The following is a 57,671-nucleotide window of genomic DNA, read 5'->3' on the forward strand; positions in this document are numbered from 1 at the left end:
TTCGCTCACGCTCGGCGTCGGCCAGTTCTGCACCAATCCGGGCGTGTTGATCGCGCTCGAAAGCGCCGAGCTCGACCGCTTCGTCGACGCGACGGCACGCGGCCTCGCGCAGAAAAGCGCGCAGACGATGTTGACCGCGGGCATCGCAGCCGCTTACCGGGACGGGATCGATGTTCGGGCGCAGGCGGCCGACGTGACGCGCGTGGCCGACGGCGCGCCAAGCGATGCCCACTGCGCTGCACGGGCTGCGCTGTTTCGGACGACTGCTGCGCAATTCCTCGCGAACGAGCATTTGCAGGACGAGATTTTCGGGCCCGCGTCGCTGATCGTCGCGTGCCGCGACGCGGACGAGTTGTTGCGCGTCGCCGAGCACCTGGAAGGGCAGCTGACCGCCACGCTGCAGATCGATCGCGAGGACTACGCGCTCGCGCAGCGCCTCTTGCCGACGCTCGAACGCAAGGCGGGACGCATCCTCGCGAACGGTTTTCCGACCGGCGTCGAGGTGTCGTACGCGATGGTCCATGGCGGACCGTTCCCCGCGACGTCCGACGCGCGCACGACGTCGGTCGGGGCGATGGCGATCGAGCGCTTTCTGCGGCCCGTCTGCTATCAGGACTTGCCGGCGGAACTGTTGCCCGAAGCGCTGCGCGACGACAACCCGCTCGGCCTCTGGCGTCTGCGCGACGGGGCGCTCGAGCGCCGCTAAAGGCGTGAAGCGGTTGCCGGCAGGTTCGGCAATCGCGAACAAAAGCAGTAGTCTGGGTAGTTTGTAAAGTTGCTTGACATCATTGCGCGCGACTCGGTATGTTCGCTCATCCTTGAGCCGTGCGGGGTGGATCCTGCCAGGAAACCCATCCGGCGGATCGTTCCAATAAAGAGATGGTGCGGAGACACGATGTTTGATTCGGCTGTGTTGTCAGTCAAATTTTCTCATTCTCCTCACATCCCCTTGCTGTCGTCCCCGACCAGTTGCGGCGAGCGTCTCGCCGGCTGCGTTTTCTGGAGCCATTCGAAGTGAGCACGAAGAGAAAGACACCCGAGGAACTGCGCAGCCATCGCTGGTATGGCGTCAACGACCTGCGTTCGTTCGGCCATCGTTCGCGCACCGCGCAGATGGGCTACAGCCGCGAGGAGTTTGCGGGCAAGCCGGTGATCGCGATCCTCAATACGTGGAGCGAGATCAATCCGTGCCACACGCACTTCAAGCAGCGCGTGGAAGAGGTCAAGCGCGGCATCTGGCAGGCGGGCGGCTTCCCGATCGAGCTGCCGGTTCAGACGCTCTCCGAGCCGTTCCAGAAGCCGACCACGATGCTCTATCGCAACTTCCTCGCGATGGAAGTCGAGGAGACGCTGCGCTCGTATCCGGCCGATGGCGTCGTGCTGATGGGCGGCTGCGACAAGACCACCCCGGCGCTTCTGATGGGCGCGATCTCGATGGATCTGCCGGCGATCTTCCTGCCGGCCGGCCCGATGCTCAACGGCAATTGGAACGGCCGCACGCTCGGCTCCGGTTCCGACACCTGGAAGTACTGGGCCGATCTGCGCGCGGGCAACATCACCGAGGACGACTGGAAGGGCGTCGAAGGCGGCATCGCGCGCTCGCCGGGCCACTGCATGACGATGGGCACCGCCTCGACGATGACGAGTGCCGCCGAAGCGCTCGGCTTCACCTTGCCCGGTTTCGCCTCGATTCCGGCCGCCGATTCGCGTCATGCGCAGATGTCCGCGAAAACGGGCATGCGCATCGTCGAGATGGTGTGGGAAGACCTCAAGCCTTCGGACCTGATCACCGCGGGCTCCGTCGATAACGCCGTGACGACGTGCCTGGCCCTGTCGGGCTCGACCAACGCGATCGTGCACATGATCGCGCTCGCACGCCGCGCGGGCATCGACCTCACGCTCGGCCGCTACGACAACATCTCGCGCCGCACGCCGGTGCTCGCGAATATCCGTCCGACCGGCCAATACCTGATGGAAGACTTCTATTACGCGGGCGGCTTGCGCGCGATGTTGAAGGAGCTGGGCGATCTGATCGACGGCACGCAACGCACGGTGAACGGCAAGACGCTCGGCGAAAACATCGCGGATGCGGAAATCTTCAACGACGAAGTGATCTTCCGCCGCAGCGCGCCGCTGATGCCGGATACGGGGCTCGCCGTGCTGCGCGGCAATCTCGCGCCCGATGGCGCGGTGATCAAGCCGGGCGCAGCCGAGGCGCGGCTGCACGTGCACACCGGCCGCGCGGTGGTGTTCAAGGACTACAACGACATGTCGGCGCGCATCGACGACGAAGCGCTCGACATCGACGAAAACAGCGTGATCGTCCTGCAGCACGCGGGGCCGATCGGCGCGCCCGGCATGCCCGAGTGGGGGCAGTTGCCGATTCCGAAGAAGCTGCTGCAAAAGGGTGTGCGCGACATGCTGCGCATTTCCGACGCGCGCATGAGCGGCACGAGCTACGGCGCGTGCGTGCTGCACGTGGCGCCCGAATCGTTCATCGGCGGGCCGCTCGCGCTCGTCAAAGACGGCGATCTGATCGAGCTCGACGTGCCGGCCCGCAAGCTGAACGTGCTGATCTCCGACGAGGAGCTCGCGCGCCGCAAGGCCGCGTGGGTGGCCCCGGCGCCGCGTTTCACGCGCGGTTACGGCGCGATGCACCAGATCCACGTGATGCAGGCCGACAAGGGCTGCGACTTCGATTTCCTGCAGCGCGAAGGCGCGGGGCAATGCGGCGCCGGCGGCCAAGCCGCGGAGCCGGAAATTCACTGAGGCAGACGTGCGGCCGCCTGGGGGAGGTTCCTAAGGCAGCCGCGATAGCGCAGTAACCGGCTGGAGCAACGAGCGGCACCGAGATCATCAGGTCGCACACGGGGACCAGATGGTGCGGCGTTAATTTAGTACACCATATCGAATCGACAGAGCATCGATGGATAGGCGATAACGCGAGTGATTACTGGGCATCACTCGGCAGCCAGACATTTTCAAGCGGCAAGCAAAGCCGCCATAACGCGAACGAGGAAAGGAGATCTGATGAGAAAGGTTCAAGAGGCCAAGCTGGCTTTTGCCGGCATGGCGGCCATGCTCGCCACGGGGGGCGCGTTTGCGCAAAGCAGCGTGACGCTGTACGGCATCGTGGATACCGGCGTCGGCTATTTGAGCAGCCAGGCGCCGTCGACGGGCGCGACCACGGGCGGCAAATCGGTGGTCAAGATGCTGGAAGGCGTGTGGGGCGGCGAGCGCTTCGGCCTGAAAGGCAGCGAGGACCTGGGCGGCGGCACGAAGGCGATCTTCCAGCTCGAAGAAGGCTTCAACATCGACACCGGCGCACAGGCCAAGGCCGGCCTCGCGTTCAATCGTGCGTCGTGGGTCGGCCTGGCCAACAACACTTACGGTTCGTTCACGATGGGACGCCAGTACACGCCGTACTACGTGATGCTCTCGCCGTACAGCCCGACCACCTGGCTGACGGGCGCATTCGGCACTCACCCGGGCGATCTCGACGCGCTCGATACCGACTACCGCATCAACAACGCGCTCGTCTACACGTCGCCGTCGTTCGGCGGCCTGAAGTTCAGCGGCATGTACGCGCTGGGCGGCGTGGCCGGCAGCTTCAATGCGGGCTCGACGTGGAGCATCGGCGCGCAATACCTGGCCGGCCAGGCCGGGATCGGCGTCGGCTTTGCGCGCTTCAACAACGCGACCCATGGCGGCGGCGCTTGGAGCGCGAGCTCGACGGCCTACTCGGGCACGGGCGAGCAGGGCGTCTCGAGCATCACGAACGGCTATCAGAACGCAGCGGCGCAGCAGCGCTTCGCCGTGACGGGCGGTTACCGGTTCAACTCGCAGTGGGATGTCTCGGCGTCGTACTCGAACGTGCAGTACATCCCCGGCATCAGCTCGGGCTTCTCGACGACCGCGATCTTCAACACCGGCGGCATGGTGCTGCACTACCGGCCGGCGACGCCTTGGGATCTGGCCGCCGGCTACAGCTACACGCGCGCGACGCAGGCGAACGGCATTCAGGACGCGGCGAGCTACCAGCAAATCAACCTGACGCAGCTGTACAGCTTGTCGAAGCGCACGCGCATCTACCTGCTCGAAGCCTATCAGCGGGCGAACGGCCAGACGCTTGGCACGAACGGCAAACCTGTCAAGGCGACGGCGAGCATCGGCGAGCAATCGGCCGCCTCGAGCCGCAGCCAGTTCGCGGCGACGCTCGGTATCAACCACCAGTTTTAACGACGTAGAAGCCGTATTGGAGGAGACAAATGATGAAGCAGAAATACACCCTGTCCGCCATCGCATCGATGGTCGCGGCCTCGTTCCTCGCGCTCGGCGCGGGAACGGCACAGGCGCATGTGTTCCGCGTCGCCGACGTGCATAGCGATACGTTCCCGACCACGATGGCGCTGAAATACATGGGCGACGAAATCGCCAAGCAGACCAACGGCCAGGACACCGTGAAGGTCTTCGGCAACAGCGCGCTCGGTTCGGAAAACGACACGATCGATCAAGTGCGCATCGGTGCGATCGACATGGTCCGCGCCAACGCCGCCGCGTTCAACGGCATCGTGCCCGACTCGATGATTCCGTCGCTGCCGTTCCTGTTCCGCGACATCGACCACTTCCGCAAGGCCATGTACGGCCCCGCCGGCCAGAAGATCCTCGACGCCTTCCAGGCCAAGGGCATGATCGCGCTGACCTTCTACGAGAGCGGCGCGCGTTCGATCTACGCGAAGAAAGCGATTCATTCGCCGGCCGACATGAAGGGCCTCAAAGTGCGCGTGCAGCCGTCCGATCTGATGGTCGACGAAATCAAGGCGATGGGCGGCACGCCGACGCCGATGCCGTTCGCCGAGGTCTACACGGGGCTCAAGACCGGCTTGATCGATTCGGCGGAAAACAACGTGCCGTCGTATGTCGAGACCAAGCACTACGAAGTGGCGCCGGTGTACTCGGAAACCGAGCATTCGATGACGCCGGAAGTGGTGGTGTTCTCGAAGAAGATCTGGGACACCCTCACGCCGCAAGAGCAGGCGGCCATCCGCAAGGCCGCGGCCGACTCGGTGCCGTACTACGAGAAGCTGTGGACCGCGAAGGAGAACGAGGGCGTGCAGACCGTGACCAAGGCCGGCGTGAAGATCATCCCGGCGTCGCAGGTCGATCGCGCGGCGTTCGTGAAGGCGATGCAGCCGGTCTGGGCGAAGTACGAGAAGACGCCCGAGATGAAGCAGATCGTCGATCAGATCCAGGCGGTCCAGTAAGCGCGCCGGTCAACGTGTAAGGAGTCGAGTGATGAACTTCGTGAAGCAGCAGAACCAGATCGTGGCGCGCGTCGTGGCCGTGCTGGCGTCGATATGTCTTGCCGTGCTGTGCGTGCTCGTGATGGTCGGCGTGGTGATGCGCTACGTCTTCGACAACGCGCCCGATTACGTCGAGCCGGTCGGCTTGCTTCTCGTGCTCGTCGTCGCTTTCATGGGTGCGGCGCTCAAGGTTCGCGACGGCGGGCATATCGGCCTCGACTCGCTCGTGTCGAAGCTGCCGCCGAAAGGACAGGTCGTGCTGAAGGCGTTTCAGCAGCTCAGCATGATCGCGTTCGCGATCGCCATGTGCTACGGCTCGAAGCAGATGGCCATGACCACCTTCGACGATCAGATTCCGATCCTCGGCTTGCCCGAGGCCATCCGTTACCTGATTCCGTTCGTGGCCGGCATCTGCACCATTCTTTTCTGCATTGAACACCTGTTGGCGCTCATCGCGCGCAAGCGGACCTGATCCCTATGGAACTTGCGATTCTCACCCTCAGTTTTCTTGTCCTTCTCGTCCTCGGGGTTCCGGTTTCGTTCGCGCTCGGGTTGTCGTGCGTGCTGACCTACCTGCACGAAGGGCTGCCGCTCGCGACCGCCATGCAGTCGATGGTGTCGGGCATCAACGCATTTTCGTTTCTGGCGGTACCATTCTTCATCTTTTCGGGCGAGCTGATGCTGCACGGCGGGATCGCCGACCGCATCCTGCGTTTCGCGCAGGCGACCGTCGGTCATTTCCGCGGCGGGCTTGGCATGGCGAACGTCGTCGCTTGCACGCTGTTCGGCGGCGTCTCCGGCTCGCCGACCGCCGATACGTCGGCGATGGGCGGCGTGGTCATTCCGCTCATGAAACGCGAAGGGTATAGCGCGGCCTATGCGGTCAACGTCACGACGCACGCGTCGCTGGCGGGCGCGCTGATGCCGACCTCCACCAACATGATCATCTACGCGCTCGCCGCGCAGGGCATCACGGGGATCGTGGCGGGGCAGTCGGTGAGCGGCGTGTCGATCGGCGACCTGCTGTTCTCCGGGCTCGTTCCGGTGCTGTGGGTGATGGGCTTCGTGCTGCTCGCGGCCTACTGGCAAGCGGTGCGATACCGCTTCCCGCGCCGTCCCGACGGTTCGTCCGAGCTGCCGAACTTTCCGGGCTGGTTCACGGTGGGCAAGACGTTCGTGGGCGCGCTGCCGGGGCTGATGGTCATCCTCATCATCTTGACTTGCGTCGCGAAGGGGATCGCGACCGCGACTGAGGCGGCGGCCATCGCGGTGGCGTATTCGCTCGTGTTGACGTTCGTCGTGTATCGCACGATGACGGCGAAGAAGCTCGGCGTTGCGCTGGCCCGCGCCACGCGCACGACCGGCGTGGTGCTGCTCTTGATCGGCGTGTCGAACATGCTGCGTTTCCAGATGGCCTACCTGGAAATTCCCGATGCGATCGAACATCTGCTCGAACACGCGACCACCGTCCCTTGGCTGATGCTGCTCTACATCAACGTCATCCAGGTGTTCCTTGGCACGTTCGTCGACATGGCGGCGCACATCCTGATCACGACGCCGCTGTTCCTGCCGATGGCGATGCACAACGGCGTGGGCCCGGTGCAATTCGGCATCATGATCCTGCTGAACTGCTCGCTGGGGCTGGTCCATCCGCCGATCGGATCGGTGCAGTTCATCGGCTGCGCGATCGGCGAGGTGTCGATCGGGGAGACCACGAAAATCGCCTGGCCGTATTACCTCGCTATTTTTAGCGCGATCAATATCGTCACTTACTTCCCGTCGTTTTCGACGTGGCTGCCGAGCCTGATCAACGGCCATCCGGTCTTTTAATCGGGTGTCGGCGTGGGCGTCGATCCCGGCTCTTCAACGGGGAGCGCGCCGGAAGCCTGAGCGGCAGCGCTGGCCGTCTCGGACGGAGACGGAAGAATCGGCGGCAGCGCGGCGGGCTCAGGCGAAGCCGCGACGACTGAAGCCGCGACACCCGAAGCCGCAACACCCGAAGCCGGAACCGAGGCAGGCGCGGCGGTTTCGGCTACGACGGGCGCCGGATTCGTCCGCGGAGGCGAGCGCCGGACGGGCGGCGCTACCGGCTTCGGCTTCGAGCCGAACAAGGTGTCGATCCAGGCACGCAGCTTGTCGCGGAACTGCTCGAATGCGCTCGGCTGTGGCTCGGTCATGAACTTCGCGCGCGGGTCGACGATCCGTGCGCGCAGCGCCCGCTGGAAGAAATCGCCGACGATCGGCAACGCGCTGTGCGCGCCTTGCCCCCAGTAGTCGCTGCCGAGCGTCACGCGGCCGTCGTCGAAGCCGACCCAGGCGCCGGCGACCAGTTGCGGGTCCATCAGGATGAACCACCCGTCCGCATTGTCTTGCGTCGTGCCGGTCTTGCCCGCGACGTCCGCTCGGATGCCGAACCGCGTGCGGATGGCCGAGCCGGTGCCGCGATCGACGACGCCTCGCATGACGTCGATGAGCGTTTGCGTCGCGGCAACCGGCAGCGCCCGTTCCGGCGATGGAGGCTCGAACTCGGCCAGCACGTTGCCGTTGTGATCCTCGATACGGGTGACCATGCGCGGCTCGAGATAGGCGCCGTCGTTCGCGATGGTGGCGTACCCCGAGACCATTTCCTTGAGCGTGACCGGGCTCGTGCCCAGCGCAAGCGACGGCACCGGGTTGAGCTCGCTGTCGCGCACCCCCATGGCGCGCGCGACGCGGACGACCTTGGACGGCCCGACGCTTTCCATCAATTGCGCCGTGATGCGGTTGCGCGAGAACGCGAGCGCATCGCGCAGCGTCATCGGGCGGCCGCTTGGCGGCACGTCGTCGTTCGGACGCCAGATTTCGCCTCCCGTCAGCGTGATCGCCACCGGTTGATCGATGAAGGTGTCGTCCGGTTTGGCGCCGGCCGCGAAGGCGGCGCCGTAGACGAACGGCTTGAAGGTCGACCCGGGTTGCCGGCGCGCCTGCTGCACGTGATCGTAGGGCTCGTCGCCGAAGTCGCGGCTGCCGACCCACGCCTTGATTTGTCCGTTGCGCGGATCGATCGCGATGAAGCCTGCTTGCACGTCGTTCTTGTCCTTGCACAGCTTGCGCATGAAGCCGCTGTCGGCGCTCAAGTGCTTCAGGGCGTCTTCGTCGCTTTGTCCCGCGTCTTTGGCCGCGCGATATTCGGGCGATTCGCGCATGAACGTCTTGAACAGATCGTTGCCCGGCGCACAGCCGGTACGGGCATTCCACGCGCCGTTGGCGATCGATTGCAGCTGGTTGCCTTGCCAGCTGACGGCCTGCGTCGCCATCGCCTGCAGGCGCGAGTCGATCGTGGTGCGGACCACGAGACCGTCGGAGTAGATGTTGTAGTCGTTGCGGTCGGCCCACGCGATCAGCCACTTGCGCAGTTGCTGCGCGAAGTGCGGCGCAGGGCCCGGCGGCTCGATCTGCCGTTCGAAATCGAGGCGCAGCGGCTTCTTCTGCAGCGAGGCATACGCGGCGGGCGTGAGCTTGCCGTACTTGACCATTTGCGCGAGCACGGTATTGCGCCGCTGCAACGCGCGCTCGGGGTTCAGCACCGGGTTGTAATAGCTGTTGCCCTTGAGCATGCCGGTGAGGGTTGCGCTCTCGAGGATGTCGAGCTGGTCGGCCGATTTGCCGAAATAGGTGCGCGCGGCCATCTCGACGCCATACGCGTTGTAGAGAAACGGCACCGTGTTCAGGTACGTTTCGAGAATCTGCTGCTTGCTGTACACCGCTTCGATCTTGAACGCGGTGATCGCTTCCTTGAGCTTGCGGGTCAGGGTAGGGGCGCGGCCGATCTCGTCGGGATAGAGATTGCGGGCCAGTTGCTGCGTGATGGTCGAGCCGCCCTGGCGGTCGCCCGAGAACGTGTGCAGCGCCGCCGACGCCGTGCGGCGAAAGTCGATGCCGTGGTGCTCGTAGAAGCGGTGATCCTCGGTCGAGATCAGCGCATCCACCATATGCGGCGAGATGTCCGCGAGCGTCACCCAGTCGCGGTTGCTCGGCTTGAATTCGCCGAGTAGCTTGCCGTCGGCCGACATGATTTGCGCGGGCTCATCGACGCGCGCCTTGCGGATGTCCCCGATGCTCGGCGTGAACGGAATCAAGAGCAGCACGTAAAGGACGAAGGCTGCGGGCACGGCGGCGATGGCGAGCATCACGCCGCGTCGCGTGGGGTGGCGCAGGTGGAACAGCGCGGCGGCCAGCGCACGCAACAGCCACGCGCAGCCGGAGGCGGCGAGCGGCTTCAGCCGTGCCGATCCGCTCGCGATAGCGGTTGCGATAATGGGCTTGATGCGGGCGAGCCACGTCGACAAATGGCTACGGACAAGTGAAACGAATCGGCGGCTCACGCGGGCACGGGGTCGGCTGGGAAAGCGTGCATCGTACCAAAACGCGGGGCGTGAGCCGCCGGTGATTCAGATCGATTTCACTTCCCCGCCTTTTCGACTTCGGCGGCGGTCTCTTCGAGGTTCTCGCGGTTGCGCGCGACGAGCACGATCGAATCGAAATCGCGCGCGAGCCGGATGGCGGTCGAGCGGCCGATGCCTTGGCTCGCGCCCGTCACGATGGCGACTTTGGTGGACACGTTGCGTCTCCTAGTTGCGTCACTAATTACTTCACTAAGTACGGCGTCAATGCACCACGACCATCTTGCCGACAGCCTCGTTCGCCTCCATCACACGATGGGCTTCGTGGATTTCATCGAAGCCGAACACGCGGGACGGCTTGGCGTCGAGCCGGCCGGCAGCGACGTCGTCGGCGATCTTCTGCAGCGGCATATCCGAGAGCGGAAAACCGGGCGTGCCGAACACGAAGCTGGCGAAGAACGTCAGTTGCACCCCGCTCGGCATTTGCGCCAGCGGGTTGAAATCGGCAATCGGCGCGAGGCCGCCGAGCCAGCCCGCGAGACACGCGCGGCCGCCGCGCCGCAACATGTCGAGCGAATCGAGGATCGTGCTGTTGCCGACGAGGTCGAGCACCGCATCGATCTGCTTCGCCTCGGCGATGCGCTTCGACAGGTCCGGCCCTTCGAGCTCGACGCGCGACGCGCCCATCGCCTTGAGCTTCGCAAAGCGCGCTGAATTGCGCGTCGTTGCGATCACCTTGGCGCCGGCATTCACGGCGAGCTTCACGGCGGCCTGTCCCAACGACGATGTCGCGCCGCGAATGACCACGGTTTGCCCCGCTTCGATCTCGAGATTGCGGAACAAGCACGTCCATGCCGTCGCATAGGTTTCCGGAATCGCCGCAAGCTCCGCCCACGGCAAATCGGACTCGATCAGCGCCACGTTTTCGACGCGCGCCCGCGTGTATTGCGCGTAGCTGCCGTTGATGGTCCGCCCGAGCCCGCCCATCAACGTCGCCACTTTCGCGCCGACCGGAAACTCGCCGCCGGGGCACGATTTCACGATGCCGACGCATTCGATGCCGCTCACGCGGGCCGCTTCGGCCCACTCGCCGCGCCGCATGTGCATCTCGGCATGGTTCAGGCCGAACGCCTTGATTTCGATGACCACATGGCCTTCCAGAGGCTCGGGTTCCGGCAGCTCCGTATAGACGAGGCTATCGATACCGCCGAACTTGTCGAGCACGATTGCACGCATGACCACTCTCCTGCTAGTTGATGACACTGCTGATGATGCGGACCGCCGACACCCGGGTCAGCGGACGAGGAACTCCGAAATGGCCGCGGCGATTTCGGCCGCGTGTGTTTCCAGCGCGAAATGGCCGGTATCGAAGAAGCGCACGACGGCGTCCGGCATGTCGCGCTTGAATGCCTCCGCCCCCGGGGGCAGAAAGAACGGATCGTTCTTGCCCCAGACGGCCAGGAACGGCGGCCGGTGCGTGCGGAAATAGTCCTGAAACGCGGGGTACAGCGCGACGTTGCTTCGATAGTCGCGGAACAGGTCGAGCTGAACTTCGTCCGCGCCTGGGCGGTTCAGATAGAACGCGTCGAGCGAATAGCCGTCCGGCGACACGGACGCCGCATCGGGTACGCCATGCGTGTATTGCCAGACGGTCGCCTCGTGCGTGAGCAGCGTGCGAAGCGCTTCACGATTGGCCGGGGTGGCGTCCTTCCAATACGCGCGGATCGGATTCCAGCCGTCGCTCAGTCCCTCTTCGTAGGCATTGCCGTTCTGCGAAATGATCGCGGCGATCCGTTCGGGATGCTTGAGCGCAAGGCGGAAACCGGTCGGTGCGCCGTAGTCGAACACGTACACCGCGAAGCGATCGAATCCGATCACTTCCGTGAAGCGGTCGATCACGTTGGCGAGGTTGTCGAACGTGTACGTAAACGTGTCCCGGCTCGGCATGTCGGACTGACCGAAGCCGGGCAGATCGGGCGCGACGATATGAAAACGATCGGCGAGCTTCGGGATCAGGTCGCGGAACATGTGGCTCGAGCTCGGAAAACCGTGCAGGAGCAGCAGCTTGGGCGAGCCGGAGCGGCCCGCTTCGCGATAGAACACTTTGAAACCGTCGACGTCGGCGTGGCGATAGGTAGTGGCAGTCATGGCTTCCCTCCAGAGAGAAAACGGGTCAGGCAGGAGATCAATGCGGCACGCGATGTTCGGCATCGCGGCCCGCGTGTCGGTCGCAGCGAGGCGCGGCCCAAAAAATCAGCGAGAAGAAATCGACCGGTCCGCTTCGACGATGATTTCGGTGACGGCGTCGGGAGCCGTGACCATCGGCGTGTGATCGGCTTGGTATGAGCGCACCTGCGCATGCATCCGCTGCGCCGTGAAGTGCTGGGTGGCGGGGGCGATCAGGCGGTCGCGCTCGGCGATCAGGAACCAGCTGGGGCGATCCCTCCACAGCGGACGCCCAACCGCTTCGCCGATGCACGCCGCCGCAATGGGGCGCTGGACAGCGGCCAGCACCGCCCACTCTTCTGGTGTCGCATCTTGAGCAAACGCGCTCGCGAACGCGTCGTGCGGCAGCCATATCCGTCCGTGGCGATCCGGCGCGAGCTGCGGCGCTTGTGCGTGCGCTTCGCCGCGATGGAACACGTCGGCCACCGTTTCTCCCTCGTCAGGCGCGAGCGCGGCGACATAGACCAGCGCCTCGACATTGGCTGCGCGTGTCGCTCCGATCACGGCGCCCGCATACGCGTGGCCGGCGACCACCACGGGGCCGTCAATCCGTTCGAGCGTTCGATCGAGCGCGGCGACGTCGTCGCTCAACGACGTGAGCGGCAGCGGAGCCGCGACCGCACGGATGCCCTGTTCGTTCAGACGATTGATCACCTTGCTCCAGCTCGATCCGTCCGCCCATGCGCCGTGCACCAGCACCACGCTCACGTTGCCCAAAGCCATGTCGCGCTCCTTTACAGAAAGTGGATGTTGCGTGTGACGCGCCGTTGTTATCCCGGCGTCTAGTAACCTGTTTGATGATTTTATAAAGGTTACTTGTGCGTAGAGTAACTTGTCAAGTGCATTTTTAGTGGTTACGATTCTGTCATCGATATTTCACATTTGGCTGCACGAATGGACTACCGTCAGATCCCCGCGATATTTGTGGCCGACGCCCTGGGCCTCGATTTCCTGAATTCAGTCGCGACGCCGGTCGATGAAGAAGTCGACTGGATCAGCGATGGAGAAGGCTTGCTCGCCTGGCTGGAGCAAGCCGGGATGGTGCCGGGCGAAGCGCTCGCGGCGATGCGCGCGCAATCCGAGCCGGCCGAGCTCGACGCTGTCGCCGAACAGGCGCGCGCGCTACGGGAATGGTTCAGAGGATTCGTGCGGGAGAGAAAAGGCCGGCCGCTGGCGGCGGGCGACGTCCGCGAGCTGGCGCCATTGAATCGGCTGCTCGAGCGGGACGAGCGATACGGAGAAATCGTCGCAGCCGACACGAACGCGGAATCGACTTTCGAATTCCGCTCGAATCGGCGCTGGAAGTCGCCGGAGTCATTGTTGACGCCGATCGCAGAAGCGCTCGCGAGACTGGTGTGCGACGAGGACTTCACACACGTGAAGGCATGCGAAGGTCCGCGATGCACGTTGATGTTTGCCGATCACACCCGCGGCCACGCGCGCCGGTGGTGCAGCATGGCGATTTGCGGCAATCGCGCGAAGGCTGCCGCTCACCGCAAGCGTCTCAAGGAACGCGAGGCCAGCTGACTTGACGCGGGCCCGCGATCGCTTCAATCAATCAAGGCCGATATGTACGTCCGCAATCGGGCGGGCGAAGGCTTTGTCAGTCCTACGCTGTTTTCTGACTTATATCAAAATGTGACATAGAATCCCCAGCCAGAATGGGTGCCATCTCAGAACCAAACCCATAGAGGCGTAACGCGTATGAGCCACTTTCTGGACAGGTTACGTTACTTCACGACAGCCCGCCCCCAGTTCTCCGACGGTCACGGCGCTGTCACAGATGAAGACAGAAAGTGGGAAGACGCCTACCGGCAGCGATGGCAGCACGACAAGATCGTTCGCTCGACGCACGGCGTGAATTGCACCGGTTCGTGCTCGTGGAAGATCTACGTGAAAGGCGGCATCGTCACGTGGGAAACGCAGCAGACGGACTATCCGCGCACGCGCCCCGACATGCCCAATCACGAGCCGCGCGGATGCGCGCGGGGCGCTTCGTACTCGTGGTACCTCTATAGCGCCAACCGCCTTAAATATCCGCTCGTGCGCAGCGCGCTGGTCAAGCTCTGGCGCGAACGCCGCCGCACGCTCGAACCCGTGCAAGCGTGGCAGTCGATCGTCGAGGACGATGCGGCGCGGCGCAGCTATCAAAGCCGCCGTGGCCTCGGCGGCTTCATTCGCTCGACCTGGGACGAGGTCAATGAAATCGTCGCCGCAGCGAACGTCTATACGGTCAAGCGCCATGGGCCCGACCGCGTAATCGGCTTCTCGCCGATCCCGGCGATGTCGATGGTCTCGTATGCGGCGGGCTCGCGCTACCTGTCGTTGATCGGGGGCGTGTGCCTCAGCTTCTACGATTGGTATTGCGATCTTCCCCCCGCGTCGCCGCAAACGTGGGGCGAGCAGACCGACGTCCCCGAATCCGCGGATTGGTACAACTCCACGTTCATCATGATGTGGGGGTCGAACGTCCCGCAGACGCGCACGCCGGACGCACACTTCATGACCGAGGTGCGCTACAAGGGCACCAAGATCGTGTCGATCTTTCCCGACTACGCGGAGGGCGCGAAGTTCGGCGATATCTGGCTGCATCCGAAGCAGGGCACCGATGCGGCGCTGGCCCTCGCGATGGGCCACGTGATCCTCAAGGAATTCCATCTGGCCGGCAAGAGCGATTACTTCGCCGACTACTGCCGCCGCTTCACCGACATGCCTTGTCTCGTGCGTCTCGTGCCGCATGGCGACGGCTATGTGCCTGAGCGGCTCGTGCGCGCGTCGGATTTCGACGATGCGCTCGGTCAGGCGAACAACCCCGAGTGGAAGACGGTGATGGTCGATGCGGCGACCAACGCGGTTGTCGTGCCGGTCGGCTCGGTCGGTTTCCGCTGGGGGCAGAAGGATGGCGAAGACAAAGGCAAGTGGAATCTGAAGGAGGAGTCGGCATCGGGCGAGCCGATCACGCCGCGCCTAACGCTCGCCGACGCGCACGACGACGTGGTCGACGTGCTGTTTCCGTATTTCGGCAACGTCAAGCACGCGCATTTCAATCACACGTCGCATGCCTCCGAGCTCTCGCGCAGGATCGGCGTGCGCCGGATCGCGACACGCAACGGCGACATGCTGGTGGCCACCGTCTATGACTTGTTCGTCGCGAACTACGGCCTCGATCAAGGGCTGGGCGGAAAGGACATCGCCGCGAGCTATGACGACGATCTCCCGTACACGCCCGCCTGGCAGGAAGCGATCACGGGCGTGAAGCGCGCCGATGTGATTTCCGTGGCGCGCCAGTTCGCGGAGAACGCGCACAAGACGCAGGGCAAGTCGATGGTCATCATCGGAGCCGGGATCAATCACTGGTTCCATATGGACATGTCGTACCGCGCGATCATCAACATGCTGATCATGTGCGGCTGTATCGGCAAGTCCGGCGGCGGCTGGTCGCACTACGTCGGTCAGGAAAAGCTGCGTCCGCAGACCGGCTGGACCGCGCTCGCCTTTGCGCTCGACTGGCACCGGCCGCCGCGCCAGATGAACGCGACGTCGTTCTTCTACGCGCATACCGATCAATGGCGCTACGACCCGATGGACCCGACCGCGTTGCTCTCGCCGCTCGCGGACAAGACGCGCTTTCATGGCGCGCCGATCGACTACAACGTGCGGGCCGAACGCATGGGGTGGCTGCCGTCCGCGCCGCAGCTCGCCGAGAATCCGCTCGACGTGGGGCGTGGCCTGGCCGACCCGGCGCACGCCGGCGCGACGGTGGCAGGTGGCCTGAAATCCGGCAGTCTGCGCATGGCGTGCGAAGACCCCGACCATCCCGCGAATTTCCCGCGCAATCTGTTCGTCTGGCGCTCGAACCTGCTCGGCTCGTCGGGCAAGGGCCATGAGTATTTTCTGAAGCATCTGCTCGGCACGACGAATGGCGTGCAGGGCGAAGAGGTCGTCAAAGACGGGCACGCACGCCCCGAAGACATCGCGTGGCACGACGAGGCGCCGCGCGGCAAGCTCGATCTGCTCGTCACGCTCGATTTCCGCATGTCGACGACCTGCATGTATTCCGACGTCGTGCTGCCGACGGCGACGTGGTACGAAAAGGACGACATGAACACGTCCGACATGCATCCGTTCATTCACCCGCTGTCGGCCGCGGTCGATCCCGCGTGGCAGTCGAAGAGCGACTGGGAGATCTTCAAGGGCATCGCGAAGCGATTCTCCGAGTTGAGCGTTGGCCACTTGGGCGTCGAGCGCGACGTGGTCCTGGCGCCGATCGCGCACGACACGCCCGCGGAACTCGCGCAGCCGTTCGAGGTGAAGGACTGGAAGCTCGGCGAATGCGAGCCGGTGCCGGGCAAGACCATGCCTTCGGTGATGGTGGTCGAGCGAAACTATCCGGCCACGTATCAGCAGTTCACGTCGCTCGGTCCGTTGATGGACACGCTCGGCAACGGCGGCAAGGGCGTGAGCTGGGACACCAAGGACGAGGTCGCGCTGCTCGGCGAGCTCAACTATCGCGTCGCGGAAGAGGGCTGTGCCAACGGCCGTCCGCGCATCGACACGGCGCTCGACGCGGCCGAGGTGATCCTGTCCCTTGCGCCCGAGACCAACGGCGCCGTGGCGGTCAAGGCTTGGGAAGCGGTCTCGAAGATGACCGGCATCGAACACGCGCATCTTGCCGATGCGCGCGCCGACGAAAAAATCCGCTTCCGCGATATCCAGGCTCAGCCACGCAAGATCATCTCGTCGCCGACCTGGAGCGGCATCGAATCCGAACACGTGTCGTACAACGCGGGCTATACGAACGTTCACGAGCAGATCCCGTGGCGCACGGTGAGCGGGCGCCAGCAGCTCTATCAGGATCACGTGTGGATGCGCGCGTTCGGCGAATCGCTGTGCGTCTACAAGCCGCCGATCGAAAACGGCAGCTACGAGCGCATGGTCGGCACGCACTCGAACGGCAACCCCGAGATCGTGCTGAACTTCATCACGCCGCACCAGAAGTGGGGGATTCACAGCACCTATACCGACAACCTGCTGATGCTGACGCTCTCGCGCGGCGGGCCGATCGTGTGGATGTCGGAGCGCGACGCGAAGCAGATCGGCGTCGTCGACAACGATTGGATCGAGTGCTTCAACGTGAACGGTGCCCTGTGTGCGCGCGCCGTGGTCAGTCAGCGCGTGCCGCACGGCATGGTGATGATGTATCACGCGCAAGAGAAGATCGTGAATACGCCGGGCTCCGAGATCACCGGGACGCGCGGCGGCATTCACAACTCGGTCACCCGCGTGGCGCTCAAGCCGACCCACATGATCGGCGGCTATGCGCAGCTGTCCTATGGCTTCAACTACTACGGCACCGTGGGCTCGAATCGCGACGAATTTTTGGTGGTGCGCAAGATGAAGCACGTCGACTGGCTCGACGAAGCGCCGTCCGCGCCGGCGAACCCGCTCCCTGCCAACCCGGTCCGCGAAGGAGAAGCCTCATGAAAGTGCGTGCGCAGATCGCGATGGTGCTCAACCTCGACAAGTGCATCGGCTGCCACACGTGCTCGGTCACCTGCAAGAACGTCTGGACGAGCCGCGAGGGCATGGAGTACGCGTGGTTCAACAACGTGGAGACCAAGCCCGGCGTCGGCTACCCGAAGGACTGGGAGAACCAGGACCGCTGGCGCGGCGGCTGGGCCCGCAAGAGCGACGGCAAGATCGAGCCGCGCCAGGGCGGCAAGTGGCGCCTGCTCGCCAAGATCTTCGCGAATCCCCATCTGCCCGAAATCGACGACTACTACGAACCGTTCACCTTCGACTACGCGCATTTGCAGCAATCGGGCGATACGAAGGCCATGCCGGTCGCGCGGCCGCGCTCGCTGATCAGCGGCGAGCGGCTCGAGAAAATCGAGTGGGGGCCCAACTGGGAAGAGATTCTCGGCGGCGAGTTCGAAAAGCGCTCGAAGGACTACAACTTCGAGAACGTGCAGAAAGACATCTACGGACAGTTCGAAAACACGTTCATGATGTATCTGCCGCGGCTGTGCGAGCACTGCCTGAACCCGGCCTGCGTCGCGTCGTGCCCGTCGGGATCGATCTACAAGCGCGAAGAAGACGGCATCGTGCTGATCGATCAGGACAAGTGCCGCGGGTGGCGCATGTGCGTGTCCGGCTGCCCGTACAAGAAGATCTACTACAACTGGCAGAGCGGCAAAGCGGAGAAGTGCATCTTCTGCTATCCGCGCATCGAAGTGGGCCAGCCGACTGTCTGCTCGGAAACGTGCGTCGGCCGCATTCGCTATCTCGGCGTCCTGCTCTATGACGCCGATCGCATCAGCACGGCGGCGGGCGTCGAGAGCGAGCAGGATCTGTATGAGGCGCAGTTGTCGGTCTTTCTCGATCCGAACGACCCTGAGGTGATCGCACAGGCCGAGCGCGACGGCGTGCCCGCTGCGTGGATCGAAGGCGCCAAACGCTCGCCCGTCTACAAGATGGCGATCGACTGGAAAATCGCCTTTCCGCTGCATCCCGAGTACCGCACGTTGCCGATGGTCTGGTATGTGCCGCCGCTCTCGCCGATCAACGCGGCGGCCAATAGCGGCGAACTCGGCATGAACGGCTATCTGCCCGATGTCGAATCGCTGCGCATTCCGCTGCGTTATCTCGCGAATCTGCTGACGGCCGGCAAGGAAGCGCCCGTCAAGCTCGCGCTCGAACGGCTGCTCGCGATGCGCGCCTTCATGCGCGCGCGGCACGTCGATCAGATCGAAGCGCCCGGCGTGCTGAAGCAGGCCGGGCTGAGCGTCGCGCAAGTCGAGGACATGTACCGCTATCTCGCGATCGCCAATTACGAAGACCGCTTCGTGATTCCGACGACACATCGCGAGTACGCGGAAGATGCGTTCGACCTGCGCTCGTCGTGCGGATTTTCGTTCGGCAACGGATGCTCGGACGGCAAGTCGGAGGCGAGCCTCTTTAGCCCGAAGAAGGGCAGCCGCACGATCCCGATCCGGCAGGAGTCCTGATATGAAATCGAATGCGATGATGCCGGCGGGCCTCGTGTATGCCGTGCTTGGCGCGCTGCTGGACTATCCGGATGAGGCACTGCTTGCCGCTTTGCCCGAGGCTCGCGAGCGGTTGCGCGGCGAGCGCGCTTTCACGCGCGAAGCGCACGCGGCGCTCGACCAGTTCATCGACTACTGCGAAACGCGCGATCTCATGACGTTGCAGGAGAACTACGTCGCATTGTTCGACCGCGGGCGAGCGACCTCGCTCTATCTGTTCGAGCACGTGCACGGCGAATCGAGGGATCGCGGCCAGGCGATGGTGGATCTGCTGCAGATGTACGAGCAGCACGGACTGCAGCTTGCTCCCGGCGAACTGCCCGATTACCTGCCGGTGTTCCTCGAATATGTGTCGCGCTTGCCCGCAGAGGAAGGGCGCGCACTGCTCGCGGAAATCGGCGCGATCCTGCAGTCGATCGCCACGCAACTGACGAAGCGGGGCAGTGCCTACAGCTTCGTGATCGGCGCCATGCTCCCGCTGGCGGGCGTCGGCGGCGCGGACACGCTGCAAACCGTCGGCGATGACGATGCCAAGACGCCGCCGAGCGCAGCCGACTATCGCGCGCTCGACGCGGCCTGGGCCGATGAGCCGGTCCGTTTCGTCGGCGCGGCGACCCCGGCGCAGGAACCGATTCAATTCTACGAACGGCGCCCGAGCGGCGGCGCCGCGTCGCCGTCGAAGCCCAATCGCAACCAGGAGAACCGGCATGGGTGACTATTTCCATCAGTTCCTGTTCGGTATCTATCCGTACCTCTGCCTCGCGGTGCTGCTGCTCGGCAGCCTCGTGCGCTTCGACCGCGAGCAGTACACGTGGAAGAGCGATTCGTCGCAACTGCTGCGGCACGGGCAACTGCGTCTGGGCAGCAACCTGTTTCACTGGGGCGTGCTCGTGGTCGTCATGGGCCATTTCGCCGGGTTTCTCGCGCCGCATTGGCTGGTCTCGCCGTTTCTGACGGCTTCGGGTCACCAATTGATTGCGATGGTGGCCGGCGGCGTGTCGGGCGTCGTGGCCATCGTCGGCCTGACCATCCTGATTCATCGGCGGCTGACGGACAGCCGCATTCGACGCAACAGCCGCCTGTGGGACATCCTCATCGTGCTGATGCTGTGGGTGCAGCTTGCGCTTGGCCTCGGCACGGTCGTGCTGTCGATGCGCCATATGGATGGCGTGCTGTTCGAGCAACTGAGCGACTACGTCAAGGGTGTCGTCACGTTCAGGCCGGGCGTGGCGGGGCTGCTCGTCGGCGTGCCGCTGACCTATCAAGTGCATATCGCGCTCGGCTTCACGATCTTCCTCGTCGCGCCGTTCACGCGGATGGTGCATATCTGGAGCGGTCTGGCGTCGATCGCTTATCTGATCCGTCCGTACCAATTGGTACGCAAGCGCTGAGGTCGCGAACATGAGCACGCTTTTGCCATCCGAGCTTCCGCCATCCGCGGAAAGGGCCGCGCAGGACGCTGCGTTTGCGAGCGTGAACGGCGTGGCGATCGACGCGGCGTCGATTTCCGACGAAGCCCGGCATCACGCCGACGCAGCCGATCCGCTCGACGCCGGCCGGCGCGCACTCGTGATCCGCGAGCTGCTGCGGCAGCGCGCCGTCGCGCTCGAACTGATCGCGGATGCCGATCCGCTGGACGATGCCGCTGTCGATCGATTGCTGGAGCGCGAACTGACTGTGCCCGCAGCCACACGCGCAGACTGCGAGCGCTATTACCAAAGTCACGCCTCGCGCTTTCGACGCAACGACATCGTCTACGCCAGCCACATTCTGTTCGCGGTCACCGATCGCGCACCGCTGGCGCTGCTGCGCGGCAAAGCGGAAGCGACGCTGCACGAAGTGCTTGCCGCGCCCGATCGTTTCGAAGCCGTTGCACGCGAGGTGTCGAACTGTCCGTCGGCAGGCGTGGGCGGCAGCCTCGGCCAACTGCTGCGAGGCGACAGCGTGCCCGAGTTCGAGCGCGCGATATTCGATTCCGAGGAGACCGGCATCTTGAGCCGCCTCGTCAACACGCGCTTCGGCTTTCACATCGTGCGCATCGAGCGGCGCGCGCCGGGCGAGCCCGAAGCCTTCGAGACCGTCGAGCCGGAAATCGCGCGGTTCCTCGACGAGCGCGTGCGGTTCAAGGCGACGCAGCAGTACGTGGAGATCCTGGCGTCGCGCGCCAAGATCGAAGGGGTCGCGTTCGGCGAGGCCAACGGTCCGCTGGTGCAATAAACGACGGAGTGAGCATGAGTACACAAAGCGGTACAGGAAAAGCAGCGGCGGCGCCCGCCGTATCGGCGCAAGCGTGGTCTGTCCTATTGGCGAGCACGCTGGCGTTTCTCGTCTGCTTCGTCGTGTGGATGATGTTCGGCGTGCTCGGTGTGCCGCTGCGCGAGGAACTGAAGCTGAACAGCACCGAGTTCGGCATGCTGACCTCGACGCCGGTCTTGACGGGGGCGCTGATGCGGCTGCCGCTCGGCACCTGGACCGATCGCTTCGGCGGACGCATCGTGATGACCGTGCTGCTGGTGGTGTGCGCGGTGCCCGTTTATATCGTCAGCTATGCGACCGAGTACTGGCAGTTCCTGTTGATCGGGCTCTTTCTCGGCTGTGTGGGCGCGTCGTTCGCCGTCGGCACGCCGTATGTCGCGCGGTTCTTTCCCCCTAAGCGCCGCGGTTTCGCGATGGGCTTCTTCGGCGCGGGCACGGTGGGCGCCGCAGTCAACCTGTTCGTCACGCCGCAGCTTCAGGCGGCTTACGGATGGCGCTTTGTGCCGCGTGTCTATGCGGTTGCGCTGCTCGTGACCGCAGTGATCTTCTGGTTTGCTTCAGCGCGCGATCCCGGTGCCGGCAAGGCGAAAGGGTCGTGGCTCGAATCGTTCAAGGTGCTGCGCGACCCGCGCGTGTGGCGGCTTTGCCAGTATTACTCGATTACGTTTGGCGGCTTTACCTCGTTGTCGCTGTGGATACCGCAATACCTCAAAGCCGACTACGGGATGTCGCTGGTGATGGCATCCGCGTTTGCCGCCGGCTTTTCGTTGCCTGGGTCGGTGCTGCGAGCCGTAGGCGGCGGACTCGCGGACCGCTTCGGCGCGCATAGCGTGACGTGGTGGGGGCTGTGGCTCGCGTGGATTTGCCTGTTCCTGCTGTCCTATCCGCCGACCGATTTCGTGATCCACACGATTGACGGCACGGCCAGCATTCACCTGCACGTGTCCGCGGTGGCCTTTGTCGCGCTGACCTTCGTGCTCGGAGCGGTGTTCGCGTTCGGCATGGCGTCGACATTCAAATACGTGGCCGATGATTTTGCCGAGAACATGGGCGTAGTCACGGGGATCGTCGGCTTGGCCGGGGGCCTCGGCGGATTCCTTTTGCCGATTATTTTCGGCATGTTGCTCGACTATTTCCGCGTGCGATCGACGTGCTTCATGTTCCTCTATGGGGTCGTTTGGGTGTCGCTGATCCTGATTTACTTTTCGGAAGTGCGAAGGACGCCGGTCGCTGGGCCCGTTGGGGTGTAGGGGAAATCGCGAGTGCTGCGATCGGTGTTCGCGAACACCGAAGCGGCAGCAGGGCCGAAGACCGTATCCGACCCATTCCCGCCAGTCAGGCCATTGCACCAGTTGTGGCTGTTCTCGAATTACCAACGGTCACTCGCCCGTCGTGCGCCCTGCGCATCTTCAGGCGCCGAAAACAGAACACCGAGCTTGACTATCGGAGGAGGCCGCAAACGAAAGTGTCCGACCGGAGCGGGCCGGGAGCGGTGGTCCTATCGGCTTGCAACGGTCTCAGAATCCGTGGGGTTCCACCCCCCGCCGAGGGCCTTGAATGCGGCGACCGCTGCGTGTGCTGATTCCGCTTGCGCCTGCACCCGCTCATCCGAGGCGCGTAGCAGGTTATCGTCGGCCTGCAGGACTTCGATCAGGCTAACGACGCCTTGTTGATACGCCGCGAACGAGGCCGCTCGCGCCCGGCTCAGCGAAGTCACACCCTGCGCGAGAACGGCAGCCTGCTCCTCGCGCTTGACGAGTGCCGAGAAAGAATTCTCGACGTCCTCCGTTGCGTGCAGTGCTGCAAGCCGGTACGCGGCAAGCATCTCGGCTTCCTGGCCTTTGGCCTCATTAATCTGCGCATTGATGCGGCCGAAATCGAACAGACGCCAGCGCAGCCCAAGCACGCCGGCAGCCTGACTGGCGCCGCTACTGAACAGGTTGCCGCTGGCAACCGAGGTGGCGCTCCCAATCAGTCCACTGAGCGACAGCTTGGGGTAATACTCGGCTATTGCCACGCCGATACGCGCGTTCGATGCAGCAAGGCGACGCTCGGCCACGATCAGATCAGGCCGACGCCTGAGCAACTCGCCAGGCGATCCGGCGCCCGCGATTCGCGGGGCGGCCGGGATATCGCCGCCCTCGAGCAGTCCCGCCCGATGCGTGCCGGGCTGTGAACCCAGCATCACATCCAGCGCGTTCATCGCCGCATCCAGGCCCGCCTCGAGGACCGGGATGGATGCCTGAACCTGCGCCAGCGCGCCTTCAGCCTGGCTCACCTGAAGGTCGGCCGCCAGGCCTTTCCCGTACAGAAGCTTGATGGTCGAAAGCAGGTCCTGCTGCGTTTGCAACTGCTTGCGGGCCACCTGCAGACGAGCCTGCAATCCACGAATGGTGATGTAGATGTCGGCAGTCTGAGCCGCCACAGCCAGGCGCGTGGCGACCTCGCCGGCCTCTGAAGCCTGATAGTCGTCGAGTGCCGCTTCCCGCCCGCGACGCAGGCCACCAAACACATCCAGTTCCCAGCTCGCGCTGAAATTGGCCTCGTAGTCGTTGCCATAGCGATCGAAACCGGGCGTCGAGTTCAGGACCCGTCCCAAGGGAGTTTCAACCGACTGGTAGACCCGGGCCGCCTGGCCGCTGAGATTGCCGGACGGCAGCAACGCGGCATTCGCCGCCCCGACTCCTGCGCGCGCCTGTGAGACGCGTGCGTTGGCTTGTGCGAGGTCCAGGTTTTGTTCCAGGGCGAATGTGACGAATCGTGTCAGTTGCGGATCACCAAAACCTGTCCACCACGTTACGAGATCAGCACTGGCCACCGCGTTCCGGTGACCCACCGCGGTCTGGCCCTGGAACTGCACGGGCATGGCGACATTGGGCCGGACATAATCTGGACCGACAGCGCAGCCTGTCGAGAGGCTGGCGACGATGACCGTGGCAAGGAGATGTTTGGGTAGCATGAGCGTCTTTACGAGGTTTCTGTTGTGACTATAATACCAAATGGTCACAGGTTGTCCATTCCTGTATGCTATGCCCATGAAACACACCACCACTCCCTCCGTTCCCGCGCGCGGCCCAGCCGATCACGAGGTACGGGACCAGATCGTTGCCGCTGCCACCGAGCACTTCAGCCGGTATGGGTACGAGAAAACGACGGTCTCTGACCTCGCCAAGGCGATCGGGTTTTCCAAGGCCTACATCTACAAGTTCTTCGAATCCAAGCAGGCCATTGGCGAGATGATCTGCGTCAACTGCCTGCACGAAATCGAAAGCGAGGTTCGGACAGCCGTCGCAGAGACCGATCTGCCGCCGGAGAAGCTGCGACGGATGTTCAAAGTCTTCGCCGAAGCGAGCCTCAAGCTGTTTTTCCGGGACCGCAAGCTTTATGACATCGCCGCATCGGCCGCCACGGAAAACTGGCAGGTCGTGCAAGCCTATGAGGCACGTGTCCAGGAGCTGCTGCAGGAAGTTCTGCAGGAAGGCCGGCAAAGCGGCGACTTCGAGCGCAAGACGCCGCTCGACGAAACCGCGATGGCGATCTATCTGGTGCTGCGCCCCTACCTCAATCCGCTGTTGCTTCAGTACAACCGGGATACCACCGAGGTCGCGCCTGCGCAGCTGTCCAGCCTGGTACTCCGTAGCCTGTCGCCCTGATCGGGGTCACGTTTTGTGACTGTTGACTGATTTAGTCACTAGTACCATAATGAAAGCCATCATCACTTCATCGATGGGACTTTCATGTTCTCGCGTCGCCTCGCCACCTCCGCACTCGCCTGTGCGCTGCCGCTTGCGCTAGCGGCCTGCGGTGAAAAAACACCGTCCGATCCGCGCACCGAGGTACCTCTGGTGCGCACGGCCATCGTTCAGGGCGCCATCCCCGCGTCCCGTTCGTTCACAGGGACCGTCGCGGCACGCGTGCAGAGCGACCTGGGTTTCCGTGTTTCCGGCAAGGTGCTGGAACGGCTTGTGGATGCCGGCCAATCCGTCAAACGCGGCCAGCCGCTGATGCGCCTCGACCCCATCGATCTCAAGCTTGCCGCGCAAGCCCGGCAGGAGGCGGTCACCGCCGCGCGGGCGCGAGCGCGGCAGACCGCACAGGATGAGGAGCGCTATCGCGACCTGCGCGGCACGGGCGCGATCTCGGCTTCGGCCTACGATCAGGCCAAGGCTGCCGCCGATGCCGCCAAGGCGCAGCTCAGCGCGGCTGAGGCCGACGCTGACGTCGCGCGCAATGCGACTGGCTATGCCGAACTGGTGGCTGACGGCGATGGCGTCGTGATGGAAACGCTCGCGGAACCGGGTCAGGTCATCAGCGCAGGCCAGCCCGTGGTACGTCTGGCCCACGCCGGAAGCCGCGAGGCCGTGATCCAGTTGCCAGAGACGCTGCGCCCGCCAATCGGCTCGGTTGCACAAGCGACGCTGTTCGGCGGCAACGGCGCGAGCGAACCGGCCACGCTGCGCCAGCTCTCCGACTCGGCCGATCCCCGGACCCGCACCTTCGAAGCACGGTACGTGCTGCAACGCGTTCTTGCCAGCGCGCCGCTAGGCGCCACGGTGACGGTGCAGATTCCGGACGCGCGTTCTGCGGTGCAAGGCGGCTTGCAGGTGCCGATCGGTGCGCTGCTTGACGCGGGCAAGGGCCCGGGCGTGTGGGTGATCAACGGCGAGCCGGCGAAGGTTTCGTGGCGGCCCGTTACCGTCGAACATCTGGACGACGACAGCGCCTGCATTTCTGCTGGACTGAGGCAAGGCGACCGGGTCGTCGCGCTCGGCGCCCAGTTGCTGCGCGAAGGCGAACCGGTCCGTGTGTCAGGCCAGGTCGTCGCGATGGCGAGCGAAGGAGCACGTCCGTGAGCGAAGGTCGATTCAATCTGTCGGCGCTCGCCGTGCGCGAGCGCGCGGTCACGCTGTTCCTTATCTGCCTGATCTCGCTGGCCGGGCTAGTGTCCTTCTTCAAGCTGGGTCGCGCAGAAGATCCCGCCTTCACGGTCAAGGTGATGACCATCATCACCGCGTGGCCGGGCGCCACCGCACAGGAAATGCATGACCAGGTCGCCGAGAAGATCGAAAAGCGCATGCAGGAGCTGCGCTGGTACGACCGGACCGAGACCTATACGCGCCCCGGGTTGGCCTTCACGACGTTGACGCTGCTCGACAGCACGCCTCCGTCGGAAGTACAGGAGCAGTTCTACCAGGCGAGGAAAAAGATCGGCGACGAGGCCGCCAACCTGCCGCCCGGCGTGATCGGGCCGATAGTCAATGACGAATATGCTGACGTCACCTTTGCCATCTTCGCGCTGAAGGCCAGGGGCGAACCGCAGCGCCTGCTCGTGCGCGATGCCGAGACCCTGCGCCAACGGCTGCTGCATGTGCCTGGCGTGAAGAAGGTCAATATCATCGGCGAACAGGCCGAGCGCATCTACGTCCAGTTTTCGCATGACCGGCTGGCGACGCTCGGCGTCAGCCCGCAGGACGTGTTCGCCGCGCTCAATGGCCAGAATGCGCTGACGCCGGCCGGCTCCATGGAGACCAAAGGTCCGGAGGTGTTCATCCGGCTGGACGGCGCCTTTGACAACCTGCAGAAGATCCGTGACACGCCCGTCGTTGTGCAGGGCCGCACGCTGAAGTTGTCGGACATCGCCAGCGTTGAGCGCGGTTATGAAGATCCGGCAACGTTCATGATCCGCAACAACGGCGAACCCGCGCTGCTGCTGGGTATCGTCATGCGCGATGGCTGGAATGGGCTCGACCTCGGCAAGGCGCTGGACAGCGAGGTCGGTGCAATCAACGCCGGGCTGCCGCTAGGCATGAGCCTGACCAAGGTCACCGATCAGGCCGTCAACATTCATTCGGCGGTCGACGAATTCATGCTCAAGTTTTTCGCCGCGCTGCTGGTCGTCATGCTCGTGAGTTTCGTGAGCATGGGCTGGCGCGCGGGCCTGGTGGTTGCCGCCGCCGTGCCGTTGACGCTGGCCATCGTGTTCGTGGTGATGGCCGCCACAGGCAAGAACTTCGACCGCATCACCCTGGGATCCCTGATCCTGGCGCTGGGCCTGCTGGTGGACGACGCGATCATCGCCATCGAAATGATGGTCGTGAAGATGGAGGAAGGCTACAGCCGCGTGGCCGCATCCGCCTACGCGTGGAGCCATACCGCCGCGCCCATGCTATCGGGCACGCTGGTGACAGCCGTCGGCTTCATGCCCAACGGCTTCGCCCGATCCACCGCCGGTGAATACACCAGCAACATGTTCTGGATCGTCGGCATCGCGCTGATCGCATCGTGGGTCGTCGCCGTGGTCTTCACGCCGTACCTCGGAGTGAAGATGTTGCCCGACTTCAAGAAGGTGGAAGGGGGGCACGATGCGATCTACGACACGCCCCGCTACAACCGTTTCCGCCAGTTGCTGACGCGCGTGATCGCGCGCAAATGGCTCGTCGCCGGTTCGGTCGTGGGCCTGTTCGTGCTCGCCATTCTCGGCATGGCGATCGTCAAGAAACAGTTCTTCCCCATCTCCGACCGTCCCGAAGTGCTGGTCGAGGTGCAGATGCCCTATGGCACGTCGATTTCTCAAACCAGCGCAGCCACGGCGAAAGTCGAAGCGTGGCTCGCGAAGCAAAATGACGCGAGAATCGTCACCGTGTACGTCGGGCAGGGTGCGCCGCGTTTCTATCTGGCGATGGGACCGGAATTACCCGATCCATCATTCGCCAAGATCGTGGTTCGCACGGACAGCCAGGACGAGCGCGACGCATTGAAGCAGCGGCTGCGTCAGGCCATCGCAGGCGGTCTCGTCCCGGAAGCGCGCGTGCGGGTCACGCAACTCGTGTTCGGTCCATATTCGCCGTTCCCGGTGGCCTACCGGATCACGGGCCCCGATCCCGACAAGTTGCGCGATATCGCGGCCGAGGTCCAGCGCGTGATGGTAAACAGCCCGATGATGCGCACGGTCAATGCCGACTGGGGCACGCGCTCGCCGTCGCTGCACTTCACGTTACAGCAGGACCGTCTGCAGGCGGTGGGACTGACGTCCAGCGTCGTCGCACAACAACTGCAGTTTTTGCTCACCGGTGTGCCCGTCACCGCCGTGCGCGAGGATATTCGAACCGTGCAGGTCATCGCGCGTTCGGCGGGCGATGTGCGGCTCGACCCCGCGCGGCTCGGCGACTTCACGCTGGCCGGCGCGAATGGACAGCGCATTCCGCTGTCCCAGATCGGCAAGGTCGACGTGCGGATGGAGGAGCCGATCATGCGCTGGCGCGATCGCATGCCGACGATCACGGTGCGCGGCGATATCGCCGATGGCCTGCAGCCGCCGGATGTCTCGACCGCCATCACGAGGCAGATTCAGCCCATCATGGCCAGACTACCGGGCGGCTATCGGATCGAGGAAGCCGGCTCCATCGAGGAATCGGGCAAGGCGACGACCGCGATGCTACCGCTGTTCCCGATCATGCTGGCGATCACGCTGATCATCATCATCTTTCAGGTGCGTTCGATCTCCGCGATGGTGATGGTGTTCATGACGAGCCCGCTCGGCCTGACCGGCGTCGTGCCGACGTTGATCCTGTTCCAGCAGCCGTTCGGCATCAACGCGCTGGTCGGCCTCATTGCGCTGTCGGGCATCCTGATGCGCAACACGCTGATCCTGATCGGGCAGATCCACCAGAACGAGCAGGCGGGACTTGACCCGTTCCACGCGGTCGTCGAAGCCACCGTGCAGCGTGCGCGCCCGGTGATCCTGACTGCGATGGCCGCGGTCCTCGCGTTCATTCCGCTGACCCATTCGGTGTTCTGGGGCACGCTCGCCTACACGCTGATCGGCGGCACCTTCGCCGGGACCCTGCTGACGCTGGTGTTCCTGCCGGCCATGTATTCGATCTGGTTCAGGATTCGGCCAGGCAACCCCGCGGGTTCGCACAAGGGCCGCCACGAGCATGCCTCACCTCCCGAACCGACGCTGCAGGACGCGCTCGACGCGCGCAGTTAAAGCGCGATCAATTTACTGTATCGAAGGAAACTGCCATGCCCAATTCCAAAGTGGTCGTTGTGACCGGCGTGTCGTCTGGTATCGGACGCGCGACCGCAGAGAAGTTCGCGAAGCGCGGGTGCCGCGTATTTGGCACCGTGCGCAGCATTGCAAAAACGGCGCAATTGGCCCGCGTCGAGCTGATAGAGATGGATGTGCGCGACGATGCTTCCGTTCGAACCGCGATTCACACGATCATCGATCGCGCTGGGCGCATCGACGTGCTCGTCAACAATGCCGGCGCCACGCTGATCGGAGCTGTGGAGGAAACGTCGGTTACCGAAGCGGCCGCGCTGTTCGACACCAACGTATTCAGCATTCTGCGTACGACCCAGGCCGTGCTTCCGCACATGCGGGCACAACGGGGAGGAAGGGTCGTCAATGTCAGTTCGGTGCTTGGGTTTCTTCCAGCACCGTATATGGGTCTCTATTCGGCGTCCAAGCACGCCGTCGAGGGGCTGACTGAAACCCTAGACCATGAGGTGCGCCAGTTCGGCATCCGGCTAACGCTGGTTGAGCCGTCCTTTACCAGAACCAATCTCGATGTCAATGCACCACAGGTGAGTTCGAAAATCGCCGACTATGACCGCGAGCGTGCGCTTGCATCGAGCGCAGTCGTCAACAGTGTCAAAGGTGCCCCCGCACCCGATGGCGTGGCAAACACAATTGTAGAAGCCGCGCTTGGCAAATGGCGCATGCGTCTCACGCCGGCAGGGCAGGCATCTCTCTTGAGGAAATTGCGGCGCTTCATGCCGGCTGCTCCCGTCGATGCAAGTTTGAGGAAAACATTCGGGCTCCCGTGAGCCCTGACCTCCCGCGGTAATGCGGGCCGACCCGTCGCGCCAACGGCTCCAGGAGACGCCCGGAGACCGCTAACACGTGGTTCGCTTCAGACGCCCATGGTCATGACCACTTCGGCGCCTCGCAACCGCTCCTCTGCAGCAGCGGGAATGCTGCCAGGTAAGCGGATAGAGCCCGGATACGCAGATATGCAAAATCGAAATCCTGAATCGTCGATGCTCGACCTTGGAGAAATATCCGCGGTCGCACTGAACCACTTTTTTGCCCAGCGCGCAATGCGCGCTTTCTGGACTCACTTCGACGAAGCGCTGCGGCATACGGACGTCAACGCCTCCCAGTTTTGCATGCTCGTCTTGCTGCATCTCCGCGAACCAATAGTTTTCGGCGACATGGCAGCAGAACTGGAAATGGACCGATCGAATCTGTCGGCCAATCTGGCACCATTGTTCCGCCGCAGGCTCATTTCAACGATCTCCCACGAAGCAGATCGACGGAAACGTCAGCTCGTCATGACGTCCGAAGGCCGAAAAGCTGTAGCTTCCGCAGTGAGCCCCTGGATGCGAGCCTATCAGGATACCTTTGCGTTTGTGAGACTGATTGATCTCGATTCAATGCGTGATCTTTTCCACGTGATTCGGGATATGAAAGAGCTCGACGCCTGAACGACGCCAGCGGCGCTCCTGCTCGCCCGGAATCTCGACTGCCGCTACGCAATGACTAGCCCGGGGAGCCACAAGACGGCCCTGCCGCCCGGAGGATTATCGTGACCTGACATACGTCGGTCGCGTCGATCCAGTTCGGAGCACGGGGAGCCGACGCAAAGTGGCAATCGCGTGGCCACGAGGTTAAAGGGACCTACCGGGCTTCCGGAGAACCAAGGCCTTTAACAATATTCTCGCGTACTCGCTCGCGAATCTTGGTCGGCGCAAGGGTGTGCCCGATCGTCTCGCAGTGGCGGTCGTGGGCGATATCAGCGACGCGAAGGGAATCGTCATGGCGCTTGTCAACGAGATCGGTTTCGATTCCGTCGACGGCGGTCCGCTCGAAGAATCCTGGCGGCAACAGCGGTCCACGCCAGCATACTGCTGCGATTACGACGCGGAGGTGACGCGCAAGGCACTCGCTGCGGCGGTTAAGGGCGATGCTTCACGGAAACGCGACCAAGTGCCCACGTTTTTTGCGAGGCTCGGCTCTCATCCCAGTCATGATGATGTTGTGAATGCAATATCTGCGCAGTACAACCGTGTATTCGTCGACCGGCGATGGCCGTAGTGGGTAGGTCGCCATGGTTAACGACAAATCCGCCACTTGCCGATCTCGGCAGGCTCACAGCAGGGATATTGGCGCTTCCCCTTCAGACATCGATTGCCAATATGTTCCTGCCAATGCACCTTTGCCAGATTGTCTTGGAGGAACAAAGGACGGTTGAACGCGCGGATGCCATGGTGCGAGGGGACCGATCGCCTTCGTCGATGACGAGGATGTATTTACCTTGCCGCCATTCGCTCCGTCACGGCCTCGTATCTCATAGATCGCCCCTACCGAATGCGTAGCTACGACCCCTGCTGCCGGCGCGCCGTTGGAGTTGCAAAGGCCGGTGTCAGAGGCGAAGCAGTCGTCTCAATGACACTGTCTCAGCGAAAGCGAACGGCGCTTGTTGGCCGCGAGCCGCCCGACGCAGGCGAACGCGGCGTGCCTAGTGGAGCGAAGGTCCAGTCGACCAGGCCGCTGACAAAATTATTTGTGCGCGGTTGAAACCCTCGCGCTGCAAGGCGCCGCCGTCCGAAGTGAGTTCCGTGGGCGCGCTACCAAGGTTCGGTCACTTGCTGGTCGTCTGAGCTAATATCGGAGCAGCGCCCGATTTGCCCACCGACGTTGTAAATCCCCACTCTAGGTTAAAAGGCGCGTTCGCAAAGTTTCGCTGCGTCAGCCGACCGGTTGCACGCACGATATAGTGGACGCCTGGTCGAAGCGGCTCAAAAGGTGTGCAGATCGCAGTGTTGCGAGCCGTGTCGGCTGACGTAAGCGCTGCGATGTGGCAGCGTACCCTGTGGCCACGTCCGTCGCGCACATCGACCGTCGTAAGTTCGATGTGTGCGCTGGGTCCGCCCGATAGCGTGATCGGGAAGCCTAGCGTTTGCCCCTGATATCCGGAATTGGGTCCCATCGGGTCCGGTTGCTCGTTGTCGGTCCAGGCGATTGGAGCGTCGCGCTGTCCATCGTACGGATATGCGACCAACTGCGTATCAGACAGCGCCGGTGCGATATCCGCGAAATCCACGACGGTAATAGCACTCGCGCCTACAACGCGGGCCTCGCCCGCCCTGGCCCAATCGAAGAAAATCGCGCCACGATGATAGGGCGACGCGAAGATCTCCTCGATCGGCGAGTCGACGCCGCGCGGGCCGCCATACACTGCCAATACCTCACTGGCGCCGTAGGCTGGTGTATGCAACCGGACACGGGATATCACGTCCACGCCCGTGAACCCGGGGTTACCTGCCAGTTCGTCGTGCGTCCCTGAATGATTCAGGTCGAGGTATCGCGCGTGATCGGCGGCCGCGGCTGCCACGTGTGAATCCCTCGCGATAGCCGGCAAGCCGACTTCGGCGCGACGCGCATTGATGAAGTCGATCGCGGATCGATGGGCAGTGGACGCAATAGCTGGACGCGTGTGAGCGCCGTGCACTTCCCGCAAGGTGATCGGTGGTCCCGTGTATGCTGCGGCCGTCGGCTCGCCAGCGGTAGGCTGGTAAGTCGCGCACCCTGCAAGGGCTGCGATAGCGGCGATGCACGCCGTCGTGTTCTTTGTGAGCATTGAAATCCTGTTCTTTTTCAAGCGGCGAGGCGAAACGGACGATCACGATATAACGGCCGGCTGCGCATGAGGTTGACGCGTCTCCGAGCGTTGCGTGAGCGTTCCCCCGCGCTTGCGTCGCCACGCCGCACGATGATGCGGCGAAGCTTCGTCACGCAAGTGCTGCTACAAGATCGCTCGACAAAGGTATTGGCACAGCGTGAGCAGTGTGAACTGACGGACCGCAAATCGGCAGCCCGGCTGCTGGTGTCAGCACAATCAGGCGCTACCTCAAAAACCTACGCCTGCGCTAGCGCGGGTACCGCGTGAGACGCACAACTCGACCGTCTCTGCTCGACCCATCTCGGACGCTCGCTCGTACCAGCCGTTAACGGCAGCTTGCGGAGGTACAACGGTCGTATTCTTCGTGAACTGGCGCGCGGCGCCTCAGGTTTCATACTTACGGTGAAACGCCGAACAACTGAGCGACCACGCCGCGCAACCAGCGATTCCCAGCCTCCTGGTGATACCGCGCATGCCAGTGTTGCCTCACGGCAAACCCATCCACGGGAAGCGGGCAGGAATGAACGGCCAGATCGTTGGCATGCGCGAGCGTTTCCCCGATGTGACGTGGAAGCGTGGCGACTAGGTCAGTGGTCTGGACGATCGTTCCGAGCCCCAGAAAACCCGGCAGTTGCAGCGCGACGTCACGCTCGATGCGCTCGCGCGCCAGCGCCTGTTCGAGTAGTTGCGCACCTGTGCCCGATTCGATGGCGACGTGCCCCTCGGAACGGTACTGCTTCAAACCGAGTCGCCCGCGAACGCGCGGGTGATGCCGGTTCGTCAGGCACACCCAGTCCTGTAGATAAAGCTGCTGCTGGTAGATGCCACCGCTAAGCCACGGCACATAGCCAATCGCGAGGTCGGCTTCGCCCGATTCCAGTGCCCGTTCCGTGTTGCCGTCGATTCCCGCCGCTTCGAGCCGGATGCCGGGCGCCTGTGCGCGCACGTGCGCGAGCAGGCGTGGCAGCAGCGTGATATGGCTCGCATCCGTCATGCAGATGCGAAAACGCCGCTGCGCGGTGGCGGGATCGAACGCGATCTCCCACGCGACAAAGCGCCTGAGCGATTCGAGAATTTCGCGGCAAGGCCCGATCAGCGCGTCGGCCTGCGGTGTGGGCGCCATGCCGCCGGGGGTGCGAATGAAAAGCGGGTCCTGCAAATGCTCGCGCAGCCGCCCGAGCCAGATGCTGATGGTGGGCTGGCTCTGCCCCAGTTGCTCCGCGACGCGCGTGACGCTGCGCGTGTCGTAGAGCAGGTCGAAGAGTTGCAGCAGCTTCAGGTCGGGTAAATCGGGCGGCATCATGGTGACGGCCATTATTGTCTGTTGCAATGATGTCATTGTAGTCATTGCATTGCCGATATGGGCGGCAACTCCTATCGTGTGCCTACACGTCAAGGAGAAGCTCAGTGAAGATTGCGATTCTCGGCGCCGGCGCACTAGGCTGCGCGATCGGCGCCACCCTCACAGAAGGCGGCCACGAAACCTGGCTGCTGGACCGTTCGCCCGCCCATGTCGACACGATGCGTCGAGACGGTCTGCAGGTCGACGACGATAGCGGCACGCGGCGCATAGCAGTGCGCGCCGCGACCCAGGCGGGCGAAGTCGGCGTGGCCGACGTGGTGATCGTGCTGGTCAAGTCCTTCCACACCGATGCTGCGATGCGCGGCGCACTCGCGCTGATCGGGCCCGAAACGCTCGTGCTGTCCCTTCAAAACGGGCTCGGGCACGAAGATGTGCTCGCCGATATCGTGGGCCGCGAGCGTGTGCTGGCAGGCAAGACGTATGTGGGCGGCGTGTTGCGCGGTCCGGGGCATATCCAGTCGGGCGTTACCGGCAAGGCGACCTATATCGGCGAACTCGATGGCCAGATCACGCCCCGCGTGCAGGCAATCGCCGAGGCCTTCAACGCCGCCGGGCTGCTCACCACGGTCAGCGACAACATCATGGGCACGATGTGGGACAAGCTACTCGTCAACGTCGCCACGGGCGCGATCACGGGCATCACGCGTCTCCCCTACGGCCAGCTTTATGACGAGCCGTTGTTGAAGGCGACGGCGCTCGCGGCCATCGGCGAGGCGATGGCAGCAGCACACGCTGCGGGGATCACCTTGTCGATGACGGACCCCGAGCAGGCCTGGACACTCGCGGCTGAAGGTCTCTCTCCCGCGTTCAAGACCTCGATGCTGCAGAGCCTTGAAAAAGGCTCGGTCACGGAGATCGATTTCATCAACGGCTCGGTGGTGCGCTGGGGACAACGGCTTGGCGTGCCGACGCCCGTCAACGCGACGCTGGTGGCGTGCATCAAGGGCATCGAGCGCGCGATGGCCGACGAGCAGCGCAAGGAGGAGACGGCATGAGCGGATCGAAGGCTTATCTGGAGCACGTCGCGATCTGGGTGAAGGACATCCAGTGGCATATCCGCTTCTTCGAAGACGTGCTCGGCATGAGCATGCGCGAAGTCGAGGGCACTGTCGACGCGCCGCGTCAGTACTGGACGCTCGGCGGCCTGCAGTTCATTCATGCGCCGCAACACGAAGGTCCCGAAGGGCGCCTCGCGCATCTTGGCGTCATGTGTGAAGACCTGGAGGCGGCATTGGCCGCGGCCCAAGCGTATGGCGTGAGCGAAATGCCGCAAGGGCGCAACTGGCTGCGCCTGCCTGACGGCCTTGCCGTCGAACTGATTCAGTCGACGCCCGCGTCGTGTGTCGCGCAGGCGCTGAGCATCAACCCGCGGGCGGAGGCGTGAGCATGACGATCATCGACAAGTACTGGGACGACGCCCGCGAAGGCGACGAGTGCGTGAGCCCGAACTACACCGTCACGAAAGAACGCATACTCGCGTACGCCGACCTCACCGGCGACCACACGCCCGTACACGTGGACGAGGCGTATGCCAACGCGAGCCACTTCGGCTGTCTCGTCGCGCATGGACTGTTCGGACTCTCGATTGCGGACGGCCTCAAGACGCAGAGCGACTATCGCTTTCTGCCCGGCATGTCGCTCGGCTGGACGTGGGATTTCCTGCTGCCTGTCAAGGTCAACGATGTGCTGCACGTGAAATTTCGCGTCGGCGCCATGCGTCCCAGTAACAGCCGTCCGGGGTGGGGCATCGTCGTGCTGCCATCGGAACTGATCAATCAGGATAACCAGGTAGTTCAACGCGGCGAGCATCGTCTGATGGTGCCGCGCCGGCCGGGAGCGTTCTGATGCTGGCCCGTCCCCTCGAAGGCATACGTGTTGTCGACTATAGCCACTTCCTCGCTGGTCCCTATGTGGGGCGCTGCCTTGCGGCGCTCGGCGCCGAAGTCATCAAGGTCGAGCGCCCCGGCAGTGGCGACGCCGGGCGCCAGCACGCGACTGTGCTCGACGACCAGCAAAGCGGCTATTTCCTGCAACTGAACATGGGCAAGCGCGGCGTCAGCGTCAACATGAAAGACGCGCGCGGCAAGGAGTTCATGCGGCGCCTGTGCGACTCGGCCGATGTGTTCGTCGAGAACTACCGTCCGGGCGCGCTGGATAAACTCGGGCTGGGTTATGAAGCGCTATCCGCGCGCAATCCGGGTCTCGTCTACTGCTCGATCTCGGCGTATGGCCACACGGGTCCCGACGCTCATCGTGCGGGCTTTGGCCTGATCGCTGAGGCGAAGAGCGGCATCATGCAGATGGTGGGCACGCCCGGCGAGCCGCCACCGTTGCTGCGCATTTCGCTCGGCGACATGTACACGGGCATTCACGCGGTGGCGGCGATCAATGCGGCGCTGCTCGGACGGGTGCAGAGCGGCCGCGGCCAGCACATCGACATGGCGTTGTACGACACGCTCGTTTCGATGCACGAATATGCGGTGCAGTGCTATACGCTGCGAGGCGTGCTGCCGGAGCAAACCGGCCACGACATGCCGACCTCGACGCTCTATGGCGTGTTTCGGGCCGCAGACGGCGACCTTGTGATCGCGGCGCAAGTGGACGATGCATGGAAGCGTCTCGCCGCGCTGATCGAAACGCACGGCGGGCCCGCCGGCTTCGGCAGCGATACGCGCTTTCACGATAGCGTGGGCCGCAATACGCATCGGCAGGCGATTCTCTCTGTTGTGCAGCCGTGGGTCGCTGCGCGTCCTGTTGCCCAGGTGCTCGAACTGCTGGATGGCATCGATGTGCCTTGCGCGAAGGTGCAGCGCATCGACGAGGTGCTCGACGATCCGCAGATCCAGGCGCGCGGCATGGTGGTCGAGCAGCATCATCCGCGTTACGGAAAGCTGCGCCTGCCCAATCTGCCATTCCGCTTTTCTCATTGCGACACGACCATTCGCGACGTCGCGCCCGATCTCGGGCAGCACAACACGGAGGTTGCGCAATCGCTCGGCTTTTCCGCCGCCGAAATCGACGCGATGCAAACCGAAGGCGTTCTCCATTCGAAGTGAGACACCATGACTGACCAGTATGCAGTGATCGGCAACCCGATCGGACACACGAAATCTCCGTTGATTCACGGCCTGTTTGCCGAAGCGACACAACAGGCGATGTCGTACGTCGCAATCGAAGGCCCGCTTTACCCCGACGATGGATTCGCAAGGGTGGTGCAACAGTTCGCCGACGAGGGCGGTAAAGGCCTGAACGTCACCGCGCCGTTCAAGTTGAAGGCCTTCGCGCTCGCCGACGAGCGCAGCGAACGCGCGGCGTTGGCGGGCGCGGCCAACGCGCTCAAGTTCGAGAGCGGCCGGATCATCGCCGAGAATTTCGACGGCATTGGCCTGTTGCGCGATATCGAGGTCAATCTCGGCGTTCCGCTCGCCGGCAAGCGCGTGTTGATGCTCGGTGCGGGCGGCGCCGCGCGTGGCGCGTTGCTCCCGTTTCTCGCCGCGGGTCCTGCCGAACTGGTCATCGCCAACCGCGACGTGTCCAAGGGCGAGGCGCTGGCGGCCCAGGTTGGTTCGCGAGGCGCAGCGCTGCGTGCTCGCGGCTACGGCGATCTGCCTGCGATGGGCCGATTCGATCTCGTGGTCAACGCGACCTCCGCGAGCCTGACGGGCGAGTTGCCGCCCGTCCCGCCGAGCGTGTTCAGTCCCGATGGCACAGCGTATGAGCTTGCGTACGGCAAGCGGCTCACGCCGTTCCTGCGGCTCGCGCGCAATGCAGGCGTGCTTGGCGTCGCCGACGGCGTCGGCATGCTGGTCGAGCAGGCCGCCGAAGCGTTTGCATGGTGGCGCGGCGTGCGTCCGCAAACGGTCGCGGTCATCGACCGTCTCACCGTGCCGCTCGACTAGTCGAGCAAAGGAGAACCTGATGAAAAATGTCCTGATGCTTCATGGCATCAATCACAACATGTTCGGCAAACGCGACCCCGCGCAGTACGGAACGATGACGCTCGCCGATATCGATGCCAGACTGCAGGCGCTGGGCGAAGAACTCGACGTGCAGGTCGAATCGTTCCAGACGAACAGCGAAGTGGCGATGTGCGAGCGCATCCATCGCGCTTACGAAGAGGGCAAGGACGCTGTGCTGATCAATGCGGGCGCGTGGACGCATTACAGCTACGGCATCCGCGACGCGCTTGCGATCCTCACCTGTCCGGTCGTCGAACTGCACATGTCGAACATTCATGCGAGGGAGCCGTTCCGGCACCACTCGGTGTTCGCCGATATCGTCAAAGGGCAGATTTGCGGGTTCGGGATCGAGAGCTATTTGCTCGCACTGCGGGCGGTCCATGCGGAGATCCGTTGTTGAGTGACGCGTGTGAATCGCCCGGGTACTTCCGCGGCGGGAAGTGATACGGCGAATGACGGCTCTCGAATTGCGGATTCAACCGGTGGATGCAACACACTGTGACTGCGTGAGCAGAAGGAGTGTTGCAGATGAAGCATTGAGCGCGCCCGTTTGCACGCGATTCGAAACCGGGCCAATATTGAGCAGAGCACGTGTTCACTCAGCCATGCAAGCGCTTTCCCCGGCAAAGGAAGAAGGACAACATTAATGTTTGGGTCCAACCGCATCCTTTGACTGCACTGGCGCGTCTTGAGAACACGAATGTTATGTTCCCAGCGACGACAACCCTCAAGGGACACTCACTCTTGCCGAAAGCGGCCATACACGGTAGTGCTGCGGCTCGACTCTGACCCGGTCAGGCCAGAACGCTCAGTGCATGCTCCAGGTCCGCAAGCAAATCTTCAACGTTTTCCAACCCCACCGAAAGACGCACAAGTCCATCGTCTATCAGCGAATCCCGTCGATCCTCTTCTGTGTACACCGTCTTCATCATACTTGCGGGATGTAATGCGAGGCTTTCTGCATCGCCGAGGCTAAGCGAGCGTGCGAATAGGCGCAGCGAGTTGATAAACTTCCTTCCCGCCTCGATTCCGCCTTTGAGTTCAAAAGCGATCATCCCTCCGGGCTGCTTCATTTGCCGTCGCGCAAGGTCATACTGGCTATAGGATTGAAGACCGGGGTAATGTACCTTTTTGACGCATGAACTGCGCTCAAGAAATTCAGCAATAATCTGCGCGTTGTGACAATGTCGGTCCATGCGAATCGTAAGGGTCTTCAACCCTCTGAGAATGAGATATGCATCGGCCGGCGATAGACACGCGCCAGTCGAATTCTTCATTCCCGCCGTTCTTACCCGCTTCACGATTTCGGCCGATCCGATCACAACGCCGGCAATGACATCGCCATGACCATTAATGTATTTTGTCAGCGAGTGCAACACAATATCCGCTCCAAAATCAAGAGGACGTTGCAGATACGGAGTACAGTAGGTGTTGTCCACGGCAATCAAAGCCTCGGAGCGCTCGCGAACAGTTTCGCTGATGGTCTTTATGTCCACCATGCGCATGTTCGGATTGGTGAGCGATTCAAAAAGGACGAGTTTCGTGTTGCGGCTGATAGATGCGCCAACTTCATCGGGGCGGGTGAAGTCCGCAACATTCGTGACAATCCCGAATTCGGGCAAAATCGAATTGACCAGAGTCTGCGTTCCACTGTAGAGGGTAACATCCACGAGCAATTTGTCCCCCGGACGCAAGAGCGTCCACGCGAGAGTGCTGATCGCGCCCATTCCGGACCCCACGGCTACTGCGGCCTGAGCACCTTCCAGAATGGCTAGCCGTTGCTCTAGTACCCGCACGGTCGGATTTCCTCCACGCGAGTAGACCATCCCTTCTTCTTCGCCTCCTATGCGCGCAGCAGCTTGCTCTGCCGAATCGAAAGCGTATGCGGACGTGCAAAATATCGGTGTGCTTAACGCGCCTTCGTGTTTGTTAGGGTCGTACCCGGCATGGATAGCGTTTGTCGAGAAGCCAAGCTTTTCTTGATCCATGGTATCGAGGAGGTCCGTCGGCTGATGAATGCCAAAGTGTGACGCAACAATATGGAAAGGTGCTTGCTTTCTGAGCAGATCGCCGGAGGACTTTTCCTCCGAGAGCCGTTTGCCTTCTCGATCCTGAATCACGGTCGCGACTGAAGACTCAACATCAGATCGCTACCGCCCCTTTTTTCTGAGCCGACTGATATAGCTTCCGTTATCAACTTGCAGCGGCACGTTCACTTCCCAATGCGTTGCTGTTGTTCGATTCTCTGGCGCGATCCGTCGCAGCCATGAATCGAAGAAACGGGTGCGATCGGCTACTGCATTCCTTCAGTGGAATCGGAATCGGCTGCTCAGGCAGTCGAGGGTATTGTTCGCTCACTTGACACCGGGCCCGCTAATGGGTGTCGACGATTTAGGAGGTGCACTCGAATGTCCCTTCGTGGCCGCTACCCGCCCGATGCGCAATGCGTTCACAGCGCCGTTTCGGTTGTTCATTGCTTGCCGAAGTGAATGTCCACGAACTACCGTTCGTGATGTGCATGAGCCGCCGGGATATGCATTTGTTCTCGGAGTGTCCATCTGGTATCTGAAGCAAGCGGGAATCCCGTCCATTTCCTCAACTTTGTGATGGACAGCGCACCCCCGGCGCCTTCCCATGATCTGGTTGGGTTTTGTGGTGTCCACCTCTGCCAAACTTTTCCGTAATCCGTGGTCTTACTCGCCGCAAGGCGCGCCGGGCTTCATCGGCGACTACAACAGCACCGGCACGAGGATCACGACCAAGATCACCATGTCGAAATACGGCGTGTCCTCGCCGGCGAGCTCGCCGTATGTGGTGGCGGTCGGCGGCACGACGCTGTCGACGACGAACACGACCACCTGGGCGGGCGAAACGGTCTGGAACGAGGGCGCCGCTTACGCCGACCTCGACCAGAACGGCAACCCTGTCGACAACGCGGCGCGCATCTGGGCGACAGGCGGCGGCATCAGCGCGTATGAAAAAGCGCCAGCCTGGCAAACGGCTGCGCTGGGCTCGAGGGTCACCAAGCGGGCCTTGCCGGACGTGGCGTTCGATGCGGCATCAACGACCGGCGCCTTGATCGTCATCGATGGCCAGGCGAACCAGCAGGTGGGCGGCACCAGCCTCGCGTCGCCGATCTTCGTCGGCGGCTTCGCGCGTGTCGAATCGGCGCACAACAACAGCATCGGCCTGCCGACGTCGGGTTTCTATCAAACGTTAAAGGGTAATACGACGCTCGTGCACGACGGGACTTCCGGCAGCAACAACGGCTATGGCACCTATGGCTATAAGCCCGCTGTTGGCTGGGACTACGACACGGGCTTCGGCAGCCTGCAGTTCTCGAAGCTCAGCGGCACGTACTAATCTGCCTTGGGCGTGGTTCACTGTATTGCGCATGCGGTTTCGTGCGTAGTCTGAAAGTGAACCACGCCATTTTTATTTGAATCGACAATAGGCAGAAAGATTCGTATATAAAAATGGCTTGATTCGTTTTATATCACTTGTGTTACTCCTATGTGTCTTTTCGGCGCCGAAGCTCGGCGCAATATGAGATCCCACTCGAATAAAAATTCGAAATAAATTCGGCCTATCCATTCTGTTAGGTTGAATTAGTTAATATAAAAATATAATTTCTCACCGTTTGATTTGCTTTGAGTTATGCGCAACCGATACGCGGAGTGGCCCATTGGCTCGCCGTGGCATCGGCTCGCCCATCGCCGATTTCTTTTGAAATTAGTGATCGGCGATTGTGTGCTTCAAAACACAAGCATCTTATTCGCATAGATTTCTCTGATTATTGCCAATTCCATTGGCTATGCCCCTTGTTGCTCGTTATTTTTCGGTAACGAAGATTTCAATTGCATTTTGGAGATACCGTGAACACGATACAGACATCTCAGTGCACGACTAATGACACGACGAATGAGCGTGCATTGTATGAAGGGAATTCAGCTGGGCATGACGCCATCGCGCTGGATGAATCCGTAGCCGAACATGAGCAATTGATCGCGAAGGCGGCGGAAGTCGCTGCCGTGCTCGCGGAAGAATCGTGCGCCGCGGACACGGAGCGCCGCCTGACCGAGCGGGCCGTCGCCGCCATGACCGAAGCCGGGCTGATGCGGCTCTTCACGCCGCGCCGGCTCGGAGGATACGAAGCCCGCCCCGCCACGCTGTTCGATGTCTGCTACGAGCTGGGGCGCGGCTGCTGCTCGGCGTCGTGGGTCACGAGCGTGCTCAATATGGGCAACTTCATGATCGCCCACTTCCCCGAGAGCACGCAGGACGAAGTGTGGAACGGCAACCGCGACACGCGCACCGCGCTCGTCATTGCGCCCTCACGCGCCCAGGTCGAACGCGTTGACGGCGGTGTCGTGGTGACAGGGGAGTGGGCCTACGCATCGGGCAGCCTGCATGCCGAATGGATCGGCGCGCTGATCCCGAGAGGCGTCGAAGCCGATGACGAGACGATCAACCTCGTCCTCATGCCGGCGAAGGCGCTTGAAATCCGCGACACCTGGCATATCACAGGCATGCGCGGCACCGGCAGCAACACCGTCGTGGCGAACCAGCTGTTCATCCCGCGTCATCGCGTGACGCCTTACGCGCCGATCGTTCAGGGCAAGTCGCGCCTGCCGTCTGAGCGGCACCGTCTCTACAGCGGCGCGTTCTCGGGCTTGCTCTCGCTCGGTCTGCTCGGGCCGCAGCTCGGCGCGATCGAAACCGCGCTGCAACTCGTGCGCGATCAAGCCCATGAGCGTCGCGTCGCTTCGTCCACGTTCAAGAGCCAGGCCGTGTCGCCCGCGTTTCAGACCGATCTCGCGGAAGCGTCGATGATGATCGACGGCGCCCGGCTGCATGCGCGCCGGATCGTCGAGACCGTCGAACACCACGCGCTGGCCGGCGTCCTGCCCGATGAAGTGACGCGTTCGCGCTTTCGCATGGAATCGACGCGCGTCACGCGCCTGTGCCGCGAGGCCATCGATCGTCTCATGACGGCCTACGGCAGCGCCGCCTTCATGGAATCCAACCCGCTGCAACGGATCTGGCGCGATCTGAATGTCGCGAGCCGCCACGCGGGCTTCGGGATGGGCATCCCCCAGCTCGTCTACGGCCGCGCGCTCGTCGGCCTCGATCCGCGCGAAATCAGCTACCTCGTGTAATCCCGAACGGCCTCCCGCATGGGAAGCCATCCTTGACTTCAGGAGCTTGCATGTCAGACGTCGAACCTCTCGTCAGCCAATCGGAAAATCACGCCGCCAACGCGCATATCGTCGATGCGAATGTGGCCATCCGGCAGCACAACCGCAAGATCGTCGAGCAGTACATGCACACGCGTGGCGAAGGGCGGCTCAAGCGCCACATGCTGTTCGCGGAAGACGGTGTCGGCGGTCTCTGGACCACCGACAGCGGTCGGCCGATCGCCATTCGCGGCCGCGAGCGGCTCGCGCAGCATGCCGTGTGGTCGCTGCAATGCTTTCCGGACTGGGTCTGGACCGATATCCAGATCTTCGAGACCCAAGACCCGAACTGGTTCTGGGTGGAGTGCCGCGGCGAAGGCGCGATCATTTTCGCCGGCTATCCGCAGGGCCATTACCGCAATCACTTCCTTCACTCCTTCCGGTTCGAAAACGGCTTGATCAAGGAGCAGCGCGAATTCATGAACCCGTGCGAGCAATTCCGTTCGCTGGGCATCGAGGTTCCCGCCGTTCGCCGGGACGGTCTGCCGAGTTAAACGCATGCCCTGTGGAGAATCCGAATGGCTGGCATTCCTGCGATTCAACCGTATGCGCTGCCCGATTCGAGCAGCCTGCCCGAGAACACCGTGTCATGGCGCGTCGACCCGTCACGCGCATTGCTGCTCATTCATGACATGCAGAACTATTTCCTTTCGCCTTTGCCGCCGGCGCTGCGCGAGACGTTGACGGCCAACATCGCGTCGCTGCGCGCACGGTGCCGGCAAGCCGGCATTCCGGTCGCGTATACGGCCCATCCCGGGCGCATGACCGAGAAGGAGCGCGGGTTGTTGGGCGATTTCTGGGGGCCGGGCATGGAAACGAAGCCGGCCGATCGGGACGTCCCGGCGGTGATCGCTCCGTCTCCGGGTGACTGGACGCTCACCAAGTGGCGCTACAGCGCATTTTTCCGTACCGGGCTGCGCGAGCGCATGGAGGAGAGCGGCCGCGATCAACTGATGCTGTGTGGCGTCTATGCGCACATCGGCGTGATGATGTCGGCCGTCGATGCGTTCACACACGACATTCAACCGTTCTTCGTGGCCGATGGTGTAGCGGACTTTTCCGCGAGCCATCATCACCAGGCGCTTGAATACGTGGCCAAGCGCTGCGGCAAGGTGGTGAGCACCGAGGAGGTACTGGCATGAAGGCAGCCTCCAGTCACTCCAGCCACGACCTTTTCGATCGCATCCTGAGCGGCCAGGCGCCGAGCTTTGCGCTGATCGCGCGTTCCGCCGGCAGCGTTGGGGAGCGCGCGACTATCGACGTCATCGCCGGCGCGGTTTCCTATCCGCCTTCCCTTAGCGAACTTCCATTGGCCGAGCCGGCGATGGCGGGCGCGGATCGTCAGGAGCTGCTCGTGCTCGTGCCTTACCGGCAATTGCGTGAGCGCGGATTCGAAACGCACGACGACGGCGCGCCGCTCATCGCCATCACCTGCGACGAGCACGAAACGGTACCCGTGCCGCTTGCCTTGGCGGCCATTCCCGATACCGGAACCGCACTTGGCAATCGTCACTTCGATATCGACGACGACGCCTACGCCAAGATCGTCGAGCGCGTGATCACCGACGAGATCGGCACCGGCGCGGGCTCGAACTTCGTCATCAAGCGCACGCTCGAGGGCGAGCTCGACGATTATTCGCCCGCCAAGGCGCTGGCGGTCTTCAAGCGCCTATTGCGCCGGGAAGTCGGCGCGTATTGGATCTTCGTCATCCATACCGGGGAGCGCACGTTTGTCGGCGCCACGCCGGAGCGTCACCTGACGCTGCAAGAAGGCCAGGCGACGATGAACCCGATCAGCGGGACTTACCGGTACCCGACGAGCGGGCCGACAATCGACGGAATCAACGCCTTTCTCGGTGATCGTAAGGAGTCCGATGAGCTTTACATGGTGCTCGACGAAGAGCTCAAGATGATGGCGCGCATCTGTCCGGCAGGCGGGCAGGTCACGGGCCCTCACTTGCGCGAAATGACGCGGCTCGCGCACACCGAATATTTCATCGTCGGGCACACCGAGGCCGACGTCCGCGATTTGCTGCGCGAAACGATGTTCGCGCCGACGGTCGCCGGCAGTCCGATCGAGAGCGCGACACGCGTGATCGCGCGGCACGAGCGGGGCGGGCGCGGCTACTACAGCGGCGTCGCCGCCTTGATCGGCCGCGATGCGCACGGCGAGCGCACGCTCGACTCCGCGATTCTGATCCGCACCGCCGAGATCGACCGCGCCGGTCACGTCCGCATCGGCGTCGGGTCGACGCTGGTCCGGCATTCCGAGGCAGCATCGGAAGTCATGGAGACGCATGCCAAGGTGGCCGCGCTGTCGAGCGCCTTCGATCCGCCGGAAGCCGGCGCGCTGCTCGGGCAACACCCGTCGGTGCAGGCAGCGCTGCGCGAGCGCAACGAAGGCATCGCCGACTTCTGGCTTCGGCCGCACGGCGCACGGCAAAGCGAGATCGCCGATTTGAACGGCCGCCGCGCGCTCATCATCGACGCCGAAGACCACTTCACCGCGATGATCGCCCGGCAGCTCGCCTCGCTCGGCCTCGTCACCGAATTGCGCGGCGTCCATGACGAGGTGGACCTTGCGCGTTACGACGTCGTCGTCATGGGGCCGGGCCCAGGCGATCCGAGCGACCCCGGCGATCCGCGCATCGTTCGCCTCCACGCGTGGCTGCGGCGTCTCGTCGACGAGGGCAAGCCGTTCCTGGCGGTCTGCCTGAGTCATCAAGTGCTGAACGCCATTTTCGGCATTCCGCTCGTGCGGCGCGAGGTTCCGAACCAAGGCATCCAGGTCGAGATCGATCTGTTCGGCCGGCGCGAGCGCGTCGGTTTCTACAACACCTTTGTCGCGCGAACCGCGCGGGACGAGCTGGAGATCGACGGCGTCGGCGCGCTGGCGATCAGCCGCGATCCGCGCACCGGCGAAGTTCATGCCTTGCGCGGCCCTTGGTTCAGTTCGATGCAATTCCACGCCGAGTCGGTTCTGACGGTCGACGGACCGCGCATTCTCGGCGAAGCCATCACGCACGCCATGCGCCGCGAAAAGCGCATGGCTGCGCTCACGGCCTAACCCTCTACACGCCCGACAGACTCTATAGGACACGCGTTACATGATCGTCGACATCGCTTGGTGGGACCTCGACGGTTCCAAAGAGACCATCGAATCGCTGAAAGCCCGGGTGGACGACAGCACCCTCGCGCGCTGGTCGAACGTGCCGGGCCTGCGCGAGAAGCACTGGATAGCGGATACGGACAGGAATCGCTGGGGCGCCATCATGCTCTGGGACGGCGAGCGTCCAGCCGCGCACCTGATGCCGCCGAACGATGCGCAGACGCTGATCGGCCTGCCGGTCGCCGAGCGGCTGCGCTTTTCGGTGGCGGCCAGCGCCGCGAGCGGCGAGATCGCCGCGCTGATGCGCACTCTCGAGCCCGCGCCGCCGCACGCGAACGCGCACGCAGCGTCACCGGCCCATGCCTCGTACCCGATCGACTACATCGTCGTCGACGCCTTCACCCGCACGCCGCTCGAAGGCAACCCCGTTGCCGTCTTCTTCGTCGACGATCCGCTGCCTGCCGAGCGCATGCAGCGAATCGCCCGCGAAATGAATCTGTCGGAAGTCGTGTTCGTGATGCCGCCGAAGGAGGGCGGCGACGTGCACGTGCGCATCTTCACGCCGGTCAATGAGCTTCCATTCGCAGGCCATCCGCTGCTCGGCACGGCCGTGGCGCTCCGGCACGTCAAGGATCAGGATCGTTTCGTGTTCGAGACGGGCATGGGTCTCGTGCCGTTCGATGTCCGCGCCGAAGCGCCCGGCGTCGTCTACGTCACGATGCAGCAGCCTATCCCGACCTGGACGCGCTTCGAGTACGCCGAGCGCCTCCTCGAAGCGCTCGGCCTGGACTCGTCCGCGCTGCCCGTGGAGGCTTATCGGAACGGCCCGCGTCACGTGTTCGTCACCTGTCCCGACGTCTCCGCGCTTTCCGACGTGCGTCCCGATCATCGCGCGCTCGCAGAGTTCGAGGACATGTCGGCGATGTGCCTGGCCCCTGCCGAGGACCACTGGCGTTGCCGGATGTTCTCGCCGGCCTACAGCGTCACCGAGGATGCGGCGACGGGCTCCGCCGCGGGCCCCATCGCCATTCACCTTGCCCGCTACGGACTGATTCCCTGGGGCGAACCGCTGCACATCCTTCAAGGCGTCGAGATCAAACGTCCTTCGCATATGTACGCGCTGGTGGACGGCTCCGAGCGCGGCATCGAGTCGGTCAAGGTCAGCGGCCATGGCGTCGTGGTCGCCCGCGGCCGTCTGGGCGTCTAACCGTTCGCGCGATTTGCGCGTTTCGATTCCTCACGAAAACACTGACATGAACACCAGCCGATTCGAAAGCCTCACGGGACGCGTCGACGTCCTGTTCCCCGAATATGACGATCCTCCGTCCGAGCCGATCACGCTGCTGCGACGCTGGCTCGCCGCAGCCGATGCCGCCCGCGTTCGCGAACCCAAGGCGCTCGCGCTGGCAACCGCGACGGCCGACGGACGCTCGTCCACGCGCATCATCGCGTTCTCCTCAATCGACGACCGCGGCCTGATCTTCTGCACGCATTCGACGAGCCGCAAAGGCCGCGAACTCTCGGCGACGGGCTGGGCCTCGGGCGTGCTCTATTGGCGCGAAACGGGTCAGCAAATCATGATTTCCGGCCCGGCGATTCCGCTCGAGCCAAGCGAGAACGACGCGCTCTGGTTCGGACGATCCGTCCCAATGCATGCGATGTCGAGCGTCTCGCACCAGAGCGACGTGCTCGTCGACCGGGAGGCGCTGCTCGCAAAAGCCGATGAGCTGCTCGCGCTCGGTGTCGCGTTGCCGCGGCCGCCGCGCTTCGTCGCCTATCGGCTGGAGCCTCACGAGATGGAATTCTGGGCCGCCAGCTCCGACCGGCTTCATCGGCGCCTCAAGTACGAACGCCAGGGCAACGCCTGGAAAGCCACCCACCTCCAACCTTGATTCTTTTGCGGATGAGGAACCCTCCTGTGTCTACTCTCGATATTCCGGTTGGCGTCGGCCAAACCGCACTGTTCATTGCCTGGCAGCGCCATGCCGAAAGCCAGCGGCCCGATGCCCTGTTTCACGATCCGTTCGCCGCCGCGCTGATCGAGCACCTGGCCGGCACACCGACGCATGACCACGTCAGCGAAGTCGCGCGGCGCGCGAACTTTCCGCAATATTTCGTCGTCCGCACGCGCTACTTCGATGACGCGATTCTCGAGAATCTGAGCCGCGGGATACGGCAAGTGGTCACGCTGGCCGCCGGCGTGGACGGCCGCGTCGCGCGTCTGGTGTGTCCGTTCGGGACGCGCTGGTTCGAGCTCGATCTCGGCGACATCATTGCCTTCAAGCACGAGCTGATGAAGCAGTCCGGGTTGCCGTTGCAGTGCGATTGGCAACCGCTCGTCGCCGATCTGACCTTGGACTGGACGGGCCCATTGCGCGCCGCCGGCTTCGATCCCGCCCAGCCCACGATCTGGCTCATCGAAGGGTTGCTGATGTACCTGCGCGACGCGGACTGCGATGCGCTGATTCGTCAGGTCGCCGAGCTGTCGGCGCCGGGCAGCGCGCTCCTGCTCGAGCATCTCGCCCAGCGCATGATGGGCGACGAGGGCAAGGAGGCGCGTGCTCGCGTCGAATCACAGGGCGCCCGCTGGCTGTCGTCCCGCGACGATGTTCGCGACTGGCTCGGCCGATACGGCTGGACGGCGAGCGTGCATGCCTCGGACGACCCGTCGATCGCCTACGGCCGCAGCGTCGCGCGCATTCCGGCAGGCTGGTTCGCTTCATCGACGCGCGGCGCCGTGCCGGGCAGGATCGAATCATGAACCTGTCGATTCCGATGGGCCGTGAGGTGCGATTGAAGGCGAGGCTCAAGAGCCTTCCGACACCCGGCGATTTCGAAGTCGTCACCGCCTACGCGCCGGACGTCGGCCCGCAGGATGTGCTGGTGCGCAATCGCTATTTCCTGATTTCGGCTTCACTACGCGCAATGGTGAGCGAAGGCGCGGAGGACGTGCCCGGCGTGCCGTTTCCGTGTTTGTCGGCAGGCGATGTGCTGCGTGGCGAAGCGCTGGGCGAGGTGCTGAGCGCGCCGGCCGGGAGCGGTCTGTCGCCGGGCGACAGGGTCACGCACTTCCACGGCTGGCGCGACTATGCGGCCGTGCCCGTGCAAGCCTGTCAGCGCGTCGGCCAGGCGTTGCCGGAGCCCGCCGGCTATCTCGGCTACCTGGGGCACGGCTGGACGGCCTATGCGGCGCTCACGCGCGGCGTGTCGATTTGTCCGGGCGACACGGTGTTCGTGTCGAGCGCGGCCGGCGCGATCGGCTCGATGGCGGGGCAGATCGCGAGGCGGCTGGGGGCGCGGCGCGTGATCGGCAGCACGAGCTCGCGCGACAAGGCGCGGCGGCTGGTGTCCGAGCTCGGGTATGACGACGCGGTCATACGCGGCGGCGGCGCCTCGTTCGCGGACCAGCTGCTGGATGCGGCTCAGGGCGGCATCGATGTCCTCGTCGATTCGGTCGGCGGCGAGCAGTTGCAGGCGGCGGTCACGGTGGCGCGCGAAGGGGCGCGCTTCGTGATCCTCGGCGCGCTGTCGGGCCAGCTGGCCGCGACGGGAACGGGCCGGACCGCGCCCGTCGAAATCGATTCGATTCAATTCCTTCTGAAGCGGATCACGATGCGCGGCTATAGCGCCGACGACAATCCGGAGGCGAAGGACGAATGGTTCGAGCGTTTCGCGCAGTGGCTGCGCGCCGGCGAGGTCGCGTTCCCGCATACGGTGATCGACGGGCTCGATGACGCGCCGGCCGCGTTGTGCGACACGGTCGACGGGCGCTATCTGGGCACGGTGCTCGTCAAGCTGTAGCGGCATGAAATGCGGGCGTCGCCTGTGCGCCAGGCGGCGCCCGTTCGATCGACAGCAGGTTCAGTACGGGAGGGGAACTGTGGAACGCAATCTCTCTTCGGCGCACATTGCCGAGAATTGGACGCCCGCTTCCTGGCAAGCGAAGCCGGCATTGCAGCAACCGGCGTACCGGGACGGGGCAGCGCTCGAACGTGCCGTGGCACGGCTGCGCGAGTTGCCGCCGCTCGTTACCGCCTGGGAAGTGCTGACGCTCAAGCGCAAGCTCGCCGACGCCGCGGCGGGACGATGCTTTCTGCTGCAAGGCGGCGACTGCGCGGAAAGCTTCGCCGATTGCACGGCGCCGGTCATCGCCAATCGGCTCAAGGTGCTGATGCAGATGAGCTTGGTGCTCGTGCACGGCTTGATGCTGCCGGTGGTCCGGGTCGGCCGCTTTGCCGGCCAGTACGCCAAGCCGCGCTCGGCGGATACCGAAACGCGCGATGGCGTGACGCTGCCTTGCTACCGGGGCGACATCGTCAACGCCAGCGCGTTTACGATCGACGCGCGCGAGCCGGACCCGGAGCGCTTGATCGAGGCGCATTCCAAATCGGCGCTGACGATGAATTTCGTGCGCGCGCTGAGCGATGCCGGTTTCGCCGATTTGCACCACCCCGAACATTGGGATCTGGCCTGGGCCGCGCATTCGCCGCTCTACGACGAGTATCGCAAGATGGCGCGGTCGATCGGCGAATCGCTGCGCTTCATGGAGGCGCTCGCGGGCGAGCCGCCCCGCGGCGATGCCAAAGTCGATTTCTACACGTCGCACGAGCTTTTGCTGCTGAACTACGAAGAGGCGATGGCGCGGCGCGTGCCGCAGCATTGGGGCTGGTTCAATCTGTCGACGCATTTTCCGTGGATCGGCATGCGCACCGCGCAGATCGACGGCGCGCATGTCGAGTACTGCTCCGGCATCCGCAACCCGATCGGCTTGAAGGTCGGGCCCGGTGTGACGATCGACCAGTTGTTGCGCACGATCGATGTGCTGAACCCCGCGAACGAGGCGGGTCGCCTGACGCTCATCACGCGCATGGGCGCGTCAAAGATCGATGCGGAATTGCCGAAGCATCTGCATGCCGTCAAAGCCGAGGGCAGGCGTGTCTTGTGGTGCTGCGATCCGATGCACGGCAACGGCGAAACGACCCCGGGCGGCGTGAAGACACGGCGTTTCGAGAACATCCGCGCCGAGCTCGAGACTGCCTTCGATATTCATGCCGCCTGCGGCACGCACTTGGGCGGCGTGCATTTGGAGCTGACCGGCGAGGATGTCACGGAATGCCTTGGTGGCGCGCGCAATCTGACCGAAGCCGACTTGGCCCGCGCGTATAAGTCGACAGTCGACCCGAGGCTGAACTACGAGCAGTCGCTGGAAATCGCGATGCTGATCGTGCGCAAGCGCGGCATGGCGCCCGTTGCCGAGATGGGCACGAAGCGTCACGCGGCGTATGCGTAGCTCAGCCTTTCACGGCGTTATAAGCGGTGGCCTGTTCCAGCAGCCACGCCCTGAAGCATTCCAGCGGCTTGCCGTGGCTCAGTTCGGTCGGGTAAACGAGGTAATAGGCGGAGTCCGCCACGGTGGCGGTGGCGGCGTTGAGCGGGATGACGATGCCGAGCTGCTTCAATTGCCCCTCGACGAAGAACTTCGGCACCAGCGCGATGCCAAGCCCGGCGGCGGCAGCCGCAATGAGCATCGTATGCAGCTCGTAGCGCACGCCCTGCATTGTCGCGTGATCTTCGACGCCGAGGTTGGCGAACCATTGAGGCCAGCCGTCGGGCCGCGTCGTGGAGTGCAGGAGCGGGTAGCTCAGCAACTCGTGAGCCTTCTTGACAGGTTTGCTCAACAGCGACGGCGAACAAACCGGCACCACCTCTTCGCCGAATAGATAGTCGGACGAGGTGCCGGGCCAGGTCGGCTTGCCGTAATGAATCGCCGCTTCGAAGTGCGATTCTTCGAAGGAGAACATATCCGTGCGCACGCCCATGTTCACGCGCACATCCGGGTTGTGGTCGTTGAAGTCCTTGAGCCTCGGAATCAGCCACTGCGAGGCGAAGGTTGGAAGCACCGCAAGCTCCAGATAGCCGCCGCCGCTGCCGTGGGCGATGATCGACAGCGTGTCGCGGTCGAGATTCTCCAGTGCGCGGCGCACTTGCGTGCCATACAGCCGGCCGGCGCGCGTGAGCACGACGCGCTGCTTGACGCGCACGAACAGCCGCACGCCGAGGTTCGCCTCCAGCGTCGCGATCTGCCGGGAAACGGCGCTCTCCGTGAGAAACAATTCCTTGGCGGCATGCGTGAAGCTCTCGTGCCGGGCCGCCGCCTCGAACGCCATCAGCGCGCCCATGTTCGGAATCTTGAACTTGCGCATGTCTGTTCCAAAAAGTCATCAAGTAACAATTTTATCTCGCTTTACACGGCTCGATGCCATTTGAATAATGCGTCTCACGAAAGGCTGGCGGCTCACCCGGGCGCCGGCCAATGAACGATCGACCGCCTTCGAGACGCTTTCGAAACGATCAAGCCTTGTGAGAAAAACGATGCGCAATTCGAACGTTGAACGCCTGTTGCTGAAACTGCTTGGCCCCGCGAAAACCGACTTTTTGTTTTCGACGCTGAATTTTCCGGTCCTGCTTCAAGACTGGGAGGACGGCATCGTTACGCGTGCCGAACTCGCGCAAGCCATGAACATGGCGTTGTTCGAGGGGCTGCTGGAGCGCTCGCCGAACGGACGCACCTACACGAACGATGCGATCGCCAAAGGCGAGTCGGTGTATTTCGACCATGGCGCGTTGCGCACGGTCCGGTGGGCCAGCAATGGCGCCTTGCCGCCCGGCGAAGCGGCGTTCACGCGCATCCTGCGCCCGCTCGGGTTCCGGCTGAACGGCCGCTATCCGCTGGACAAGCTGGGCATGACGGGCCGCGCTTACGCGCATGAAGACGCGCCCCACGAAATCGCGCAGTTCTTCGTCAGCGAGCTTCACCCCGAGCGATTCTCGAAAGCATTCCAGCAAGCCGTAACGAACGTGGTCAGCTCGTCAAAAGACCCCCTGACGCCGGCGGCCGTGTCTCAACTGTGGGAACTGGAGCGCGAAGGTTCGCTGCCGATCGAGGCGGCATACGAATTGCTGCCGGTCATCGTGGGTGCGTTTGCGCGCCAGCACGACGTGCCGAGCGAGGCGGACTACGAAGCGCTGCTGGCCGAGTCCGCGGAAATGGCCTGGATTTCGACTGAAGGCAACGCGTTCAATCACGCGACCGACCGCGTCGAAGATGTCTTCAAGCTCTCGGACGAGGAAAAGGCGAAGGGGCGGCCGATGAAGCCCGAAGTCGAGCGTTCGCGCTCGGGGCGTGTGTTTCAGACCGCTTATCGTGCCGACTCGGTTGCGCGCGACTTCAAGTCTCGGGACGGCAAGACCGTGACGCGTCAGGTTCCCGGTTCGTTCTACGAGTTCATTACGCGCAAGCGCACCTTCGACCAGGCCACGCGCAGCTGGGTGCTCGATTTGCGCTTCGATGCGGGCAATGCCCAGGGAATCTTCAAGATGACCGCCAACGCCGCCAAGTAACGTGAAAACCGCCGTACCGTTCGAGGCAAGCCAAAGTCTGCTGCGGGACGTCGAAGCCGAACTGCGCGCCGCCGTGCGCGGCGAGGTTCGCTTGGACGCCGGATCGAAGGCGCTGTACGCCTCCGACGCGTCGAACTATCGACAGATTCCGCTGGGCGTGGTCGTTCCTGCAGACGTGGACGACCTCGTCGCCGCACTGGACGCATGCCGGCGTAAAGACGTCCCGTTTCTGACGCGCGGCGGCGGCACTTCGCAAAACGGGCAGTGCGTGAATGTGGCGGTGGTGGCGGACGCAAGCAAATACGTGAACCGGGTGATTCACGTCGACGCGGAAAACCGAACTGCCATCGTGGAGCCGGGCGTCATTTGCGACACCTTGCGCGACGCGGCGGAAGTCCACGGCTTGACCTTTGCGCCGGACCCGGCGACGCATAGCCGATGCACGCTTGGCGGCATGATCGCCAACAACTCATGCGGCGCGCACTCGGTGATGGCGGGAAAGACCGTCGAGAACGTCGAGGCGCTCGAGATCGCCACGTACGATGGCGCGCGCTTCTGGGTCGGACCGACACCCGAGCCGGAACTCGAAGCGATCATCGCTGAGGGCGGCCGGCGAGGGGAGATTTACCGCAAGCTGCGCGACTTGCGCGACCGCTATGCGGAGTCAATCCGCCGGGAGTTTCCGCAAATCAAGCGACGGGTCTCGGGATTCAACCTGGACCAGCTGCTTCCCGAGAACGGCTTTAACGTGGCCCGCGCGCTCGTGGGCACCGAAGGAACCTGTGCCGTCACGCTGCACGCCAAGGTGCGGCTCGTGCATAGCCCGTCGTGCCGCGTGCTGCTCGTTCTCGGCTTCAAGGATATTTACACGGCCGCCGACGCCGTCCCGCACTTCACCCGCTTTTCGCCGATCGCCATCGAGGGGCTCGACCGCGGCATCATTCGCGGTTTGCAGGCGCGCGGGCTGAAGAAAGACGAGATTGCATTGCTGCCTGACGGGGACGCATGGGTCGTGCTGGAGTTCGGCGCCGATTCTGTCGCCGAAGCGCTGCAGCAGGCGCATGAGGCCGGTGCGTACTTCAAGTCCGGCGCGGGTGGCGCCGACATCGCCGGCATCGTCGTCGAAGACAAGCTCGCGCAACAGAGGATCTGGTCGATCCGCGAGACGGGGGCCTCCGCCGTTGCGCTTTCCGTCGACCCCTCGAAACCCGATCCGATCGTCGGATGGGAAGACGCAGCCGTGGACCCGCTGCGGCTCGGCGACTATCTGCGCCAGTTTCAGGCGCTCGTCGACCGCTTCGGCTACGAGACCTGCCTTTACGGTCATTTCGGCGACGGTTGCGTGCACGCACGCATCACGTTCGACATTCGCACGGCGGAAGGCGTCCTGAAGTGGCGCGGCTTTTTGCGCGAGGCGGCGCAACTGGTCGTCGATTTCGGCGGCTCGCTATCGGGTGAGCACGGCGACGGTCAGGCGAAAGCCGAATTTCTTCCGATCATGTATAGCGCCGACATCATGCGCGCGATGGAAGAATTCAAAGCCATTTGGGACCCGGCGAATCGCTTGAATCCCGGCAAGGTCGTCCATGCGTACCGCGCGGACGAAAACTTGCGCATGGGGCCCGCGTACCAATCCGTGAAGCTCGCGACCAAGCTGACGTTTTCGAGCCCGGAAGGCGACGGGTTGCAGCGCGCGGTCGAGCGCTGTATCGGCATGGGCAAGTGCCGCTCGCTCGATGGCGGCACGATGTGTCCGAGCTTTCGCGCGACGCGGGAGGAGACGTTCTCGACACGTGGCCGCGCGCATCTCTTTTGGGAGATGCTGCAAGGCGAAGTCATCACGGACGGCTGGAACAGCACCGAGGTGAAAGATGCCCTCGATGCGTGCCTGGCTTGCAAAGGCTGCAAGTCGGAATGCCCGACGCACACCGATATGGCGTCGTACAAGGCCGAGTTCCTGTCGCATTACTACGAAAACCATCGCCGGCCGCGGCAGGCGATGTTCATGGGGAGAATCGGACAATGGGCGCCGATCGCGAGTCGTTTTCCATGGTTGATGAATTTTATGAATTCAGCCCGACCGTTGGCGCGTATCAGCAAGTGGGTCGCGGGCGTCGCACCGCAACGGCACCTGCCGGTGTTTGCGCCGCGAACGTTCAGAGCCATGGCGAAGCAGCGCGGGATGACGGGAGCGTTGCCGCTGACGTTGCCGATAAGGAAGCCGGCCCGCAAGGTCATTCTTTGGGTTGATACGTTCAACGATCACTTCACACCCGAGATCGCGGCCGCCGCGCTCGACGTGCTGACGCGGATCGGCTTCGAAGTCGTCTTGCCGCGCAAGCGCCTTTGCTGCGGCAGACCGTTGTACGACTACGGCCTGCTTGACGAGGCGCGCGCCTTGCTCGAGAGCATCGTGCACGAGCTGTCCGGCGACATTCAAACGGGCGTGCCTATCGTTGGATTGGAGCCCGGATGTTTGTCGGTCTTCAAGGACGAATTGCTCAAGCAATTGCCTGATGACGCGCTGGCGAAGCGGCTCTCCGAGCAGACGTTTCTCTTCTCCGACTTTGTCGCACGTGCGGATTTCGAGTGGCCGCAGCTCGACGCCGATGTCGTCGTCCACGGGCACTGCCACCAGAAGTCGCTCTTCGGCATGAAAGGAGAGACGGCGCTCCTCGACAAGCTCGGTGTGCGCTGGACGCTTCTCGATACGGGATGCTGCGGGATGGCGGGCTCGTTCGGGTTCAACGCCGACCACTACGCGCTATCGATGAAGATCGCGGAGGACACGCTGCTGCCGCTCGTGCGTCGTGCTTCGGCCGATACGATCGTGGTTACCAACGGCTTCAGTTGCCGCGAGCAGATTCAGCAGGGCGCGGGCAGGCAGCCGATTCACGTCGCGCAACTGGCGCTGCAGGCTTTGCAGCCCGCTTCGCAGCCCGCTTTGCAGCCGATAGTCAAGTGAGGTTAACCGAGCTCAAACAAGGCACAGCCAGAACCGCCCGTGCGGTCGAGCTTGATGAATAAACCGCATCACGTCGTGCATAGATATCGTTTGATGAACCCAATTTGGCTATCAACAATCGATGCACCTCTCCTTCATCGTTCAAAGGAACTCGACATGGTCTCGCGTCTTTGCACTTTTCCTCGCGCTGTTGCCGTTGCTGCGTCGCTGATGCTGGCCACGGGTGCCGCGGGTGCTCAAGAAATCGTCGTCAAGGTTGGGGTGGCCGCGCCGTTGACCGGCGGCGGCGCCGCATACGGTAAAGATTTGCAAAACGGCGTGCAGATGGCGGTGGACGAGGCGAACGCGTCGCATCCCACCGTCGGCGGCAAGCCGGTGAAATTCGTGGTGGAAGCGCAGGACGACCAGAGCGATCCCCGCGTCGGCGTTCAGGCGGCGCAGCGCCTCGTCGACGATAAAGTCGCGTTCGTAATTGGGCATTTCAATTCGGGCACGACGCTGCCGGCGTCGCAGATTTACGCCAAGGCCGGCATTGCGATGATCACGCCGTCGGCGACCAACCCCGCGATTACGCAGGCGGGGCTCAATACGGTCTATCGCGTGATCGCCACGGATGCGCAGAACGCCGGCAATGCGGGCGCTTACGCAGCAACAGTATCGAAGGCGAAGCGCATCGCCATCATCGACGACCGCACGGCGTTTGGCCAGGGCGAAGCCGACGAATTCGAAAAAGC

At 63.4% G+C, this 57,671-nt stretch carries 47 protein-coding genes and 1 pseudogene (2 of these 48 cut by a window edge); 38 read left to right on the forward strand and 10 right to left on the reverse strand.

Features of this window, described 5'->3' with window-relative positions; all coding sequences use genetic code 11:
• From FAZ95_RS31595 to FAZ95_RS31620, 6 genes are all read left to right on the forward strand, one after another.
• On the forward strand, window positions 1–706 hold the final stretch of the coding sequence (locus FAZ95_RS31595; RefSeq protein ID WP_137336353.1) for an aldehyde dehydrogenase (NADP(+)). 875 nt of this gene lie to the left of the window's left edge; only the last 706 of its 1,581 coding nucleotides appear in the window; the start codon falls outside the window, past its left edge; it ends in the stop codon at window positions 704–706.
• A 308-nt stretch (window positions 707–1,014) separates the two neighbouring features.
• Window positions 1,015–2,769, forward strand: coding sequence for an L-arabinonate dehydratase (araD, locus tag FAZ95_RS31600; RefSeq protein WP_137336354.1), 1,755 nt, complete (start codon window positions 1,015–1,017; stop codon window positions 2,767–2,769).
• A gap of 261 nt (window positions 2,770–3,030) precedes the next feature.
• Complete coding sequence (locus FAZ95_RS31605) at window positions 3,031–4,239, forward strand: porin (RefSeq protein WP_137336355.1); 1,209 nt, start codon at window positions 3,031–3,033, stop codon at window positions 4,237–4,239.
• Between the two features lie 32 nt (window positions 4,240–4,271).
• On the forward strand, window positions 4,272–5,264 hold the full coding sequence (locus FAZ95_RS31610) for a TRAP transporter substrate-binding protein (RefSeq protein WP_137337696.1): 993 nt from the start codon (window positions 4,272–4,274) through the stop codon (window positions 5,262–5,264).
• A gap of 31 nt (window positions 5,265–5,295) precedes the next feature.
• Window positions 5,296–5,775 carry a TRAP transporter small permease gene (locus tag FAZ95_RS31615; RefSeq protein ID WP_137336356.1) on the forward strand — a complete coding sequence of 160 codons (480 nt, stop codon included), beginning with the start codon at window positions 5,296–5,298 and terminating at the stop codon, window positions 5,773–5,775.
• Window positions 5,776–5,780: 5 nt separating this feature from the next.
• A complete protein-coding gene (locus FAZ95_RS31620; protein ID WP_137336357.1) occupies window positions 5,781–7,133 on the forward strand; it encodes a TRAP transporter large permease in 1,353 nt (450 codons plus the stop codon).
• Here FAZ95_RS31620 and FAZ95_RS31625 read toward each other — a convergent pair.
• The 5 genes from FAZ95_RS31625 to FAZ95_RS31645 form a co-directional block, all read right to left on the reverse strand.
• Complete coding sequence (locus FAZ95_RS31625) at window positions 7,130–9,667, reverse strand: penicillin-binding protein 1A (protein WP_437437753.1); 2,538 nt, start codon at window positions 9,665–9,667, stop codon at window positions 7,130–7,132. The genes FAZ95_RS31620 and FAZ95_RS31625 overlap by 4 nt on opposite strands.
• A 77-nt stretch (window positions 9,668–9,744) precedes the next feature.
• Window positions 9,745–9,903, reverse strand: coding sequence for an SDR family NAD(P)-dependent oxidoreductase (locus FAZ95_RS31630; RefSeq protein ID WP_254700016.1), 159 nt, complete (start codon window positions 9,901–9,903; stop codon window positions 9,745–9,747).
• A 46-nt stretch (window positions 9,904–9,949) separates the two neighbouring features.
• A complete protein-coding gene (locus FAZ95_RS31635) occupies window positions 9,950–10,921 on the reverse strand; it encodes a zinc-binding alcohol dehydrogenase family protein (RefSeq protein ID WP_137336358.1) in 972 nt (323 codons plus the stop codon).
• 57 nt (window positions 10,922–10,978) lie between these two features.
• Entirely contained in the window at window positions 10,979–11,833 is an 855-nt protein-coding gene (locus FAZ95_RS31640; RefSeq protein WP_137336359.1) for an alpha/beta fold hydrolase, read from the reverse strand.
• Window positions 11,834–11,938: 105 nt separating this feature from the next.
• A complete protein-coding gene (locus FAZ95_RS31645; protein ID WP_137336360.1) occupies window positions 11,939–12,634 on the reverse strand; it encodes an alpha/beta fold hydrolase in 696 nt (231 codons plus the stop codon).
• Between the two features lie 171 nt (window positions 12,635–12,805).
• On the opposite strand from FAZ95_RS31645, the gene FAZ95_RS31650 reads away from it, so the two are divergent.
• From FAZ95_RS31650 to FAZ95_RS31680, 7 genes are all read left to right on the forward strand, one after another.
• Window positions 12,806–13,438, forward strand: coding sequence for a CGNR zinc finger domain-containing protein (locus tag FAZ95_RS31650; protein ID WP_137336361.1), 633 nt, complete (start codon window positions 12,806–12,808; stop codon window positions 13,436–13,438).
• A 177-nt stretch (window positions 13,439–13,615) separates the two neighbouring features.
• Window positions 13,616–17,395: a nitrate reductase subunit alpha gene (locus FAZ95_RS31655; protein ID WP_137336362.1), complete on the forward strand. Its 3,780-nt coding sequence runs from the start codon at window positions 13,616–13,618 to the stop codon at window positions 17,393–17,395.
• Window positions 17,392–18,918 (forward strand): nitrate reductase subunit beta, encoded by a 1,527-nt coding sequence (gene narH, locus FAZ95_RS31660; RefSeq protein ID WP_137336363.1) that lies wholly within the window; start codon window positions 17,392–17,394, stop codon window positions 18,916–18,918. Before FAZ95_RS31655 ends, narH begins: the two co-directional genes overlap by 4 nt.
• A gap of 1 nt (window position 18,919) precedes the next feature.
• Entirely contained in the window at window positions 18,920–19,672 is a 753-nt protein-coding gene (gene narJ / locus FAZ95_RS31665) for a nitrate reductase molybdenum cofactor assembly chaperone (RefSeq protein ID WP_137336364.1), read from the forward strand.
• Window positions 19,665–20,348 (forward strand): respiratory nitrate reductase subunit gamma, encoded by a 684-nt coding sequence (gene narI, locus FAZ95_RS31670; RefSeq protein ID WP_137336365.1) that lies wholly within the window; start codon window positions 19,665–19,667, stop codon window positions 20,346–20,348. The genes narJ and narI overlap by 8 nt, the downstream gene beginning before the upstream one ends.
• Window positions 20,349–20,358: 10 nt before the next feature.
• Complete coding sequence (locus FAZ95_RS31675) at window positions 20,359–21,174, forward strand: peptidylprolyl isomerase (protein WP_137336366.1); 816 nt, start codon at window positions 20,359–20,361, stop codon at window positions 21,172–21,174.
• A 14-nt stretch (window positions 21,175–21,188) separates the two neighbouring features.
• Window positions 21,189–22,463: an MFS transporter gene (locus FAZ95_RS31680; RefSeq protein WP_137336367.1), complete on the forward strand. Its 1,275-nt coding sequence runs from the start codon at window positions 21,189–21,191 to the stop codon at window positions 22,461–22,463.
• A 248-nt stretch (window positions 22,464–22,711) separates the two neighbouring features.
• On the opposite strand, the gene FAZ95_RS31685 is transcribed toward FAZ95_RS31680, so the two are convergent.
• Window positions 22,712–24,172 carry an efflux transporter outer membrane subunit gene (locus FAZ95_RS31685; RefSeq protein ID WP_137336368.1) on the reverse strand — a complete coding sequence of 487 codons (1,461 nt, stop codon included), beginning with the start codon at window positions 24,170–24,172 and terminating at the stop codon, window positions 22,712–22,714.
• Window positions 24,173–24,248: 76 nt separating this feature from the next.
• On the opposite strand from FAZ95_RS31685, the gene FAZ95_RS31690 reads away from it, so the two are divergent.
• The 6 genes from FAZ95_RS31690 (at window position 24,249) to FAZ95_RS31715 (ending at window position 31,315) form a co-directional block, all read left to right on the forward strand.
• Window positions 24,249–24,866 carry a TetR/AcrR family transcriptional regulator gene (locus FAZ95_RS31690; protein ID WP_137336369.1) on the forward strand — a complete coding sequence of 206 codons (618 nt, stop codon included), beginning with the start codon at window positions 24,249–24,251 and terminating at the stop codon, window positions 24,864–24,866.
• 84 nt (window positions 24,867–24,950) lie between these two features.
• Window positions 24,951–26,066 (forward strand): efflux RND transporter periplasmic adaptor subunit, encoded by a 1,116-nt coding sequence (locus FAZ95_RS31695; RefSeq protein WP_137336370.1) that lies wholly within the window; start codon window positions 24,951–24,953, stop codon window positions 26,064–26,066.
• Window positions 26,063–29,203 carry an efflux RND transporter permease subunit gene (locus FAZ95_RS31700; RefSeq protein ID WP_137337698.1) on the forward strand — a complete coding sequence of 1,047 codons (3,141 nt, stop codon included), beginning with the start codon at window positions 26,063–26,065 and terminating at the stop codon, window positions 29,201–29,203. Before FAZ95_RS31695 ends, FAZ95_RS31700 begins: the two co-directional genes overlap by 4 nt.
• 35 nt (window positions 29,204–29,238) lie before the next feature.
• Entirely contained in the window at window positions 29,239–30,045 is an 807-nt protein-coding gene (locus FAZ95_RS31705; protein ID WP_137336371.1) for an oxidoreductase, read from the forward strand.
• 96 nt (window positions 30,046–30,141) lie between these two features.
• Complete coding sequence (locus tag FAZ95_RS31710) at window positions 30,142–30,705, forward strand: MarR family winged helix-turn-helix transcriptional regulator (RefSeq protein WP_254700018.1); 564 nt, start codon at window positions 30,142–30,144, stop codon at window positions 30,703–30,705.
• Window positions 30,706–31,003: 298 nt separating this feature from the next.
• The gene (locus FAZ95_RS31715; protein ID WP_137336372.1) at window positions 31,004–31,315 is read left to right on the forward strand and encodes an NAD(P)-binding domain-containing protein; all 312 of its coding nucleotides are present in this window, start codon (window positions 31,004–31,006) and stop codon (window positions 31,313–31,315) included.
• A 547-nt stretch (window positions 31,316–31,862) separates the two neighbouring features.
• Here FAZ95_RS31715 and FAZ95_RS31720 read toward each other — a convergent pair.
• A complete protein-coding gene (locus FAZ95_RS31720) occupies window positions 31,863–32,882 on the reverse strand; it encodes a CAP domain-containing protein (protein WP_254700020.1) in 1,020 nt (339 codons plus the stop codon).
• Window positions 32,883–33,300: 418 nt separating this feature from the next.
• Entirely contained in the window at window positions 33,301–34,206 is a 906-nt protein-coding gene (locus FAZ95_RS31725) for a LysR family transcriptional regulator (RefSeq protein ID WP_137337701.1), read from the reverse strand.
• A gap of 104 nt (window positions 34,207–34,310) precedes the next feature.
• Here FAZ95_RS31725 and FAZ95_RS31730 point away from each other — a divergent pair, with 104 nt between their 5' ends.
• Genes FAZ95_RS31730 through aroQ form a run of 6 tightly spaced genes read left to right on the forward strand, consistent with a single transcriptional unit; the run spans window position 34,311 to window position 38,625 of the window.
• Complete coding sequence (locus FAZ95_RS31730) at window positions 34,311–35,261, forward strand: ketopantoate reductase family protein (RefSeq protein ID WP_137336373.1); 951 nt, start codon at window positions 34,311–34,313, stop codon at window positions 35,259–35,261.
• Window positions 35,258–35,650 (forward strand): VOC family protein, encoded by a 393-nt coding sequence (locus FAZ95_RS31735; protein WP_137336374.1) that lies wholly within the window; start codon window positions 35,258–35,260, stop codon window positions 35,648–35,650. The genes FAZ95_RS31730 and FAZ95_RS31735 overlap by 4 nt, the downstream gene beginning before the upstream one ends.
• Before the next feature lie 2 nt (window positions 35,651–35,652).
• Window positions 35,653–36,111, forward strand: a complete 459-nt coding sequence (locus tag FAZ95_RS31740; protein ID WP_042272903.1) for a MaoC family dehydratase — start codon at window positions 35,653–35,655, stop codon at window positions 36,109–36,111.
• A complete protein-coding gene (locus tag FAZ95_RS31745; protein ID WP_137336375.1) occupies window positions 36,111–37,322 on the forward strand; it encodes a CaiB/BaiF CoA transferase family protein in 1,212 nt (403 codons plus the stop codon). The genes FAZ95_RS31740 and FAZ95_RS31745 overlap by 1 nt, the downstream gene beginning before the upstream one ends.
• Before the next feature lie 6 nt (window positions 37,323–37,328).
• Window positions 37,329–38,165 carry a shikimate dehydrogenase gene (aroE, locus tag FAZ95_RS31750; protein WP_137336376.1) on the forward strand — a complete coding sequence of 279 codons (837 nt, stop codon included), beginning with the start codon at window positions 37,329–37,331 and terminating at the stop codon, window positions 38,163–38,165.
• 19 nt (window positions 38,166–38,184) lie between these two features.
• A complete protein-coding gene (gene aroQ, locus FAZ95_RS31755; RefSeq protein WP_137336377.1) occupies window positions 38,185–38,625 on the forward strand; it encodes a type II 3-dehydroquinate dehydratase in 441 nt (146 codons plus the stop codon).
• 394 nt (window positions 38,626–39,019) lie between these two features.
• On the opposite strand, the gene FAZ95_RS31760 is transcribed toward aroQ, so the two are convergent.
• A complete protein-coding gene (locus FAZ95_RS31760) occupies window positions 39,020–40,345 on the reverse strand; it encodes a trans-sulfuration enzyme family protein (RefSeq protein WP_254700022.1) in 1,326 nt (441 codons plus the stop codon).
• A 568-nt stretch (window positions 40,346–40,913) separates the two neighbouring features.
• On the opposite strand from FAZ95_RS31760, the pseudogene FAZ95_RS31765 reads away from it, so the two are divergent.
• The 10 genes and pseudogenes from FAZ95_RS31765 to FAZ95_RS31810 all read left to right on the forward strand — a co-directional run.
• Window positions 40,914–41,588, forward strand: a pseudogene (locus tag FAZ95_RS31765) (S8/S53 family peptidase); the annotation flags it as partial.
• Window positions 41,589–42,100: 512 nt separating this feature from the next.
• Window positions 42,101–43,384, forward strand: coding sequence for an acyl-CoA dehydrogenase family protein (locus FAZ95_RS31770; RefSeq protein ID WP_137336378.1), 1,284 nt, complete (start codon window positions 42,101–42,103; stop codon window positions 43,382–43,384).
• A 50-nt stretch (window positions 43,385–43,434) separates the two neighbouring features.
• On the forward strand, window positions 43,435–43,956 hold the full coding sequence (locus FAZ95_RS31775; protein ID WP_137336379.1) for a PhzA/PhzB family protein: 522 nt from the start codon (window positions 43,435–43,437) through the stop codon (window positions 43,954–43,956).
• Window positions 43,957–43,980: 24 nt separating this feature from the next.
• On the forward strand, window positions 43,981–44,604 hold the full coding sequence (locus tag FAZ95_RS31780; RefSeq protein ID WP_137336380.1) for an isochorismatase family protein: 624 nt from the start codon (window positions 43,981–43,983) through the stop codon (window positions 44,602–44,604).
• Window positions 44,601–46,529 (forward strand): anthranilate synthase family protein, encoded by a 1,929-nt coding sequence (locus FAZ95_RS31785; RefSeq protein ID WP_137336381.1) that lies wholly within the window; start codon window positions 44,601–44,603, stop codon window positions 46,527–46,529. Before FAZ95_RS31780 ends, FAZ95_RS31785 begins: the two co-directional genes overlap by 4 nt.
• A gap of 40 nt (window positions 46,530–46,569) precedes the next feature.
• Window positions 46,570–47,778, forward strand: coding sequence for a PhzF family phenazine biosynthesis protein (locus tag FAZ95_RS31790; RefSeq protein ID WP_137336382.1), 1,209 nt, complete (start codon window positions 46,570–46,572; stop codon window positions 47,776–47,778).
• Window positions 47,779–47,824: 46 nt separating this feature from the next.
• Window positions 47,825–48,463: a phenazine biosynthesis FMN-dependent oxidase PhzG gene (gene phzG, locus FAZ95_RS31795; protein ID WP_137336383.1), complete on the forward strand. Its 639-nt coding sequence runs from the start codon at window positions 47,825–47,827 to the stop codon at window positions 48,461–48,463.
• 26 nt (window positions 48,464–48,489) lie between these two features.
• On the forward strand, window positions 48,490–49,332 hold the full coding sequence (locus FAZ95_RS31800; protein WP_137336384.1) for an SAM-dependent methyltransferase: 843 nt from the start codon (window positions 48,490–48,492) through the stop codon (window positions 49,330–49,332).
• Entirely contained in the window at window positions 49,329–50,372 is a 1,044-nt protein-coding gene (locus tag FAZ95_RS31805) for an MDR family NADP-dependent oxidoreductase (RefSeq protein WP_137336385.1), read from the forward strand. Before FAZ95_RS31800 ends, FAZ95_RS31805 begins: the two co-directional genes overlap by 4 nt.
• 79 nt (window positions 50,373–50,451) lie before the next feature.
• A complete protein-coding gene (locus FAZ95_RS31810; protein ID WP_137336386.1) occupies window positions 50,452–51,861 on the forward strand; it encodes a class II 3-deoxy-7-phosphoheptulonate synthase in 1,410 nt (469 codons plus the stop codon).
• A gap of 1 nt (window position 51,862) precedes the next feature.
• Here FAZ95_RS31810 and FAZ95_RS31815 read toward each other — a convergent pair whose 3' ends face one another.
• The gene (locus FAZ95_RS31815) at window positions 51,863–52,774 is read right to left on the reverse strand and encodes a LysR substrate-binding domain-containing protein (RefSeq protein WP_137336387.1); all 912 of its coding nucleotides are present in this window, start codon (window positions 52,772–52,774) and stop codon (window positions 51,863–51,865) included.
• A 169-nt stretch (window positions 52,775–52,943) separates the two neighbouring features.
• On the opposite strand from FAZ95_RS31815, the gene FAZ95_RS31820 reads away from it, so the two are divergent.
• The 3 genes from FAZ95_RS31820 to FAZ95_RS31830 form a co-directional block, all read left to right on the forward strand.
• On the forward strand, window positions 52,944–53,972 hold the full coding sequence (locus FAZ95_RS31820) for a DUF1338 domain-containing protein (RefSeq protein WP_137336388.1): 1,029 nt from the start codon (window positions 52,944–52,946) through the stop codon (window positions 53,970–53,972).
• A 1-nt stretch (window position 53,973) separates the two neighbouring features.
• The gene (locus tag FAZ95_RS31825) at window positions 53,974–56,937 is read left to right on the forward strand and encodes an FAD-binding and (Fe-S)-binding domain-containing protein (protein WP_137336389.1); all 2,964 of its coding nucleotides are present in this window, start codon (window positions 53,974–53,976) and stop codon (window positions 56,935–56,937) included.
• Window positions 56,938–57,093: 156 nt separating this feature from the next.
• On the forward strand, window positions 57,094–57,671 hold the 5' portion of the coding sequence (locus tag FAZ95_RS31830) for a branched-chain amino acid ABC transporter substrate-binding protein (protein ID WP_137337703.1). Its footprint extends 574 nt past the window's final position; the window shows 578 of its 1,152 coding nt (coding positions 1–578); it begins with the start codon at window positions 57,094–57,096; its stop codon lies beyond the right edge, outside the window.

The organism is Trinickia violacea (genome assembly GCF_005280735.1).
In the GTDB taxonomy this organism is placed as follows: domain Bacteria; phylum Pseudomonadota; class Gammaproteobacteria; order Burkholderiales; family Burkholderiaceae; genus Trinickia_A; species Trinickia_A violacea.

Bases quoted from the DNA above. Each gene is read 5' to 3' on its own strand.
- FAZ95_RS31605 (WP_137336355.1), top strand. From the start codon at position 3,031: ATGAGAAAGGTTCAAGAGGCCAAGCTGGCTTTTGCCGGCATGGCGGCC.
- FAZ95_RS31610 (WP_137337696.1), top strand. From the start codon at position 4,272: ATGAAGCAGAAATACACCCTGTCCGCCATCGCATCGATGGTCGCGGCC.
- FAZ95_RS31615 (WP_137336356.1), top strand. From the start codon at position 5,296: ATGAACTTCGTGAAGCAGCAGAACCAGATCGTGGCGCGCGTCGTGGCC.
- FAZ95_RS31620 (WP_137336357.1), top strand. From the start codon at position 5,781: ATGGAACTTGCGATTCTCACCCTCAGTTTTCTTGTCCTTCTCGTCCTC.
- FAZ95_RS31635 (WP_137336358.1), bottom strand. From the start codon at position 10,921: ATGCGTGCAATCGTGCTCGACAAGTTCGGCGGTATCGATAGCCTCGTC.
- FAZ95_RS31640 (WP_137336359.1), bottom strand. From the start codon at position 11,833: ATGACTGCCACTACCTATCGCCACGCCGACGTCGACGGTTTCAAAGTG.
- FAZ95_RS31645 (WP_137336360.1), bottom strand. From the start codon at position 12,634: ATGGCTTTGGGCAACGTGAGCGTGGTGCTGGTGCACGGCGCATGGGCG.
- FAZ95_RS31650 (WP_137336361.1), top strand. From the start codon at position 12,806: ATGGACTACCGTCAGATCCCCGCGATATTTGTGGCCGACGCCCTGGGC.
- FAZ95_RS31655 (WP_137336362.1), top strand. From the start codon at position 13,616: ATGAGCCACTTTCTGGACAGGTTACGTTACTTCACGACAGCCCGCCCC.
- narH (WP_137336363.1), top strand. From the start codon at position 17,392: ATGAAAGTGCGTGCGCAGATCGCGATGGTGCTCAACCTCGACAAGTGC.
- narJ (WP_137336364.1), top strand. From the start codon at position 18,920: ATGAAATCGAATGCGATGATGCCGGCGGGCCTCGTGTATGCCGTGCTT.
- narI (WP_137336365.1), top strand. From the start codon at position 19,665: ATGGGTGACTATTTCCATCAGTTCCTGTTCGGTATCTATCCGTACCTC.
- FAZ95_RS31675 (WP_137336366.1), top strand. From the start codon at position 20,359: ATGAGCACGCTTTTGCCATCCGAGCTTCCGCCATCCGCGGAAAGGGCC.
- FAZ95_RS31680 (WP_137336367.1), top strand. From the start codon at position 21,189: ATGAGTACACAAAGCGGTACAGGAAAAGCAGCGGCGGCGCCCGCCGTA.
- FAZ95_RS31685 (WP_137336368.1), bottom strand. From the start codon at position 24,172: ATGCTACCCAAACATCTCCTTGCCACGGTCATCGTCGCCAGCCTCTCG.
- FAZ95_RS31690 (WP_137336369.1), top strand. From the start codon at position 24,249: ATGAAACACACCACCACTCCCTCCGTTCCCGCGCGCGGCCCAGCCGAT.
- FAZ95_RS31695 (WP_137336370.1), top strand. From the start codon at position 24,951: ATGTTCTCGCGTCGCCTCGCCACCTCCGCACTCGCCTGTGCGCTGCCG.
- FAZ95_RS31705 (WP_137336371.1), top strand. From the start codon at position 29,239: ATGCCCAATTCCAAAGTGGTCGTTGTGACCGGCGTGTCGTCTGGTATC.
- FAZ95_RS31710 (WP_254700018.1), top strand. From the start codon at position 30,142: ATGGTCATGACCACTTCGGCGCCTCGCAACCGCTCCTCTGCAGCAGCG.
- FAZ95_RS31725 (WP_137337701.1), bottom strand. From the start codon at position 34,206: ATGATGCCGCCCGATTTACCCGACCTGAAGCTGCTGCAACTCTTCGAC.
- FAZ95_RS31735 (WP_137336374.1), top strand. From the start codon at position 35,258: ATGAGCGGATCGAAGGCTTATCTGGAGCACGTCGCGATCTGGGTGAAG.
- FAZ95_RS31740 (WP_042272903.1), top strand. From the start codon at position 35,653: ATGACGATCATCGACAAGTACTGGGACGACGCCCGCGAAGGCGACGAG.
- FAZ95_RS31745 (WP_137336375.1), top strand. From the start codon at position 36,111: ATGCTGGCCCGTCCCCTCGAAGGCATACGTGTTGTCGACTATAGCCAC.
- aroE (WP_137336376.1), top strand. From the start codon at position 37,329: ATGACTGACCAGTATGCAGTGATCGGCAACCCGATCGGACACACGAAA.
- aroQ (WP_137336377.1), top strand. From the start codon at position 38,185: ATGAAAAATGTCCTGATGCTTCATGGCATCAATCACAACATGTTCGGC.
- FAZ95_RS31775 (WP_137336379.1), top strand. From the start codon at position 43,435: ATGTCAGACGTCGAACCTCTCGTCAGCCAATCGGAAAATCACGCCGCC.
- FAZ95_RS31780 (WP_137336380.1), top strand. From the start codon at position 43,981: ATGGCTGGCATTCCTGCGATTCAACCGTATGCGCTGCCCGATTCGAGC.
- FAZ95_RS31785 (WP_137336381.1), top strand. From the start codon at position 44,601: ATGAAGGCAGCCTCCAGTCACTCCAGCCACGACCTTTTCGATCGCATC.
- FAZ95_RS31790 (WP_137336382.1), top strand. From the start codon at position 46,570: ATGATCGTCGACATCGCTTGGTGGGACCTCGACGGTTCCAAAGAGACC.
- phzG (WP_137336383.1), top strand. From the start codon at position 47,825: ATGAACACCAGCCGATTCGAAAGCCTCACGGGACGCGTCGACGTCCTG.
- FAZ95_RS31805 (WP_137336385.1), top strand. From the start codon at position 49,329: ATGAACCTGTCGATTCCGATGGGCCGTGAGGTGCGATTGAAGGCGAGG.
- FAZ95_RS31815 (WP_137336387.1), bottom strand. From the start codon at position 52,774: ATGCGCAAGTTCAAGATTCCGAACATGGGCGCGCTGATGGCGTTCGAG.
- FAZ95_RS31820 (WP_137336388.1), top strand. From the start codon at position 52,944: ATGCGCAATTCGAACGTTGAACGCCTGTTGCTGAAACTGCTTGGCCCC.